The organism is Pseudoalteromonas sp. CuT4-3, assembly GCF_035666335.1.
GTDB classification, from domain to species: Bacteria; Pseudomonadota; Gammaproteobacteria; order Enterobacterales; family Alteromonadaceae; genus Pseudoalteromonas; species Pseudoalteromonas atlantica.
On the sequence record NZ_CP142031.1, the window covers coordinates 519,042 to 576,712 of the forward strand.

The 57,671-nt window shown below is 40.2% G+C and carries 41 protein-coding genes (1 of these 41 only partly in view); 22 read left to right on the plus strand and 19 right to left on the minus strand.

Translation table 11 applies throughout. The features are described from left to right. A protein-coding gene (locus VOI46_RS19265; RefSeq protein ID WP_004587182.1) for an isocitrate lyase crosses the window boundary here: on the plus strand, positions 1-1,568 show its 3' portion. It extends 34 nt beyond the left edge of the window; the window shows 1,568 of its 1,602 coding nt (coding positions 35-1,602); its start codon lies off the left edge, out of view; its stop codon occupies positions 1,566-1,568. 489 nt (positions 1,569-2,057) lie between these two features. On the opposite strand, the gene VOI46_RS19270 is transcribed toward VOI46_RS19265, so the two are convergent. From VOI46_RS19270 to VOI46_RS19280, 3 genes are all read right to left on the minus strand, one after another. Continuing rightward, the gene (locus VOI46_RS19270) at positions 2,058-4,094 is read right to left on the minus strand and encodes a S9 family peptidase (RefSeq protein WP_282337969.1); all 2,037 of its coding nucleotides are present in this window, start codon (positions 4,092-4,094) and stop codon (positions 2,058-2,060) included. 357 nt (positions 4,095-4,451) lie between these two features. Next, positions 4,452-5,186, minus strand: a complete 735-nt coding sequence (locus VOI46_RS19275; protein WP_004587184.1) for a 5-oxoprolinase subunit PxpA — start codon at positions 5,184-5,186, stop codon at positions 4,452-4,454. Positions 5,187-5,205: 19 nt separating this feature from the next. Beyond that, positions 5,206-7,002, minus strand: a complete 1,797-nt coding sequence (locus tag VOI46_RS19280; protein WP_039972206.1) for a glycoside hydrolase family 3 protein — start codon at positions 7,000-7,002, stop codon at positions 5,206-5,208. Between the two features lie 557 nt (positions 7,003-7,559). On the opposite strand from VOI46_RS19280, the gene VOI46_RS19285 reads away from it, so the two are divergent. Together VOI46_RS19285 and VOI46_RS19290 are read left to right on the plus strand one after the other, a co-directional pair. Beyond that, the gene (locus tag VOI46_RS19285; RefSeq protein WP_004587186.1) at positions 7,560-7,769 is read left to right on the plus strand and encodes a cold-shock protein; all 210 of its coding nucleotides are present in this window, start codon (positions 7,560-7,562) and stop codon (positions 7,767-7,769) included. A 196-nt stretch (positions 7,770-7,965) separates the two neighbouring features. Then, the gene (locus VOI46_RS19290) at positions 7,966-8,646 is read left to right on the plus strand and encodes a transporter substrate-binding domain-containing protein (RefSeq protein WP_083901803.1); all 681 of its coding nucleotides are present in this window, start codon (positions 7,966-7,968) and stop codon (positions 8,644-8,646) included. A 96-nt stretch (positions 8,647-8,742) separates the two neighbouring features. Here the strand turns inward: VOI46_RS19290 and VOI46_RS19295 are convergent, their stop codons facing one another. The 3 genes from VOI46_RS19295 to udk all read right to left on the minus strand — a co-directional run bounded on the left by VOI46_RS19295 (position 8,743) and on the right by udk (position 11,667). Continuing rightward, positions 8,743-9,327, minus strand: coding sequence for a transporter substrate-binding domain-containing protein (locus VOI46_RS19295; RefSeq protein WP_282337968.1), 585 nt, complete (start codon positions 9,325-9,327; stop codon positions 8,743-8,745). Between the two features lie 469 nt (positions 9,328-9,796). Beyond that, positions 9,797-11,020 (minus strand): NupC/NupG family nucleoside CNT transporter, encoded by a 1,224-nt coding sequence (locus VOI46_RS19300; RefSeq protein ID WP_004587189.1) that lies wholly within the window; start codon positions 11,018-11,020, stop codon positions 9,797-9,799. A 17-nt stretch (positions 11,021-11,037) separates the two neighbouring features. Then, positions 11,038-11,667, minus strand: coding sequence for a uridine kinase (gene udk, locus VOI46_RS19305; protein WP_004587190.1), 630 nt, complete (start codon positions 11,665-11,667; stop codon positions 11,038-11,040). 194 nt (positions 11,668-11,861) lie between these two features. Between udk and VOI46_RS19310 the strand changes: the two genes are divergently transcribed. The 6 genes from VOI46_RS19310 (at position 11,862) to VOI46_RS19335 (ending at position 19,833) form a co-directional block, all read left to right on the plus strand. Then, positions 11,862-13,079 (plus strand): phosphopentomutase, encoded by a 1,218-nt coding sequence (locus tag VOI46_RS19310; protein ID WP_282337967.1) that lies wholly within the window; start codon positions 11,862-11,864, stop codon positions 13,077-13,079. 15 nt (positions 13,080-13,094) lie between these two features. After that, positions 13,095-13,796, plus strand: coding sequence for a purine-nucleoside phosphorylase (gene deoD / locus VOI46_RS19315; RefSeq protein WP_004587192.1), 702 nt, complete (start codon positions 13,095-13,097; stop codon positions 13,794-13,796). A 1,504-nt stretch (positions 13,797-15,300) separates the two neighbouring features. Further along, entirely contained in the window at positions 15,301-16,302 is a 1,002-nt protein-coding gene (locus VOI46_RS19320; RefSeq protein WP_282337966.1) for a glycosyltransferase family 2 protein, read from the plus strand. A gap of 1,626 nt (positions 16,303-17,928) precedes the next feature. Next, entirely contained in the window at positions 17,929-18,672 is a 744-nt protein-coding gene (locus VOI46_RS19325; RefSeq protein ID WP_282337965.1) for a ferredoxin--NADP reductase, read from the plus strand. Positions 18,673-18,764: 92 nt separating this feature from the next. After that, positions 18,765-19,496 carry a nuclear transport factor 2 family protein gene (locus VOI46_RS19330; protein WP_029773547.1) on the plus strand — a complete coding sequence of 244 codons (732 nt, stop codon included), beginning with the start codon at positions 18,765-18,767 and terminating at the stop codon, positions 19,494-19,496. Between the two features lie 16 nt (positions 19,497-19,512). Further along, on the plus strand, positions 19,513-19,833 hold the full coding sequence (locus VOI46_RS19335; RefSeq protein WP_004589283.1) for a hypothetical protein: 321 nt from the start codon (positions 19,513-19,515) through the stop codon (positions 19,831-19,833). A 580-nt stretch (positions 19,834-20,413) separates the two neighbouring features. Here VOI46_RS19335 and VOI46_RS19340 read toward each other — a convergent pair. Next, positions 20,414-21,292, minus strand: coding sequence for a tetratricopeptide repeat protein (locus tag VOI46_RS19340; protein ID WP_024032988.1), 879 nt, complete (start codon positions 21,290-21,292; stop codon positions 20,414-20,416). 658 nt (positions 21,293-21,950) lie between these two features. On the opposite strand from VOI46_RS19340, the gene katG reads away from it, so the two are divergent. Then, the gene (gene katG, locus VOI46_RS19345) at positions 21,951-24,131 is read left to right on the plus strand and encodes a catalase/peroxidase HPI (protein WP_282337964.1); all 2,181 of its coding nucleotides are present in this window, start codon (positions 21,951-21,953) and stop codon (positions 24,129-24,131) included. Between the two features lie 555 nt (positions 24,132-24,686). Here katG and VOI46_RS19350 read toward each other — a convergent pair. From VOI46_RS19350 to VOI46_RS19375, 6 genes are all read right to left on the minus strand, one after another. Then, the gene (locus VOI46_RS19350) at positions 24,687-25,670 is read right to left on the minus strand and encodes an IS110 family transposase (RefSeq protein ID WP_096739135.1); all 984 of its coding nucleotides are present in this window, start codon (positions 25,668-25,670) and stop codon (positions 24,687-24,689) included. Between the two features lie 281 nt (positions 25,671-25,951). Next, a complete protein-coding gene (locus VOI46_RS19355; protein ID WP_282338353.1) occupies positions 25,952-26,152 on the minus strand; it encodes a hypothetical protein in 201 nt (66 codons plus the stop codon). A gap of 199 nt (positions 26,153-26,351) precedes the next feature. Further along, a complete protein-coding gene (locus tag VOI46_RS19360; RefSeq protein ID WP_083901829.1) occupies positions 26,352-27,953 on the minus strand; it encodes an ABC-F family ATPase in 1,602 nt (533 codons plus the stop codon). 186 nt (positions 27,954-28,139) lie between these two features. Further along, positions 28,140-28,874: a transporter substrate-binding domain-containing protein gene (locus VOI46_RS19365; RefSeq protein WP_282338352.1), complete on the minus strand. Its 735-nt coding sequence runs from the start codon at positions 28,872-28,874 to the stop codon at positions 28,140-28,142. Positions 28,875-29,051: 177 nt separating this feature from the next. Beyond that, a complete protein-coding gene (locus tag VOI46_RS19370; RefSeq protein WP_282338351.1) occupies positions 29,052-29,804 on the minus strand; it encodes a transporter substrate-binding domain-containing protein in 753 nt (250 codons plus the stop codon). Next, positions 29,801-30,538, minus strand: coding sequence for a transporter substrate-binding domain-containing protein (locus VOI46_RS19375; protein ID WP_282338350.1), 738 nt, complete (start codon positions 30,536-30,538; stop codon positions 29,801-29,803). Before VOI46_RS19375 ends, VOI46_RS19370 begins: the two co-directional genes overlap by 4 nt. A gap of 285 nt (positions 30,539-30,823) precedes the next feature. Between VOI46_RS19375 and VOI46_RS19380 the strand changes: the two genes are divergently transcribed. The 5 genes from VOI46_RS19380 (at position 30,824) to VOI46_RS19400 (ending at position 39,658) form a co-directional block, all read left to right on the plus strand. Next, positions 30,824-31,426 carry a class I SAM-dependent methyltransferase gene (locus VOI46_RS19380; protein WP_282338349.1) on the plus strand — a complete coding sequence of 201 codons (603 nt, stop codon included), beginning with the start codon at positions 30,824-30,826 and terminating at the stop codon, positions 31,424-31,426. Continuing rightward, positions 31,427-34,378: a DEAD/DEAH box helicase family protein gene (locus VOI46_RS19385; protein WP_282338348.1), complete on the plus strand. Its 2,952-nt coding sequence runs from the start codon at positions 31,427-31,429 to the stop codon at positions 34,376-34,378. It begins immediately after the preceding gene. A 487-nt stretch (positions 34,379-34,865) separates the two neighbouring features. Then, complete coding sequence (locus VOI46_RS19390) at positions 34,866-36,515, plus strand: ABC-three component system protein (RefSeq protein WP_324738287.1); 1,650 nt, start codon at positions 34,866-34,868, stop codon at positions 36,513-36,515. Beyond that, positions 36,508-37,266, plus strand: coding sequence for an ABC-three component system middle component 1 (locus tag VOI46_RS19395; protein ID WP_004589158.1), 759 nt, complete (start codon positions 36,508-36,510; stop codon positions 37,264-37,266). Before VOI46_RS19390 ends, VOI46_RS19395 begins: the two co-directional genes overlap by 8 nt. Continuing rightward, positions 37,259-39,658, plus strand: a complete 2,400-nt coding sequence (locus tag VOI46_RS19400; RefSeq protein WP_004589159.1) for an AAA family ATPase — start codon at positions 37,259-37,261, stop codon at positions 39,656-39,658. Before VOI46_RS19395 ends, VOI46_RS19400 begins: the two co-directional genes overlap by 8 nt. 2 nt (positions 39,659-39,660) lie before the next feature. Here VOI46_RS19400 and VOI46_RS19405 read toward each other — a convergent pair whose 3' ends face one another. After that, positions 39,661-42,813 (minus strand): DEAD/DEAH box helicase, encoded by a 3,153-nt coding sequence (locus VOI46_RS19405; RefSeq protein ID WP_004589160.1) that lies wholly within the window; start codon positions 42,811-42,813, stop codon positions 39,661-39,663. 788 nt (positions 42,814-43,601) lie between these two features. Between VOI46_RS19405 and VOI46_RS19410 the strand changes: the two genes are divergently transcribed. The 4 genes from VOI46_RS19410 (at position 43,602) to VOI46_RS19425 (ending at position 46,938) form a co-directional block, all read left to right on the plus strand. After that, positions 43,602-44,075 carry a hypothetical protein gene (locus VOI46_RS19410; protein ID WP_004589616.1) on the plus strand — a complete coding sequence of 158 codons (474 nt, stop codon included), beginning with the start codon at positions 43,602-43,604 and terminating at the stop codon, positions 44,073-44,075. Between the two features lie 2 nt (positions 44,076-44,077). Further along, the gene (locus VOI46_RS19415; protein WP_004589615.1) at positions 44,078-45,214 is read left to right on the plus strand and encodes a DUF1570 domain-containing protein; all 1,137 of its coding nucleotides are present in this window, start codon (positions 44,078-44,080) and stop codon (positions 45,212-45,214) included. Between the two features lie 229 nt (positions 45,215-45,443). After that, positions 45,444-45,743 (plus strand): helix-turn-helix transcriptional regulator, encoded by a 300-nt coding sequence (locus VOI46_RS19420; protein ID WP_004589614.1) that lies wholly within the window; start codon positions 45,444-45,446, stop codon positions 45,741-45,743. After that, positions 45,733-46,938, plus strand: a complete 1,206-nt coding sequence (locus VOI46_RS19425) for a HipA domain-containing protein (protein ID WP_004589613.1) — start codon at positions 45,733-45,735, stop codon at positions 46,936-46,938. Before VOI46_RS19420 ends, VOI46_RS19425 begins: the two co-directional genes overlap by 11 nt. A gap of 143 nt (positions 46,939-47,081) precedes the next feature. Here VOI46_RS19425 and VOI46_RS19430 read toward each other — a convergent pair whose 3' ends face one another. Beyond that, positions 47,082-47,237, minus strand: coding sequence for a hypothetical protein (locus VOI46_RS19430; protein WP_232424018.1), 156 nt, complete (start codon positions 47,235-47,237; stop codon positions 47,082-47,084). 1,522 nt (positions 47,238-48,759) lie between these two features. Here VOI46_RS19430 and VOI46_RS19435 point away from each other — a divergent pair. After that, positions 48,760-49,323 carry a hypothetical protein gene (locus VOI46_RS19435; protein WP_064385816.1) on the plus strand — a complete coding sequence of 188 codons (564 nt, stop codon included), beginning with the start codon at positions 48,760-48,762 and terminating at the stop codon, positions 49,321-49,323. A gap of 347 nt (positions 49,324-49,670) precedes the next feature. Here the strand turns inward: VOI46_RS19435 and VOI46_RS19440 are convergent, their stop codons facing one another. Continuing rightward, positions 49,671-51,356, minus strand: a complete 1,686-nt coding sequence (locus tag VOI46_RS19440; protein WP_282338332.1) for a cell surface protein — start codon at positions 51,354-51,356, stop codon at positions 49,671-49,673. Between the two features lie 181 nt (positions 51,357-51,537). Further along, positions 51,538-53,004: a dGTPase gene (gene dgt / locus VOI46_RS19445; protein WP_282338330.1), complete on the minus strand. Its 1,467-nt coding sequence runs from the start codon at positions 53,002-53,004 to the stop codon at positions 51,538-51,540. Positions 53,005-53,195: 191 nt separating this feature from the next. Here dgt and VOI46_RS19450 point away from each other — a divergent pair, with 191 nt between their 5' ends. Then, positions 53,196-54,419 carry an ectonucleotide pyrophosphatase/phosphodiesterase gene (locus VOI46_RS19450; protein ID WP_282338328.1) on the plus strand — a complete coding sequence of 408 codons (1,224 nt, stop codon included), beginning with the start codon at positions 53,196-53,198 and terminating at the stop codon, positions 54,417-54,419. Positions 54,420-54,555: 136 nt separating this feature from the next. Here the strand turns inward: VOI46_RS19450 and VOI46_RS19455 are convergent, their stop codons facing one another. Both VOI46_RS19455 and VOI46_RS19460 read right to left on the minus strand, forming a co-directional pair. Beyond that, complete coding sequence (locus tag VOI46_RS19455; RefSeq protein ID WP_004589607.1) at positions 54,556-55,299, minus strand: zinc-dependent metalloprotease family protein; 744 nt, start codon at positions 55,297-55,299, stop codon at positions 54,556-54,558. A gap of 60 nt (positions 55,300-55,359) precedes the next feature. Further along, the gene (locus tag VOI46_RS19460; protein WP_282338327.1) at positions 55,360-56,076 is read right to left on the minus strand and encodes a hypothetical protein; all 717 of its coding nucleotides are present in this window, start codon (positions 56,074-56,076) and stop codon (positions 55,360-55,362) included. 377 nt (positions 56,077-56,453) lie between these two features. Here VOI46_RS19460 and VOI46_RS19465 point away from each other — a divergent pair, with 377 nt between their 5' ends. Next, positions 56,454-57,611: a benzoate/H(+) symporter BenE family transporter gene (locus VOI46_RS19465; protein ID WP_282338326.1), complete on the plus strand. Its 1,158-nt coding sequence runs from the start codon at positions 56,454-56,456 to the stop codon at positions 57,609-57,611. The last annotated feature ends 60 nt before the right edge of the window (positions 57,612-57,671 follow it).

Consider the following 57,671-nt stretch of genomic DNA (forward strand, 5'->3'; position numbering starts at 1 on the left):
CAACACTTTGCCAATCTCAAGGTAGCGCATGGAAAGCCATTAACCCTGAATATGCAAGCCGCATGCGTTTACAAAACCGTTTTCGTACGGGGATTGAAATTGCACAATACACCGCAGATGTAATGCGTGAAGATATGGCCGCTTACGATAAAGACACTAGCCAATACACACAGTCTTTAGGTTGTTGGCATGGTTTTACTGCGCAACAAATGATGATGGCAATAAAGCGTCATCAAAAAACAACTAAGCGCAGTTATGTTTACTTAAGTGGTTGGATGGTTGCTGCACTTCGCTCTGCATTTGGCCCGTTACCGGATCAAAGCATGCACGAAAAAACCTCAGTGCCTGCGCTTATTGAAGAAATTTATACGTTTTTAAAACAAGCCGATGCCCGTGAACTAGACCACTTATTTAATGATCTAGACGAAGCGAAAGCCAATGGCGGCGATGTGCAAGCGGTGCTTGATAAAATTGATAATTTTGAGACGCATGTAGTGCCTATTATTGCCGATATTGATGCTGGTTTTGGTAACGAAGAAGCAACCTACCTACTTGCTAAAAAGATGATTGAAGCAGGTGCGTGTGCCATTCAAATAGAAAACCAAGTGTCTGACGCTAAACAATGTGGTCACCAAGCAGGTAAAGTAACTGTACCGCACGAAGATTTTTTAGCAAAAATTAACGCTGTACGTTACGCGTTTTTAGAACTCGGCATTGATAACGGTATTATTGTTGCGCGTACCGACTCATTAGGTGCAAGCCTTACGCAAAAAGTGCCTGTGTCACAAACGCCAGGAGACTTAGCTAGCCAGTACAACGCGTTTTTAGAAACCACACCTATTAACGGTGTAGATGATTTAAACGAAGGCGATACGGCAATGAAAATTAATGGCCAATTATGTAAGCCAACGCGTTTAGAAAACGGTTTATACCAGTTCCGCGAAGGCACTGAAAAAGACCGCGTAGTACTAGATTGTGTAACAAGCTTACAATCGGGCGCTGACTTATTGTGGATTGAAACCGAAAAACCACATGTTAAACAAATTGCAGAGCTAGTTAACCGCGTTAAAGAGCAAGTACCTGATGCTAAGCTTGTTTATAACAATTCACCGTCATTCAACTGGACGCTTAAGTTCCGTGAGCAAGTGTACCAAGAGTGGCAAGAAGCGGGTCGCGACTTGAGCGCTTACCCAAGTCTAGGTGATAATAAAGGCCTAATGGCGCCAGAAATGGACGATACAGAGCTTGCTGCTGAAGCGGATGTATTAGTGCAAAACTTCCAGCGCGATGGTGCACGTGAAGCGGGTATTTTCCATCACTTAATTACACTGCCTACATACCATACGGCTGCACTAAGCACCGATATTTTATCAGAAGGTTACTTTGGTGATATGGGCATGCTTGCATATGTACGTGATGTACAACGCCAAGAAATTCGCCGCGAACAAGCCTCAGTTAAGCACCAAGATTTAGCAGGGTCTAATATTGGCGATACGCACAAAGAGTACTTCTCTGGTGAAAACGCACTTAAAGCCGGTGGTGAAGATAACACCATGAACCAGTTTTAACTTTTCTAGATAGTGTTACTCAAGGGCCGTAAGGCCCTTTTTTTGTTGTATTAATATAAATCAGGCTCGGCTAAATTTAGTTTGGATCACTATTTAACTAGGTAGATATTAAGTACAGCTATATGGCTGCTTTTTTACTGTAAAGCCGCTTTAAAGTGCAAAATCCCCCTTTTAAAAGGCTGGTTTTTACTGTTTTACCCAGTATAAATAAAATAATAAACCGAAATTTTACTAACCTGGTGCCTCTATAAAACAATTTTTTACTAACTGAGTGCTTATAAACAGTGGCTCAAACCGATTTTTTACCAACTCAAGCGATTAAAATTACAATAAACCGAAATTTTACTAACTGAAAAACGCCTAAGTCCGATATGGATAAGCTCAAAACTGTAAAGGGGGTTTACAGTTTGGCATTAATTGACCTAAGCGTTGGTTAACTACAAAAAATAGCCACGTAGGCGTGGCTATTTTTAAACCTAAACACGGAGCTTATTTTTTGTTTGAGTGTTTATCAAACCACCATTGAATGTAGGCAACCTTGGTCATTAAGTTAGAAGGGCGCGCCGTAATACCGTGTGATGCATTAGGAATACGCACCATGGCGGTATCAACACCTTGTAACTTAAGGGCTTGATAAAACTGCTCGGTTTCAGAAATAGGGGTACGGTAATCTGCCTCCCCTGTTAAAAGCATCGTGGGCGTTGTTACGTTACCTACATAGCTAATAGGTGAGCGTTTCATATAGTGTTCAATATGATCCCAAGGTTTACCTGGAAACCAGTAATCGGCAAAAAATGGATAAAAGTCGGCAGTTAGTACAAAGCTGATCCAATTAATAACGGGTTTAGCCACCACTGCTGCAGCAAACCTGTCGGTGTGCCCTACAATCCATGCGGTTAATACACCACCGCCAGAGCCACCGGTTACAAATAGTTTAGACTCATCAATAAAGCCTTTCGCTATTAGCGCATCAACGCCGGTCATTAAATCGTCAAAATCGTTACTTGGGTAATTATGATGAATTGTTTGGGCAAACGTTTTACCGTATGAGTCACTGCCTCGAGGGTTCATGTATAAAACCACGTTTCCTTTGGCTGCAAACAATTGCACCTCGGTACTAAAGTGAGGGCCATAATTAGCCACAGGGCCGCCATGAATTTCTAAAACAAGTGGGTATTTTTTTGATTTATCAAACCCAGGAGGGTATGCAATCCAACCTTGAATTGGCAGCTGGTCGTGGCTCGATTTAAGCCAAATCTCTTCTACGTTGGCAAGTTCTTTATCGCCTAACGCATCGGCATTGAGTGTAGTGAGGCGACGAGCTTTGCCTCGTTTTATAGTGGCTATATCTGCAGGGCGCTGAGTATCGGCAAGTGTAAAAGCAATTTCGCCATCTTCGCTTACATCAAAATCGCCGCCCGAATAAGGACGACCAAACGCAACGCTACCTATTTGCTCGGTGAGCACTTTACGCTTACCACTGCGTGGTTGGTAGGCAAGGGCTGTTTGGCCTTCGTCTGCGTAGCTAAAGTAAACCCCTTTTGAATGGGCACTCCATTTAATTTGCCCCACACTTCTATCAAAATTAGGGGTTAGGCTTTTTGTATCGCCCGTTTTTAAATCACGAATATAAAGCTGCGTGTTTTCGTAATTGGTGCGTTTATCATCATACCCTGTAAAGGCTAGGTAACGCCCATCGGGAGATACTTTAGGTTGTTGGTCAGGGCCGTTTCTATTGGTAATGGCAGCAATCTTTAAGGTGCTTAAATTAAGCTGGTATATTTCACTATTAGTGGGTTTTAGTTGATTTTTCTCGTGCCGATTGGCCGAAAAATAAAGGCTGTTGCCGTTTTTACTAAAGCTTACTTCGCCAGCGTTATTAAACTCATCGTGTGTGAGCTGCTTTGCATTGCCGCCATTTGCATCTATTGCAAATAATTGGCTAAAACCTTTTTGGCTATAACCGCCTCCGTCGGCACGGTAGTATACATCGTCTATAAATTTAGCAGGTTCGGCCCATGAAGCGCCTTTAGGCTTGCCAGGTAAGTTAACAGGTGGTGCACTGCTACTTGGTACAAACATACTAAAAATAAGCTGCTGAGAGTCGGGATGCCAGGTAATTGCGCGTGGGCTGCTGGTTAGGTTACTAATTTTTGCTACAGCACCTGTTTTAAGCCACTTCATATAAATTTGGCTGCTGCCATCGCGGTTAGATATAAACGCAAGGCGTTGCCCATCTGGCGATAGTACCGGGGAGTGATCCATATGCACGCCCGAGGTAAGCGGTTGCAGTTGTTTAGTTTTATAATCAACCGACCAAATGTTACTGACTTTACGGTCCGTTTTTATATCCATACGGTTACGAACAAAGTAAACCGTTTTACCATCGTCTGTTATATCAATTTGATTGGCGTATTCAAGATTAAACACATCTTGTAGCTGTAATGTGTTGTCCTTTGCAAAAGCTAACTGGTTACTACCAAGTAATAAACTGCTACTTAAACTAAGTGCTAAAAGCGTCTTCATTTGTATTCCCTGTTTGGTTTTTGTATATGTAGTTATATGTCAGCAAAGGAGGGATGAAAAGCGCGATGCGGTGAAACTATAATTTAATACCGGTTTAAGTAAAACATGGTTATTTTAGAGTAATAAATAGCGGGCTTACTGCGTTAAATTTTTTATATGCAGCGCCATGTATTTCAGCGCTGTGTTACTTATGCTTTGTTACTGTGCTGTGTTGTTGCGCTCTTTTAAAGCGATATTAGGTTGTACATGATTGGACTAAATGGAGGTTAAAGCTGTAAAGCCCCTTTACAGCTAAGTAGTTTTTAAAGTAAACATGCGTTTTATAGCTTGAGGCTTAATAACGAGTCAAAAGCAAGGTTAGGTTGCTGATGCACACAATGATTTAATTTCTTTAATAAGAGCTATACCGGCTGCGTTATCGCCATGCACGCACAAACTGTTGGCATTTAAGTTTAAGGTGTTTCCTGAGCGAGTGGTTACACAACCCTCGGTTAATAGCTGTTTTACTTGTGCTAAAAGTGCTGGCTTGTCGTGAACGCTGCCATCAAGGTGGCGAGATACTAAATGCCCTTCGTCTGTATATTGCCTATCAGCAAAGGCTTCTAAAATAAGATCTACACCTAAACTATTGGCGGCAAAGGTGTGTTTTGCAGAATCTTTTGTGGCTAACAGCATAAGCTTTAATGGTGCAGGGTAGTGCGCTATGGCAGTAATAACTGTTTGTAAAATATGATCGTTTTTCATCATGTCGTTATATAAAGCACCATGTGGCTTAACATAGCTAAGTGTTAAGCCCTGTACTTTAGCCATGCCATCAAGGGCGGCAATTTGGTAATGTAAGCAATTGGTCAGTTCTTGCGCGCTAAGCGCCATAGAGCGCCTGCCAAAGCCTTGTTGGTCGGGGTAACTTGGGTGCGCACCTATTTGTACATTGTGCTGCTTTGCTAAATACAACGTATCGGCTATTACATCTGGGTCTCCACCATGAAAACCACACGCAATATTTGCCATATCAATATGAGGCATTACCTCATCATCTAACCCCATTTTCCATGCGCCAAAGCTTTCGCCTAAATCGCAATTAAGTTTCATTTTTTATCCCTTGTTATTATTATTTTATGGTAACTGGCAGTACGCCATGAGCGTGTGCATTGCCTAACAATACCTTAGCAAGCGCTGTAAACGCAGGCCCTGCAACAGCATTGTTTTTATCTGTATCTATATTATACGCATAAGAAGCAAGAACTGCATTAGCTCTGCTGCCAAACTGAGCTATGTCGTAGGGGGCACGTAAACTTATAAATATTGTTTTTTTATTCACTGATGCAGCTATATCCAATAAAGATGACAGCGCTTTAGGTTGCTCAGCGGTATTGAGTGCAAAGCGAGGGTCGTCTTTTAAGTCATCCATCCCGCCAATCTCTACAGCGCTTTGATTAGGCGTAGCGTTGCCTGCAATAACAACATCTGCATTTTTAATTAAGCTTTGCGCCTTTACAGGGTCAAACCCTTGTAAACTACTGCAACTATATTTAAGCCCCGCAGTACTTATAGCGCTAAGCGCTTGCTGCATGGCCATGCATTTTCGGGTATCGGGCATAATAATATGGATGTGTTGCCCTTTGCTTAAATTAAGAGGCAATGCATTATTGTTATTTTTAACCTCAGTAATAGCATTTACGGCAAGCTCAGCTTCTATTTTGCGATGTGCTTGAGAGCCAATAATATCTTTTGCTTTAGCCAAAGTGCTTAATGGGTCTAGCTGTGTGGTTAATTTAAATTTATTTTTTAAAGCGGTTATACGCGCAGCTGATTGAGCAACTTCGTCTTTACTGAGTTGTTTATTATTAACAGATGCGACTAATTCATCCATAAGTTTGTCGAGTGCGTTTAAATCAGCTGGTGTTCTGATCTCTATTGGCATAAGCGCTAGGTCAACGCCTGCTGCAAAGGTATTGATTACCGCTTGGGTTGGTGTGAAAAAATGACTAATGCCGGCCATATCTAAAGCGTCGGTTATCACCACACCTTGATAATTTAACTCCCCTCTTAAAATATCAGTAATTATAGTACGCGACATAGTGGCGGGTTTTATCATGCTTTTGCCATCAACACTTACAAACGTACTGTTATCGAGTTGTGGGTATTGAATATGCGCCGTCATAATCATACCTGGGTTTTGCGTGGCAATTATGTGTTTAAAGGGAGCTAAGTCTTGTTGGTATATGTCTTCTTTGGAGTGATTTACTTGTGGTAACCCTGTGTGGCTGTCTACGTTGGTATCGCCGTGCCCTGGGAAGTGCTTTAACGATGTAATAACGCCGTTGCTCTCAAATCCTGCCACTTGTGCTGCGCCTAGCTTACTGACAAGCGCTGGGTTTTCACCAAACGAGCGCACATTAATTACCGGATTATCGGGGTTCATGTTTACATCTACCGTAGGGGCATAGTTAACATTAATACCTAACGAATTAAGCTCTTTAGCTATAACAGTGGCAGTTTGGGTTGCGTATTGAGTGCCATACTTTTTATAAGTTGCACCAATAGACATATTACCAGTAAATGAAGTGGCAACATCGCGTGGTAAACGCGCTACTCGGCCGCCTTCTTGGTCTATCGAAATAAATAACGGCAGCTTTGAACTTGATTTACTCGCCGCAGCCTGTAATTGGCTATTAAGGGTAATGGTTTGCTCAATAGATTGGGTGTTTTCAGAAAATAAAATTACACCACCAATATTATGCTTAGCAATGGCCGCTGCTAGTTCATCAGGTAGGGTAGTAACCGGTGTTCTGCATTGTTTGCTTGACCCTTGCTGACAAAAATAGCGTAAATCGAGTATTAGTTTTTGCCCCAATTGTTGTTCAACAGACAGTGAAGGCTTAGCAAAAGAAGATTGTAATGGCATTAAACACCCAGATAAAAAAACAACAGACGAAATAAAGCATTTATTTAGCAAAACACACTCCAACGCTAAATAGATAAGTGGCAGTAGCTTATCTATTTTTGTGTACAACTGCAAAGTGCAGCTGTTTGTACACACAGGGTAAATTGTAAGGCGTGTATCATGGCTGAATACGTTTTATCTAAATGGTGAGTAGGTGTTAAATTAGCTGTACTCATTGCCGCCGTTTTAAAAACTAAAGATTAAATAGTTCATTGTTTTAATTGGCCAGTTAACTATTAAAGCCGCGCAGGGGTTAAGCTATAGGCTAGCCACGGGAGTTATTAAAGGCTAAGCACAAACACTATTTATTGCCTGCATTACTATAAAGGCTTGACATATATAGTTAACTCTATATAGTAGGCCGCAGCTAGAAAGAAAGCATGTAATTTATAAATCTCCATTTCGTTGTTGTATAAGTAATACTTGTAGTACCGTCCTGAAGTTTTTAAGTACCATCTCATTTTTTGCTACACCCGCTCTTATGAGCATATTTTTTATTTTTATATCAGGATATTACAATGTCTAACATCGTATCAGGTACAGTTAAGTGGTTCAACGAGTCTAAAGGTTTTGGTTTCATCGAGCAAGAAAACGGCCCAGACGTTTTCGCACATTTCTCAGCAATCAAAAGCGAAGGTTTCAAAACTTTAGCTGAAGGCCAACGTGTAGAGTTCACTCTTTCACAAGGTCAAAAAGGTCCTCAAGCGGATAACATCACTCCGTTATAATTTTTACTTTTAAAGTAAAAATAAAAAAAAGCGCTTAAGGCGCTTTTTTTGTGTCTAAAATTTGACTGTAAAATAGCGCCATCTATCATTTAATAATATAAATTAATGTAGTGGTGCGGTTATTCTAAAACTCTTTCCTTTTATTGCTTGTTTCTTCTTAAGCACGTTTACTTATGCAAACCATTTTAAGTTAGTTATTTATACAGATCAGTTTGCACCTTATAATTTTATTAACGAGCACGGCCAACTTGTTGGCGCTAACTACGATATAGTCAACGCACTGTGTATTAAAGCAGAAGTAGAGTGCGACTTTAAAGTCATGCCTTGGAAGCGTGCCGCAATGCTTGTGCATAAAAAGCCTTATTCAGCCATTTTTTCAATGGCGCAACATACTAACCGAATTCCTTTATTTAATTGGCTTGGCCCGTTAACTACTGCACGTACTTATTTTTATAAGTTAAAAAGCCGTCCTGATGTCACTGTAAATACCCTTAACGACACCACTCTTTATTCGTTAGGCATGGTAAGGGGAGATATATATCAATCATTGGTCAAAAAAATAGGGTTTGTAAACGGGCAAAACTTAATGACGTTTGGTGAAGAGCAACAATATATTCAGCTTTTTATAAACAATAAAATAGATCTTATTTTAGGCTCGGAGCACGTTATTTATAACCAATTAAAGCCTTATAACGTGAGCTTACTTGATGTAGAGCAACTTACTGAACTACCTGTAAGTAACGATCTTAAAGATAATTATTTAGCGTTTAATAAAGCGGTGCCGCAGCATATAGTAGAGCGCTTTCAACGGGCCTTTAAAGTGCTAAAACAAGAGCGCAGTCTCGATTCGTTCATAGCGCCATATAGCAATAATTAATCACTAAGCCCCTATTTTAGACTTTATTACTTAGGCACTAATTAACGTAACTAAGCGTTAAAACTGCGCTTAAATAAGCAAGGTTTAGCTTCGGTGCTAGGGTAGCCCTTGGGTATTTTTAAGTGTGTAAAAGGCTTTTTGTAGCGCGTTTATATAGCGCATATCGGTGTTTTTATTTGCTGCCAAATAGGCATCTACCTTGAGTTCTTCTACATTATATATGGCTTTAACTTCAGCGTCAGGGGTGGGCAAATACTGACTTATTTGATGTATTAGTTCGGGGTCATCAACAATTAAGTCTACTTTTTTGGCAACCAGTAACGCATACGATTTTTGTATATCGGTGGTTAGCACAACTTCAAAACCCAAGTTGGTTAATATATCAGTAGAAAAGTCGTTACGTTGCATCGCTATTTTGTATTTTTTTGCTTCCTCAGTATTGTTAATAATTATGTCGTCACGCTCTTTAAGCGCAACAAAAGCAAGCTCAAAATGTGAAACTGGGCCTATCCAATGAAAGTTGTTTTCTCGCCCTCTGGTGCGCGCTATGGTGTAAATAAAGGTGTTTTGAATAGTACTGGCAAGTCTAAATGCTCGCGCCCATGGATACATTTGTATGTCGGGCGTTAGGTTAGCCTTTGCAAAAATAGCCCTTATAAACTCAGTGCCTTTGCCTGTCACTTTTCCATCAACAAGTATTTGATCGGGCGGCGAGAGTTCCGTGACAACTAAAAGAGGGTCTGAGCTTGCGTAGCTATTAAAAAAACAAACAACAATACTAATAAAAGTTTACGCATTTATATAAATCGACTTATCAACAGCGGCTATTTTATGAGTGTGCTTAAAGGTAGAGCATCAATAAAACAGTAGGTTACATTAGGATAAACCTAATTGTGGCCTAAAATTTATAATTTACCACTTTTCAATAATGCAAATTTATCGCAAAAATATAAAAAGCCATGCGCGTATATGTACTTAAAGGCAAGAAAGAGAAAGTTGTTTTTAACAGGAAGAATATATTTATAGGGCCCTAAAACGATAAAAGGGCCTTGCGGCCCTTGGTGAAGTATCGTTCAAGTCAGATAGTGCTTTAACCCCTTAAAGTACTATCTTCTTGTTTTGCAACACCGGTGTTCATCTCATTAAGTTTCTAAGCTAGCGAGAGGAAAAACCCAGCAATTGCTGCGCTCATAAGGTTAGCCATAGATCCTGCTAACACTGCTCTGAGCCCTAAGCGTGCGATATCCTTTCGCCGACTAGGCGCCATACCGCCTAATCCACCTAGTAAAATAGCTATCGACGATAGATTAGCAAACCCACATAACGCAAATGTTACAATTGCTTGAGTGTGCGCACTTAACGTATCGCGATAATTTATAAAGTCTAAGTAAGCAACAAACTCATTTACTACTAACTTTTGACCAATAAAACTACCTGCTATGATTGCCTCATCCCACGGTACGCCAAGTAACCATGCAACAGGAGCAAATACATAACCTAAAATTTCTTGTAGCGTTAAAGTAGGGTAATCAAACCACCCACCAATACCGCCTAGTAAACCGTTTAATAACGCTATTAATGCTACGAAAGCTAATAGCATTGCGCCCACATTTAGCGCTAAATGCATGCCGTTAGCTGCGCCTGATGCTGCTGCATCAATAACATTAACTGGCTTGTCTTCATCGGTGTCTAAATCAGCAAGCGTATCTTTAGGTGTTTCGGTCTCTGGCACAATCATTTTGGCCATTAAAAACCCACCTGGTGCAGCCATAAAGCTGGCGGCAATTAAATACTTAAGCTCTACACCAATAATTACGTAACCTGCCATTACAGAGCCTGCTACCGTGGCTAAGCCACCTACCATTACTGCAAACAACTCAGACTTAGTCATGGTTGCTATAAACGGCTTAACAATTAAGGGTGCTTCAGTTTGGCCTACAAATATATTAGCCGTTGCTGAGAGCGATTCTGTGCGCGAGGTTTTCAATAGTTTTTGTAAACCGCCGCCCAGAATTTTAATTATCCAATCCATAATGCCAATGTGGTAAAGCACAGCAACAAGTGCTGAGAAAAACACAATGACCGGTAAAACTTGAATAGCAAAAATAAAACCGAGTGTATCTTGCGATGCAAGTGGGCCAAATAAAAACCCAATCCCGTCGTTTGCAAAGCTAATTACCGAAGAGACGGCACTAGACATACTTGCTAACACATTTTTACCTGCTTCAAAAAACAGTACAAACCCACCAATAACTACTTGCATAGCAAAGGCTATCGCTACGGTGCGTAAGTTTATTGCTTTACGATTAGTCGAAGCCGCAAAAGCAATACTTAGTAGTACAAACATGCCTACTAAGCTCATAAATGTTGTCATACAGATGTTTCCCGTTATTATTCTTGTAGTAAATACTTAATTTTACTTTTAATAATATCAATCGCAACGCGGTTCATTCCGCCTCGAGTCACAACCAAATCAGCGTTATGCTTTGAAGGCTCAATAAATTGATAAAACATCGGTCTAACAGTTGCTTGATATTGCTCAACAACAGATTGTAATGTTCTGCCTCTTTTTTCCATGTCTCGTTGCATACGACGCATTAAGCAAATATCAAGGGGTGTATCTATAAATACCTTAATATCAAATTCTTTATTAAGTGCTTTATCACTTAATAATAAAATACCTTCTACTATTAAAATTTTAGCTGCAGCAACGCGACGAGTTTCATCGCTTCGTGTGTGTTGTGCATAATCATAAGTAGGTACTTCGACAGAGTTACCACTACGAAGTTGAGTTAAATGTTCAAGCATTAACTCATGTTCAAATGCATCAGGATGGTCGTAGTTAGTTTGCGTACGGTGTTCCATAGGCAAATGCGACTGATCCTTGTAATAAGCATCTTCTTCAATAATGGCGATAGCGCCTGGTTCAAGCTCATTAACCAACTCATTGTAAATAGTTTGGCTAAAAAGAGATTTGCCCGACGCTGATGCGCCAGCAATAGCTATAATAGTTCGTGTCACTAAAGTTCTCACCCACACAGAAAGGAAAAGTTGTTTGGTTGATCACAATAGCAAAAAAGACACGAATAATCTCTTTTGCTTTGCTTAAGAACGCAAATTTATAATGTTTAGCTTTTATGAAACAGGACTTATGTCCTGTACGGAAAATTCGATCAGCGGATAAAGTAACCACCTAGAAGCAAAGTGAGGTCAACATGGCAAGAGCAATCATCTTAATGGCAGACAGCCTAGGTATAGGCGCAGCACCCGATGCAGATAAATTTGGTGATGTTGGAGCAAATACACTCGCCCACTTATTAAAAGCATACCACGACGAAACGGGTAAAGCGTTATCGTTACCTAATTTATCTAAATTAGGTTTAATCGATGCCTGTGAAGCCGCGGGCGGTGAAACGTGTTTAGTTTCTGATCGTCAAGCATCGCAAGGTGCATGGGGTTATGCAAAAGAGCTTTCAAGCGGTAAAGATACGCCATCAGGGCACTGGGAAATGGCCGGCGTACCTGTGTTATTTGATTGGGGCTACTTCCCTAAAACACAGCCGAGTTTTCCACAAGAATTTGTAGACGAATTTATAGCCGCTACCGGTATACCTGGCATTTTAGGCAACTGCCATGCATCAGGTACCACCATATTAGAGCAGCTCGGCGAAGAGCATGTAAAATCAGGCAAACCAATTTGTTACACCTCTGCAGATAGCGTGTTTCAAATTGCCGCACACGAAGAGTCTTTTGGCCTCGAGCGCCTTTACGAAGTGTGCGAAATTGCCCGCGAATTACTTGATAAACTAAATATAGGCCGTGTTATTGCTAGGCCATTTTTAGGCACAAGCAACGCAGATTTTGCCCGTACTGGTAATCGTCGCGATTATTCAGTATTGCCGCCAGCATCGACCCTATTAGATGTGCTATCTAAACACGGTGGTGAAGTAATAAGCATTGGTAAAATTGCAGATATATATGCACACCAAGGCATTACTCAAAAACACAAAGCCCCAGGGCTGATGAATTTGCTTGAAAAAAGCAGCGAAGTATTTGCAAGTGCGCCAGATAACAGCTTAATTTTTACCAATTTAGTTGATTTTGACGAAAAGTTTGGCCACCGTCGCAACCCAGTTGGTTATGCAAAAGCGTTAAAAGAATTTGACGATTACTTACCAACTATACTAAACCAATTAAATGCAGATGACGTGTTAATGATCACTGCAGATCACGGCTGTGACCCAACCTTTCCAGGTTCAGAGCACACCCGCGAATATGTACCAGTTATAGCTTATCAACCGGGCATGCAAAATACCCCGCTTGGCGAGCGCAATAGCTTTGCAGATATAGGCCAAACCCTTGCACAGTGGTTTAACTTACCTGCACTTGAATACGGTGACGGCTTTTTAAATAAGCTAAACGCGCCTAAATAAAAAGGAAAACAATTAATGAGTACTCCGCATATTAGTGCAAACGTTGGTGACTTCGCTGAAACAGTATTAATGCCGGGCGATCCGCTTCGTGCACAATACATTGCTGAAAACTTTTTAGATGATGCAGTACAAGTAACAGGCGTACGTAACATGTACGGCTTTACAGGCACATACAAAGGTAAACCTGTAAGTATTATGGGTTCGGGCATGGGCATACCATCTATGTCTATTTATGCGCGTGAGTTAATTGTAAGCTTTGGCGTTAAAAATATTATTCGTATTGGTACCTGTGGTGGTATTGGTACAGATATTAAAATTCGCGACGTAATTTTTGCACAAGGCGCAAGCACCGACTCAAACGTAAACCGTGCACGCGTTCGTGGTTACGATTTTTCAGCAATTGCTAACTTTGACCTACTTTTAAACGGTGTTAACGCCGCTAAAGACCTAGGCATTAAAGCAAAAGTAGGTAACGTATTTACTACCGATACCTTCTACCAAGCTGACGACACATTCTACAAAGACCTAGATAAACTAGGTGTACTAGCTGTAGATATGGAAACAGCAGGTTTATATGGTGTAGCTGCAGAGTATGGTGCTAACGCAATGGCACTATTTACCGTAAGTGACCACGTGATCACTGGTGAAGCAACACCTGCAGATGAGCGCCAAAGCACATTTAACGAAATGGTTAAAATTGCTTTAGAGTCTATTTAATAAAGGCAATTTTATTAAATTAGCAAACAGTTCCTTGGTAACGTATTCACTAAGTTTTGGAGACACGCCCAAAGTGAAGTGAGACTAAACCCCCAAAGCCGCATATTATGCGGCTTTTTTTATGCCTATAAAAGCGCTACTTTTAAAGCGCCAGCAAGCTGCACGTCTGTACAGCACGAGCTAACTACGTAGCAGCGAGTTTACCTCGCGTTTTATATTGAATTTTTTCGCGGCATAAAGCCGCTGCTACTCATTAACTCCACCATAAAGTACACAGAGGCGCTTTGCGCTACATATTAGAAAACACGGGGTTTGGTTCATCACTTCTCATTATCTTCTCGGTGTTCTCAGTGGTGATATAATCACTTTTAAACAAAAGCAATGCACGTCTACAGGGGGTAGCTCCGACGTTAACTTGACTTGTAGACGTCGAGGCAAGCTCACTGAACTCGATGTGATAAATGATAGCTAATCATTTATCAATGAGAGATACAAGTCGTTGAGCTTGCTCACGCTAGAAGGGTAGTCCCTCATGGCTTTAGCAAAGGGGCTTACACTAGGGTAAAAGCGTTGCTTTTAAAACGCCAGCAAGTTTTGCGTATACTGGGGAAGGCTCAGCTTAGGTGTTAATGTTGATATTGTAAACGTAGAGCTTGCTCAGAGTTGATTTGCACTACTACCATTTGCCTGAGCATCTTCACTTTTTCAATGATTGCATTGTAAGCATCACAACAAATTTATATCGCACAAGCTCACTAATAGTCAAAAGTATCGACTCAAGGTCTGTCACATTCATGCCTAACACTCGCTGAAGCGTAACAATAAAACTTTGCAGCTTCTAATATACGTTTGTAGGAGGAAAGAAGAGGTGTTACAAGCAACTAAGCTAATAGATACTTATTGACAGTAAGGAATTTGAGCAACCTATAAAAAATTATCCAAGAAGTTCTTTGATAGACCATTTGATTCTAGGTATTATTAATAATCTTTATAAATTTACAAGCAGCAGGGGGCTGTGGGTTAAAATTATACCCCAAATAACCACTAAGCTCATGATGGTGTCTCTTTGTAAGAATGTGAAAATAATTTATAGGTATTTAGTCCCCAAGGTTTTACTATTATGCCGTTAACTGCAATGGATAAATTAGCTAGTAGTTAGTATAGGGAGCAATAGCTTTTATTCGTAAGTTTTCAGTTTAGATGCTTACTTTATTGGGTGGCTGTACCGAAATTAAAGTTAATAAGAATAAATATAAAATAATTTTTATTCTTATTAAGCTAATCATTTTTTACTGATTGCTAGCAATAAATTAAAAACTATCGCTATTTTAGCAATGTTTTATTGCTTCAACGGTTAAAAATTAGTATTATTTTTAATCGTTAAAGGTTTAAATAACAAACTTAATATAAAATATTAATTAGTTCATACAAAAATAATTAATTTGGCTTTGTGCAAATAATTAAGTGAGTTAATTAATGACATGGATGATTTATAGGAATTATTATGCATAGTATAGGGGTCGTAATACCATTTTATCAACGAGATAAAGGAATATTGTTAAAATCTCTCAAGTCTATAATTGAGCAAGAAAGCTTAAGTAAAATAACTTACTATGTTGTTATTGTTGATGATTGTTCTCCTCTTTCGCTTTCTGAAGAATTGGCACTCCTGCCTACTTTACCAAAAAATATACATTTAATTAGCCTTTACCATAAAACTAATTCTGGACCAGCTATAGCTAGAAATACAGCATTAAAATATATTCAAACTAAGCTTTGCAATATAGTTGATTATGTTGCATTTTTAGACTCGGATGATCAATGGGGTGTAAGCCATAGCACTTTAGCATTAGAGGCCTTCGACTTAGGTGCTAGCTTTTATTTTGGCAATACAGATCGAGATGGCTTCTATGATTCTAATTGGAATACTGACATTCCTGAAATGGAGCGCGATTTAAGCCACTTTTTAGTAGGCGAGTCTAAATTTTTAATAGATTCACCTGTTATTATCCAGTCAATGTACAATAAATATTTATCGCAAACATCGACAGTTATGTACAGGCTGAGTAAATTTCCAGAGGTATTATTTTGCGACCAACTAAGGTTTGCAGGTGAAGATGAACTAATGTGGCTATTGTTGTGTTCTAATGCTGATAAAGTTGCGTACTACCCTTGTGACATCACAAAATGCGGCAAGGGTGTAAATATGTTTTTTTCGAACATAAGCTGGGACCTTGTAGGTTCATGTAACATTATGGGAAGTAAAGCTCTGGCAACAGCGATGATTTTAGAGAATATTCCATTAGATTCAGAGCAAAGAAAAATTTTAAAGAAAACTTTCAACTCTCATTGCTATGTTTATTTTAAATTAATGGTAAAACATATGCTAAAATTTCGTGACATAGACTTCAAAAATACTCTTCTATTAGTTAAATATTTAGTAAGTAAAGATCTTTCTAGCCTAGGCGAGCATATAAACGTAGAAGTTGAGTTGTCTACAAAATAGTATTTATAAACTTTGTTTATCACTTCTGTGTTTGCTTTTTATATTAATAAAAGTAATTTTAATTTTATTGTTTAAGTGAGCATAAATTAATTTATATAATGTTTATTTGGTTTATATAGTGCTTGGAGTGATTATTTAAGTTTTACAATTTCAGGAGTTACAGTTATAATTTAACAGCGTATGGCCCCTCTCATTCTATAATAACTCCATTCTTATTGTCTTCTCCAAAATCGTATTACGAACAGAACCAAATTTTTAAGTCTTTAAGCGTTTAAGTTTTATATTTACCTAATGTTTAATGCATTAGAGAAATGTTAATCCTAATCTATTGTTTATAGTTAAAGCTAAATAAGTTTACAGAAATTTACTTCGTTTAATTAAAGTTTAATAAGAATTATGTAACCCCTAGGTAAAAGCGTTGCTTTTAAAATGCCAGCAAGCTGTATAGGGTTGGGTTAGCTCTAAGATTAATGTAAACATTGCAGATGCCTAGGTTGCTAAGGGTTGATGCGTATTTTCTCATTAATTTAACACCGAAAGCATTCTGCGCTACACAGAGAAACATGGGGACTGGTTATATTACTTCTTATGGTTTCTCGGTGGTGACATAACCACTTTTAAGACGTGTCTAGAGAATAGGGTTTGTCGAGTAGCAGCGAGTTTACCTCGCGTATGGTATTAATTTTTTCGCGGCATAAGGCCGCTGCTACTCATTGATTGCACCACAGAGGACAGAGGACAGAGGACACAGAGGAAACAATGGGGGGGCATTTTTCCTGTTCTTTTCCTTCACTCCTCGGTGGTGACATAATCACTTTTAAACAAAAGCAATGCGCGCATTCAAAGCATGAGTTAAACTCGCGTTTGCTATTAATTTTTTTCGCGGCATAAAGCCGCTGCTACTCATGAATTCCACTACAAAGCACACAGAGGCGCTTAGCGTTACACAGAGAGCTCGGGGATTGGTTTATCACTTTTTAAATCACTTATTCTCTACCTCTAAAAGCGCAGCGTCTCTTAACCTCTGTGAATAATTGGCTTAACTTGTTTTTCACCACAGAGGACACAGAGGCGCTTAGCGCTACACAGAAGAAACAATGGGAGGTGGTAACATTTCTCCTGCTCTTCTCCTTCACTTCTCTGTGGTAACAAAATCACTCATGAACGAAAACAACGCGCGTCTACAAAGCACGAGCTAACCGCGTAGCTGGAGTTCACCTCGCGTTTGGTATTAATTTTTTCGCGGCATAAAGCCTCTGCTACTCATTAATTGCACCGCAGAGGGCACAGAGACACAAAGGAAAGAATGGGGGTTGGTAAGTCATTTCTCCTGCTCTTCTCCTTCACTCCTCTGTGGTGAAAAAATCACTCATGAACGAAAACAACGCGCGTCTGCACAGCACGAGCTAACCGCGTAACTGGAGTTCTCCTCGCGTTTGGTATTAATTTTTTTCGCGGTATAAAGCTGCTACTCATCTTTTTAATCAAACCAATTTTACCCAAAGTAAAAGCACTACGTTTAAAAAGTAGCTACACACAGTGTCACTCTTACTAAGTTAATGCTAGTGTATAAATTACAACCATTTATCGTTTTTGTTGTTTAACCGTTAAGCTATGGAGTTGACTATGTCTAACTGGGTAGATGCAACCGTAAAAAAAGTAATATGGTGGAGCGATACACTTTTTAGCCTGGTAGTAAACGCAAGCGTAGAGCCATTTAAAGCGGGGCAGTTTACTAAGCTCTCGATTATGGAGGGCGATAAACGAATTGCTCGGGCATACTCTTATGTAAACGGGCCTAATAACCCCGATTTAGAATTTTACCTTATCAATGTAGAGGGCGGCTTATTATCGCCTAGATTGGCGCAATTAAAACCAGGCGACACTGTATTAGTAGAGCAACGTGCCACTGGCTTTTTTACCTTAGACGAAATACCGCCAAGCGAGCAGTTATGGATGCTAAGTACAGGCACTGCAATAGGGCCGTTTTTATCTATTTTGCAGCAACAAGAGGTATGGCAAAAATACACACAGATTAATTTAGTGCACGGCGTACGTTTTAATGCCGATTTAAGCTATCAAAATCTTATACATACCCTAATAAACGAACACCCTACACAACTTAACTACATTCCGGTTGTAAGCCGTGAGGAGCCACAGCAAGGCCTAAAAGGGCGTATAACTACAGCAATTCAAAACGGCGAGCTATTTAGTAAAGCCTCTAGAACCCCAAGCCCGAGTAATTCGCAATTTATGATTTGCGGTAACCCACAAATGGTAAAAGACACCACACAGTTACTTTTAGACAAAAGCTTTAAACGAAACCGTCGCAGAGACCCAGGGCACATAACGGTTGAGCAGTATTGGTAAAGTGTATAACAATCATTTAATTGCTACCCGAAAACGCTCAAATTTGTTATGTTGCAGCATTAACAGCGTTATATGTTCATATTAGGAAAGTTATGAAATCGTTATCTATTATTTTTGCCTCGCTTATTGCCACTGTTGCCCTGATCAGTTATGCAGCAGAGCAAACCGAAGAGACTCAAGAAGAGCAAAAAAGTACTGAGCAAGCGTCAAGCTCTACTCAAGCCAGCAATTCACCAACAAAAGCAAAAGATGAAAAGTTAAACACGCTTGAGTACCAAGCCCCAGAGCTTAAAACGCCAACAGTAGATACTACTAAACCTGACGACTCAAAAGTACTGGGTAGCGAAACCCCAAAACCGGTAGAAAAACCAAAAAACAAAGTAGAAAAAGCAGCAGCTGTGGCCGAGGCAGAAAAAGCGGTAACCCAAGCCAAAGAGGCATTAACCGCTAAGCAGCAAGCTAAAGCTAAGCAATCTCGAGAGTCGCTTGCTGTTGTAGAGCAACTAGTAGAAGCCTATAACGCACGTAATATTGAACAATTTATTCGTATGTACGATGAAGATGTAGAGTTTTATATTTTTCCTAATGAGCTATTATTTAAAGGAAAAGAAAAACTAATAGCCCGTTATGGCTTAATGTTTAAAAAATTAAAGTGCATTAATAGCTCGCCAATAAAGCGTATTGTGCACGGCGACATAGTAATAGACCACGAGCTATCAGAAACCTGTTCAACAGACGAAAACGTGGTAGATAAACGCTCTGAGTTAGTATCGAGCTACCAAATAAAAGACGGAAAAATAATCCGCGTATTATTTTTTAGATAATTATAAAAGGCATACTATGCAGTTAGCAGACGACAAAAAAATTCGCTTAATGTATCGCGTTGAGCCAGGGTGTTTAGGGCCGCAGGGCGCAGATCACATAGAAGACTTTTGTCGTTATGCTAATAAGCATATTAAATCACCTTATTACGGGCAATTTTTGTTTTTACCACGTTTTGATAAACAAAAAGATGAGCGTCAATACAGCGTAAAAAACCGCAACCTATCGCGAGTGCAAGCCAAGGCCTATTTAAACCATTTTGAAATTGATATAGATACCTTCGAAGAGCAACTCGACGAACTCCTCACCAAAGCCATCGATTTATACTTTAAACGATAATCATAAACGCCTGAATACAAGTTTTACCCTGTAGCTAATTTTGCCTGTAGACGCCTAGTTTGCTCAGGGAGGTGCGTATTTTCTCATTAATTGCCCCACAGAGGGCATTTCGCGCTAAACAGAGAAAACAGGCATTGGTGAGTTACTTCTTTGTGGTGAGATAATCACTTTTAAACAAAAGCTGTGCGCGTCTACCACTAAATTCAAATACTGTTTTGTAGACCGAATTCTTACTTATGTGATCATTTATTAAATCACTTATTCTCTAGCTCTAAAAGCGCAGCGTCTCTTAACCTCTTTGTGAATCATTGGCTTAACTTGTTTTCACCACAGAGGGCACAGAGGCGCTTCGCGCTACACAGAGAAAACACAGGTATTGGTGATTTATTTCTCCAGATTTTCTCCTGCTCTCCTCCTTCACTTCTCGGTGGAGACATAATCACTTTTAAACGAAAGCATGAGCTAACCACGTAGCAGCGAGTTTACCTCGCGTTTTATATTAAACTTTTTCGCGGCATAAAGCCGCTGCTACTGCTATTGTGGGCTTCGCACTTTACGCCAATAACGCGCCCACAAAACTCTAGCTACCCGCTACTATGGTATTAAAGCTGTCGTTGTCGTGTAGGCTAGCAAATGCACTTTCGTGTAGTAGCTCATTACGTAAGTTTGGCGAGTATTCAAGGGCCATTTTTATATCGGCTAATGCATCGGCATGTTTGTGTGTAAGTGCATACGCACACGCACGCTGCCAGTAGGCATAGCCGTAGTCGCTATCTATATCAATGGCTTGGTTACATAACTCAATGGCTTTGGCGGTTTCGTTTAGCTCTAATAATGCATCGGCTTTATAGGCAATGGCTTCTACATCTTCTGGCTTACGTTTTAAAATTTCGTCAAATATTTCTATTTTGTTTGCAAAGTCGCTTTCTAGGTTTGCGCGCATCCATAACGAGTGCACCTCGTTAGTGACCGATATACGCTCTTGGTTACTGAGTATTTCTTCTGAGCGTACACGCAGTTTTTCTTCAAGAATTTTTAAGCGATCTTCGTACTCGTCAGTGATCACACTGACACGCGTATTTACAATGTCTTCTACTTTATTTTTAACATCGCGCAGCGAGTTCCAGCCTACTAAAACCAAAATAGAGGCCGTAGCAGTAATAATAAAAAACACGTTATTAATAGTGTCGGTGGTGTAAATAAGCGCTCTGTCGGCGGTGTCTAACTGGGCGTGTGTAACTTGTTTTGTCACATCTTCGCGTAATTGTTGTTGGTCTTGGCGAACGGCTTTTAACTCATCAAGAATATAGCGTTCTAAAAGCGGTTTATACATGGGCTCATTTAATTGCGCTAACGCTTGTTGCTGTTGCTCTTCTGTTGGTGCAGCAGATTCTTGGGCATTAACAGTATTTAAAAGCGAAACAAAACAAACAAATAGAATAGTTATATAAAAACGCATGGGTACGCCTAGTTAATTATTAGTGACTAATCGCACTTTAACATGCAAGGCTTATTGGCACTAGGGCGTGTTGGCTTTGAACATTAAACAACTTAACAAAATCATACAACTGTTCACACAGCCTTAAAGGATTTTAAATTTTAGGCAAAAAAAAACCAGCCCAATGTGGGCTGGCAAAACTGCTTAAAACAACAATAAATTGTCGCAGGGAAATAACAGGAGTGAGTGGTCATAATAATCAAGTTAATCTGAACATTTACTTAATTATTCAAAATAGATTTCAATAAGTTATAAAGTAAAGGTGCATTGGGCTTAGTAATGCACCTTTATAAACAACTTTAATTTCATGGTGAAGGGGGGTATTCCAATGTGCGCTTAATTAAAAGCCACTTTCAAACCCTTCACATACCATTACGCGTTATCTATTTAATCCGATCACACTAATTGCGCTGTTTAAACTGTATTCATTAAACCAATGGTTTCAATCGATTTAATTCAAGTTAATACGCTGGCGAATGTAATATTAGGTGTCTATATTGTTTGAGCAGTAAATAAAAATTATGCACAAAATTAATAAACCTTAGCGTGCTACTTTAAATGTAAGCGCTGGGGCTTGAGTAAAATAGTTAAACTCTTCATTTAAAGTAAGGAGCTGAAAATGAGCAGCACTAAATCGGGTCAATGTCCCGTAATGCACGGTAGTAACTCAGTTATTTCTAAAGTAAACACAGATTGGTGGCCAAATACTCTAAATTTAGACATTCTTCATCAGCACGACACAAAATCAAGCCCCTACGGCACAGACTTTGACTACGCCGAAGCATTCAAATCTCTCGATTTAGACGCAGTAAAAGCAGACCTAAAAACCTTTATGACCGATAGCCAAGATTGGTGGCCTGCCGATTGGGGTCATTACGGCGGCTTAATGATCCGCATGGCATGGCACTCTGCGGGTACATACCGATTATCAGACGGCCGTGGTGGCGCAAGCACCGGCAACCAGCGTTTTTCGCCGCTAAATTCATGGCCAGACAACGCAAGCCTAGATAAAGCACGCCGCCTATTGTGGCCAATCAAGAAAAAATACGGTAACAAACTATCGTGGGCCGACCTATTTATTTTAGCCGGTAACATGGCATACGAATCAATGGGCCTAAAAATTTATGGCTTTGCGGGCGGCCGTGAAGACATTTGGCATCCAGAAAAAGACATTTACTGGGGCGCAGAAAAAGAATGGCTAGCACCGAGTGATGAGCGTTACGACAACGTAGAAAAGCCCGACACCATGGAAAACCCATTGGCTGCGGTACAAATGGGCTTAATTTACGTAAACCCAGAAGGCGTTAATGGTATACCCGATCCGCAAAAAACCGCGCAGCACGTCCGTGAAACATTTGCTCGCATGGCAATGAACGACGAAGAAACCGCAGCGCTTACTGTAGGCGGCCACACGGTAGGTAAAACCCACGGTAACGGTAAAGCTGAGCACTTAGGCCCAGAGCCAGAAGCGGCTGACGTACACGAGCAAGGCCTAGGCTGGAACAGCACTAAAGAAGGCGGCTTTGGTCGCAATACCGTAACGTCGGGGCTAGAAGGCGCGTGGACTACCCACCCTACAAAATGGGATAACGGCTACTGTCACTTACTATTAAACTACGAGTGGGAACTAACTAAAAGCCCAGCAGGCGCGCACCAATGGGAGCCTGTAAATATTAAAGAAGAAGATAAGCCGGTAGATGTAGAAGACCCATCAATTCGTTTAAACCCAATGATGACCGACGCCGATATGGCCATGAAGGTAGACCCAATCTACCGTAAAATTATTGAACGTTTTAACAACGACTTTGAGTATTTTTCTGATGTGTTTGCCCGCGCGTGGTTTAAACTTACGCACCGCGACTTAGGCCCTAAAGCGTGTTACTTAGGTAAAGATGTACCAAGCGAAGACCTAATTTGGCAAGACCCAATTCCAGCGGTTGACTACACCCTGTCTGATGACGAAATTAGCGAGCTAAAATCACAAATTCTTGATTGTGGCGTAAGCGCAACCGATTTAATTACTACAGCATGGGATAGCGCACGTACGTACCGAGGTTCAGACCGCCGTGGTGGTGCAAATGGCGCGCGTATTCGCTTAGCTCCGCAAAAAGATTGGCAAGGTAATGAGCCAGAGCGCCTAGCAAGCGTACTTAGTGCCCTTGAAAAATTTAGAGCAGGTTTAGCTAAGCCTATCAGTATTGCAGATTTAATCGTACTAGGTGGCACAGCTGCTGTAGAGCAAGCTGCAAAACAAGCTGGTGTTGATGTAACTGTACCGTTTGCGCCAGGTCGCGGCGATGCAACCGACGAAATGACCGATGCCGAGTCGTTCGAACCGTTAGAGCCAGTACACGACGGCTTTAGAAACTACCTTAAAGGCGACTTTAGCGTATCGCCAGAAGAGCTACTTTTAGAGCGTAGCCAGTTAATGGGCCTAACCGCACCAGAAATGACCGTACTGTTTGGCGGAATGCGCGTGTTAGGCACAAACTACGCAGGCAGCAAACACGGCGTATTTACCGACAACGTAGGTGCGCTTTCTACCGACTTTTTTGTAAACTTAACCGACATGGCCAATAACTGGAAACCGTCTGAGCCAGGTGTTTACAACATTGTTGAACGTAAAACAGGCACCATAAAATGGACCGCAACACGTATAGATTTAGTGTTTGGTTCAAACTCTATATTACGTGCACTAAGCGAATTTCACGCACAAGACGACAACAACGAACGTTTTGTACATGACTTCGTAAATGCATGGGTAAAAGTAATGAACGCTGACAGATTTGATCTTAAATAAATCAAAATTATAGGCACAAAGGGGAGCAACATAGCTCCCTTTTTTTATTATCTAAATTTTAGTTCGTGGCCTGTAGGCACCGAGCTTGTTCAGGGGTGATGTACAGCTTTTCATTAATTGTAAATTAAATACCACCTCCGAGGACACAGAGGCGCTTCGCGCTACACAGAGAAAACACGGTGATTGATGAGCAATTTCTCCTGCTCTTCTCCTTCACTTCTCGTTGGTGACATAATCACTGTTAAACAAAAGCAATGTGCGCCTAAAAACTATGAACTAACCACGTAGCAGGAGCTTACCTCGCGTTTGGTATTAAATTTTTTCGCGGCATAAAGCCGCTGCTACTCATTAATTCAACCACAGACGGGGATTGGTTAATCACTTCTTCTGTTCTTCTCGGTGGTTAATTTGGCTTGTAAGCGCGAGGCTTGTTCATACGAAAGGCAAAGCATCTCATTATTCAAACGATGTATTGCACAAAGAGAAAAAAATGAGGAGAAAATGAGGAGTGAAAGTTGTAGATACCATCTCTCATTTTAAGCTTCAAGGTCGTACTTAACTTTCTTGGAGCTTAAACTCTTCTTGGTTTTTTATTACACCAAAACATATATGAATGAGCTTTCTCATATTCGCACATACAGCTTGCATCGGTGTTTTACCGTTATTTATTAATGTTAACTTGTGTCGTTTTATTCTTTTATTCCATTGCCCAGCGACAATGGCTGCCATGTAGAGTTTACAGCGAATTCTGGCTGGCCCAAGTTTACTGATTGTTGTTCGCCCTTTTAATTTACCCGATTCATTGTGCCGTGGGATTAATCCACAATAAGCTGCTGCTTCTTTGGCTTTATTAAACTTTTTAGCCGCAAACAAATATGTCAGCTCTCTCGATAATACATGCCCAATGCCAGGTATAGACTCTAGTAGTTTCCTGTTTCTTTTTAAACCAGGCTCATTATCTATGTGATCATCAATGTCAGATTTAAGCTGTTTAATTTCGTCATCTAAAAATGCGATAGTCACTTTTATCGATTGGCGAACACGTGCTGAAACGTTGCTGAATTCACTTGCTTCTAATCGGTTAGCTTCTCGTTGCCGGTTACTCTCAAGCGCATCTAAACGACGGATAAGGGCTTTAAGCTCTCTAACTTCTAACGCTTCAGGTTGCCAATAATCAACGACTGCGTGCTTTGCACAGCCGTAGTGGGCAAGCATCGTTGCATCAGATTTGTCTGTTTTATGAATTATGTTTAACGCGTCAGCATACTTTTTCGCTTTGCCTGTATTCGCTAAAATAATATTAAAGCCTTGCTCATGTAAAAAATACATCAGTGCTTCATGATAAACACCCGTTGGTTCGAGGGTGATAACGAGCTCACTAGCAACGCTTTTAGTTGTATTTAAAAGCCACTTTTCTATTTTCTCAAAGTCTTGATGCTTGTTTTTAAAGACTTTTGTTTTAATCTTGTTTGTAAGCTGGTCTCTCAACCACGATAAATCAATTTTCTCTTTACTAATATCAATGCCGATAAACATCATCTCTACTTACTCCCCTTGTACATACAGCATCTACTTAAATAAAAGTGTGCTTGGATACCATTCAGTTTGTGAGAATAGAAAGTCAGGGCTTTATCTACGGAGCAGTATTAAATACTAGGCGCAAAGGCAAGCTCACTGACTTCGATGTGATAAATGATAGCTAATCATTTATCAACGAGAGATACAAGGCGCGAAGCTTGCTCGCGCAAGTTGCTAGTTGCTAGTTGCTTCTCTAAAGCGAAGCGCCTCTACACCTCTTTGTGATTGTATTGGTATAATATTTACGCGCTATCGCTCGTTACGCCAGCAAGCTGTGGGTCTACAAGGTAAGGTATGGCTCTGGTGTTAATGTTAACATTGTGGGCTCCGGGTTTGCTCAGTGTTGATGTGCTGCTTTTCATTAATTGTAAATTAAATACCACCACAGAAGCCACAGAGGCGCTTTGCGCTACATAGAGAAAACACGGTGATTGGTGAGCCATTTCTCCTGCTCTTCTCCTTCACTTCTCTGTGGCGACATAATCACTTTTAAACAAAAACAATGCGCGCTCGCATATTCAAACACCCACAAAAAAAGGCGCTAAACAGCACCTTTTTAAAATGGTTTAGGCTCTATTTTTAGTTTTTGAAACCTAAAAACTTATACCTAAAACAGACGCGATATAAAATCGCTGCTACAACTTAAGCGATTTTTTTCTCTTCTATGCTAGCTAGGTATTCGTCAAACGTACCTTGAAAATCAATGACCTGCTTGTCTTTAATATCAATAATGCGAGTAGCTAAAGACGATACAAACTCGCGGTCGTGGCTTACAAAAATAAGCGTACCCGCAAAGTCTTTAAGTGCATTATTTAGCGCTTCAATGGCTTCCATATCCATGTGGTTGGTTGGCTCGTCCATTACAAGTACGTTTACGTCTTGCATCATTAGCTTACCAAACAACAAACGGTTTTTTTCACCACCAGAACAGTTACGCGCTTTTTTGTTTGAATCGTCGGCAGTAAACAACAAACGCCCTAACATGCCGCGAACCATTAAATCGTTATGCTTGGCTGTACGCCATTGCGACATCCAATCAAATAACGTTAAATCGTTATCAAAATCTTTTGTGCTGTCTTGCGGGCAGTAGCCAAAGGTCGCATTTTCTGACCATTTAATTTCGCCTTCATTACTTTTAAGCTCGTTTACTAAACAGCGTAAAAAGGTGGTTTTACCCACACCGTTTTCGCCAATAACCGCAAGCTTAGCGCCAGCTTCTAGTAAAAAGTCGCCGCCGCTAAATAATGTTTCACCATCAAAACCGTGGCCAAGTTTATTAACTTCAAGCGCTTGGCGGTACATTTTTTTGCCTTCGTCAAAACTTAACGATGGGCTCATACGGCTTGACGCTTTTACTTCATCAAGCTTAATTTTATCCATTTTTTTAGCACGCGAACTGGCTTGTTTAGCCTTAGACGCGTTAGCACCAAAACGGTTAACAAAGTCTTGAAGCTCGTCAATCTCAGCGCTTTTTTTAGCGTTTTCGGCTAATAATTGCTCGCGCTGTAAGCCTGCTGCTTCTAAAAACTTTTCGTAGTTACCAGGGTAAATACGCAGCTCACCGTAATCAATGTCGGCCATGTGAGTACATACCGAGTTTAAAAAGTGGCGGTCATGCGAAATAATAATCATGGTGCATTTACGTTTATTAAGCTCATTAGCTAGCCACGTAATGGTATGAATATCCAAGTTATTGGTTGGCTCATCGAGTAGCAGTATGTCTGGGTTTGCAAACAGCGCCTGCGCTAAAAGCACACGTAATTTCCAACCTGGGGCAACGTTTGCCATTAACCCATAATGAAACTCTTTATCGATACCCGCTTCTAATAGTATTTCTTCAGCGCGGCTTTCGGCTGTGTAACCGTCCATTTCGGCAAAAACGCTTTCAAGGTCGGCCACTTTCATGCCGTCTTCTTCGCTCATTTCGGGTAATGAGTAAATACGGTCGCGCTCTTGCTTTACTTTCCAAAGCTCTACGTCACCCATAATTACGGCATCTACAACGCTGTATTGTTCAAACGCAAACTGGTCTTGGCTTAGGTTACCTACTTTAAGCCCTGGCGTAATCGACACATTACCCGCACTTGGCACAAGCGCTCCACTTAAAATTTTCATGAAGGTCGACTTACCACAGCCGTTAGCGCCAATTAAACCGTAACGGTTACCGTTACCAAATTTAGCTGAAATGTTTTCAAACAACGGCTCTGCGCCAAACTGCATCGTAATATTTGCGGTGGAGATCAAAAAGTTAGTCCTAGAATGAGTACTGACAGGGGCCAACTGCAGCAAAACGCCACAAACAAGACCAAGCAATAGGGTAAATTAGCTGGCGAATTATACAGATCCCCCCATGGTAATGAAAGGTAAAAGATACATACCTAAAATGGCAGCACGTTGGGCTATGAATCTATATAAGTGTAAAGCCGCGGGTTAATAGGATTTGTAAATGCGCTCTATGGCCGCTTTATTATTTTTAATAAGGCCATTAATTACAGCTACTTCGTCAAGCGTGACCGACTGTTTACTCATCATAAAATGTACGCCATTAACATTAATAGCTGGCGCCGTTTTTACCGGCAAAATGGTGCTGTAGCGCTTAGCAAAATATTTTGCGACAACAGAGTCGTCAATCACGTAATCAACTCGTCTTTTGTTTAGCATACCAAAGCGCGTATTTGCATCTGCGGTCAGTACTATTTGGTTGGGGTAGTGTTTTCTTATTTTTTCAAACTCAGCGCCAAAAAAGCTGCCTCTGTTAACGCCAACAATAAAGCCACGTTCAAAAAGCGCCGCCAAATTAATTACATCTTTGGCGTTTTCATGCTTATAAAGCAGCATAACTTCATCGCGATAAACATCAGTAAAATAAGAGTACTCGGCGCGCTCTTTTGTATAACTTGCCGCAAAGGTAATATCAATATGGCCTGTTTTTAGCTCTTGCTGAACCCGTGATAAGCTCGGAAAATAAACCCACTCAATACAAAAAGGCGAATTTTTAAAAACAGCGTTAACCGTATCTACCTCTGCGCCTACAAAGGCATTGCCTTGTTTAATTAAATAGGGCGCCCAGTTGGTTTCGTTGGTGCCCATTTTTAACGTTTTAGTGCATGCCAGCACATTAAATTGCGCAACCAAAACTATAAACGCTAACAGTAACATCTTCATAAAACGTCCTTTTATACCAATCCGCATAATTAAGTGATCTATTTTGAGGATGGATAAACGTGTTGATAGCAAGGCAAAAAATTCGCTATTTAGTTGTTCTAAATGAGAATTTTTTAACGCAGATAGCGACACATTTAGCCCCTGAAAATGATTAAGTATTAATGTGGGTTGGTATTATTACTTAAATAACGCCTTAATCGCCGCTTTATTTTTTACAATATGCGCATTAATAGTGTTAACTTCTTCTAAAGAAATCGTTTTTTTGCTCATCATAAAATGCACATTATTTACGTTAATAGGCGCTACTTGCTCAACGGGTAAAATAGCCGTGTATTTGTTAGCAAAATGGTGCGCCACTAACGAATCGTCTACTACAAAATCTACCCGCTTTTTATTTAATAAAGCAAAGCGTTTATCGGCATCGCTGGTAAGTACTATTTGCTTGCTATATTTATCACTTAACGTTTTAAACGAGTGCCCTAAAAAGCTGCCGCGATTAACGCCGGCTGTTAAGCCCTTTTTAAATAACTGCTCTAACGAACTAATATTTTCCGAGCCAGCATGTTTGTACAACAACATTACCTCTTCTCGATAAGGCAAACTAAAGTGGGCGTAAGCTTGGCGCTCACGGGTTTTACTTGCTGCAAACATTAAATCTACACGGCCGTGTTTTAGCTCTTCTAAGGCGCGTAAGGAGTTAGGTAATAACGTAAAATTTATACAAAAAGGGGAGTCTTTAAAAATGGTTTTAATTATATCTATTTCAACACCCGTTATCGTATTGTTTTTTAGTACCACATACGGCGGCCAGTAGCGCTCGTTAGTGCCTACATTAATTGTTTTATCGCATGCTTGGGCTTTAGCGCTAAATAACCCCAAACACGTTACCCACATCAATAAAAACACACGCGTACAGCTCAAAACATTCATTCAAACAGCGCCTTAAGTGCCGCTTTATTTTTAGTTATATGCGCGTTAATAATTTTAACCTCATCGGGCGTTACTGTTCTTTTGCTCAGCATTAAGTGTATTTGGTCTTTATTAATAGCGGGTATAGTTGGCGCTTTCATTAAGCTGTTACCACGCTTACTTAAATAATTGCCTACTAGCTCGTCTTCTATTGCGTAATCTATACGCTGTTTATTAAGCATTTCAAAGCGCTTACTGGTTGCGCTGGTGTACTCTATTTGTTTTTTATGGCTTTTTTTATACTGCTCAAACTCTTCGCCGTAATAACTACCAAAGTTAGCGCCTATGGTTAAACCTTGGTTAAAAATATCAGCTAAGTTTTTAACCTTGTGTTGATTGTTTTTGTTTTCGTATAAACGCATTACCTCGGTGCGGTAGGCCTTTGTAAAATGAGCATATTTAGCCCGCTCATTGGTGTAACTTGCCGCCCAGCCTATGTCTATTCGGCCATGGCGCAGCTCGGTAAAAGCCCGTTTAGAATTAGGCAGCATTTTTATTTCAAAACAAAAAGGCGAGTCTTTAAAAATAACAGTTAACGCATCCACCTCTTTACCCTGTAACTGGCCGCTAATGCCCATTACATACGGCGGCCAAAAAGCATCATGCGAGGCAACGCTAAGCGTTCTTTCGCAGGCAAACACACCCCAAGAGGTACTAAACAACACACACAATAGTAAGGTTATTAATTTATTCATTAAGACTCTGAGGTAAGCTTTTTTTGTACGTTATTAAAACAGTATAACCTAGCAAAATAATATAATGGTGAAGGAATCATTAAAGTTGTAAAAAAATGTATCTAAAAAGGAGAGGGTTAAGGTTTTAAGGAGATAATTATTGCTAAATTCAATACAAACAGCGTATTAAGCTAAAAAAACCTACTTATAAGTTCTTTAATTTATCGGCTTGTTCCTGTAGATTAAACAAACATGAATGCAGTATTAACGTTGCGAACTCGCAAAAGCCAAGGAGCGGTATAAGCAGTGCCCAATACCACACTAAATTATTATAACCAAAATGCACAAACCTTTAGCGATTCAACACTTAATGTTGATATGTCGGCGCTTTACCGTGAGTTTTTACCTTATGTTGTCCAAAATGGCCATGTGCTAGATGCAGGTTGTGGCTCAGCTCGCGATGCTGCCTATTTTAAAAGCCAAGGCTTTAGTGTGTCGGCTTTTGATGCGAGCCCTGCACTTGCAGAGCTTGCAAGCAGTTACTTACAACAACCAGTAGAGGTTAAAACCTTTCAAGAGCTTGAGTGTGTTAATAAATACGACGGCATTTGGTGCTGCGCTAGTTTGTTACATGTGCCAAAGGCCGAGCTTCCTCAAGTATTTTTAAACCTGCAAAATGCACTCAAACCCAATGGCGTTTTATATGTATCGTTTAAATACGGCACGCAAGAGCGCGAACATAATGGCCGTGAATTTAGCGATTTAACCGAGCAGTTATTAAGTAGTTTATTAAATCAACACACGCAATTAAGCATAATTAAGCACTGGCAAAGTGTTGATCAGCGCCCAGGGCGTGAAAGCGAAGTGTGGCTAAATGCATTGATAACGCATAGCAAAGCGAAATTATAAGTGAATAGTTTTAGCGAACATCAACACCTGCAAAATAATAACCAACAACTTATTACGGGTGATAATGACCCGTTATTACCTAATCTTGTGCATGCCATAAACAACGCCACTGAGATTGAAATTACAGTTTCATTTATTCAGCCAAGTGGCTTAGCACTCTTGTTCGACCCACTAAGCGAAGCGTTACAAAGCGGCGCAACGCTTAAGCTACTTACCTCAGACTACCTCGATATTACTCATCCTAATGCATTGAGAGAACTCATGGCATTAGTAGATCGGGGCGCCGATGTGCGTATTTACCAAACGCACAGTAATCAAAGCTTCCATATGAAGTCGTATATTTTTGTCAAAACAAACGACCAAAACGAGATTACTGATGGCTGCGCCTTTATTGGCTCGAGTAATATTAGTGCCAGCGCATTGACCGAAGGGCACGAGTGGAATTTTAGACATGATTATACACAGCCAAAAACAAGCCAAGCAGCGAAGCAGTTTTTAAGTATACGCACAGCTTTTGAAAATATTTTTAATCACGAATTTGTTACTCATCTAAGCCATGAGTGGATTAATAGCTACATCACTAGGCGTAAAATACAGCAGCTTGTATCGGTAAACCATACCGATACAGCTGAGCAAGTTATTGAAAAAAATGAAGCTAAAACACCAAGGCTAGCTCAAATTGAAGCGCTTAATGCGCTAGCGCAAACCCGTACTGAGGGTTTCAAACGTGGCTTAGTGGTTTTAGCAACGGGTATGGGTAAAACATGGTTAAGTGCATTTGATGTAAAACAATTCAAAGCTAAACGTGTTTTATTTGTAGCACATCGCGAAGAAATACTTTTGCAAGCACAGCGAACATATTCTGAATTGCTCACTCTATCTACTGGGTTTTATAACGGTAAACAGCGAGACAAAAACGCTGAGTGTTTATTTGCCTCTATTCAAACTATTGGTCGTAGCAATCACTTAAAGCAGTTTGCACCAAAAGCATTTGATTACCTTATTGTTGACGAATTTCATCATGCAAGTGCACGCGTATATCGTCAGCTTTTAAACTACTTTGAACCCCAATTTTTACTTGGTTTAACCGCTACACCAGAGCGTACCGACCAAGCCGATATTTTAGGTTTATGCGACAATAACCTAGTATTTGAGCGTAACTTAACGCAAGGAATAGACCAAAAAACGTTAGTGCCATTTCATTACTACGGTATTTGGGATGAAAACGTAAACTACCAAGCTATTCCGTGGCGTAATGGTCGCTTTGACCCATCTGCACTTGAAAACAAATTTGCAACCCAAAAACGAGCAGACCACGCACTTTTACAGTGGCAGCAATACAAACAACAGCGTACGCTAGGCTTTTGTATTTCCACCAAACATGCCGATTACATGGCTGATGCGTTTAATAAAGCGGGTGTAAAAGCGCTATCAGTGCATAGCCAGTCAAAAGTACGCCGTAATGATGCACTAAAACAATTAGAACAGCGTCAAGTTGAAGTATTATTTACCGTTGATTTGTTTAACGAAGGGACTGATTTACCAAGTATTGATACCATATTAATGCTGCGCCCAAGCGACTCTAAAATACTATTTTTACAGCAATTAGGGCGGGGTTTACGCACACTCGAAGGTAAAACACATTTAGTGGTGCTTGATTTTATTGGTAATCACCACAGCTTTTTAAATAAACCCTATGCACTACTACATGAAACCACGCTAAGTGGTGTAGTTAAAAAGCTTAAAAAGCCCGACCTTGCTGATGGCTGCTTTATAAATATTGACTTAAAAGTTACCAACTTTTGGCAGCAGCTAGCCAAGATACAACGCACCACAGCGTTAGAAGATATAACACAGCTTGCCGAGCAACTAGGTCATTTACCTACATTAAGTGAGTTTTACTACCACTACGGCGATATAAAAAAGGTAAACAACAACTACATTAGTTGGTTTGATCTAATTGCCAAAACACAAAATATTGATGACGAAGCACAGCAAAGTTCCAAACAATTAGCACCGTTTTACGACTTTTTACACAAGGGCATACAAACAACCAGTATGACCAAATGCTTCAAAGCTATTTTGCTTGAGGCGTATGTCGCTTTAAACGGTTTTGCTAAACCCCCAACAGTTGCAGAACTTGCGGCTATGAGTGCTAAGATTTTAGCGCGCCATCCAAACTTAAAGCAACACGATTTACCGATTAAAGAACAGCACGCAGCTGCAAATTCCCAAACATGGCTAAGCTACTGGCGTAAAAATCCAATTAAAGCCTATACCAATAAAAATAAAGACGGCACACAATGGTTTACCTTACAAAACAACACCGTAAAGGCCACGTTTGACGTACCCGCAGAAAAACGCGAATTACTAAACAGCGCCGTGTTAGAGCTGGTTGAATACACCTTAGCCAAATACAACCAGCGCCTAAAAGTAAAAACGCCAACCACGAAACAAAATACAGAGCAAAAAGCTGACAATGTAACTCAGTTAGCGTTCAAAGATCTTGCTGATACAGCAAACGAGCAAAATAGCGCATTAAAACTGCCGTACTTCCCTAATATTAAAATAGCCTGCGGACATTTTAAAACAGGCGATAGCAGCGATGTTGAATATTTAGATGCGCCATTTGGTGCAGGCAAGCTTGATCCAAACGTGCATTTTTTAGCACGTGCATCGGGTAACTCTATGAACGGCGGTAAAGCCCCAATACTTGATGGCGACTTATTGTTACTTGAGCTTATAACTTCCGATAGAGCTGGATCACTTCGCGGCCAAATAGTCGCGATAGAGCGAGACGATATAAGCGGAGACGGGCAGTATTTACTGCGCAAAGTTAATAAATTACCAAACGGGCAATATGAGCTAATCGCTCAAAACCCTGATTACGAGGTAATGATTGCAGATGAAAGCATGCGAACGTTCGCACGGTTTAAACAAGTGGTTTTGTAGTCGCGATTTTATATCGCGTTTTAACGTGTAGACGTGCAGCTTGCTGGCGTTAAAAGCGAAGCTTTTAAGTTTTTAGGTCGTGCCGTAGGCGGGAGTTTACCTCGCGCTTAAATTGTAGATCGTGCTTTAGCGCGTCAATGTAATCGATAATATTAGGGATTGTGAAGGGATTTAAAAACCTCTATTCGAGGCTTTATCGCGTTGGCGATGGCAACCAAAGAGAGGCTGCCGCCGACCTCTCTCTGGACTCTCTCGGCGCACCCGAGGATCACACTATGTCCTCAAGCTACAAATTGATGTGAACGTAAACGCCGTGTATTCGCCGTCCATGGCGAAGTCACGGCTTAACTTGCATCCATGCAAGTGATTACTCATCAATTTATACCTTTCGGGTGTGATCACGGGGAGTTGGAGTGTGTTGGTAGATTGGCTTTCTGAGGTAAAGATTTGTGACTATATCTAGTTTGTATAAGCGAGTAACTTTAATATGAGTAATGCATCATCTAAAAGCATTTTGCACGATGCGACACCCTCTTGGAATGGTTATAACTACCAAGGAAAAGTAGGCCTCTATGTTTGTTTAGTAAATATTCTTAATGAAGGCCGTGCAGGAGTTGATTTATCTGCTTTCGATACCTTCCTAGATGAGCACCATATTGAGTATGAATGGATTGAAGATTTTGCCATTAAAAGAGGTGAGGATTATTTATCTCTTCACCAAGTAAAACATAAAGGCGAAAATAAATTTAAAGACCATGTTGAAGCTATCGCAACAATTTTACATCGAAAGAATGGTGTACTGCCAGACACTGATATCTTTAAATACTTTACATTTAGAAGCAAAAAAAAAGGTGATAGTGCAGCTGAAAAAGAGAAGCTAAAAGCAGAAATAACTAAATTTATGCTGGTTAATGATAAAGGTTTATTAGATAGTAATTGGAAAGCTAATATTCAATCTGCCAATATTGAGTACCGCAGTAATCTTACAAAATGTATTACCGATTTTGAATCACTTTCGCAAAAGATATTTAGCATCTCAACCACCTACTTTCATACTGCAGATGAAGTTGAACCACCTCTGGAAAGTATTACCAATATTGCAGGTATACCAAGCCATCTAATTCCAAATTTAGTTCAGCCGATGAGCCTTTCTTGCCAACAGGTTTTTCTTAGTTTTGATAACTCTAAAGTTTACAAGCTTGCACTATCTGATGATGCACTGAATCTGGAGCTAGATACTCTAATAAAGGAACTTTTAGCATTATTTCATCCTGGAGAAGCTTTTTCAGGAGAAGATATTAAATTATATAAAACAGCTTTATGTGCTTTGATTGATCAAAACTTAGTTATAAGACATAAACACATTAGAGATAAGCAGGATAATCACCTTCCTTACTTGCAAAGGACTAAGCCAAGTATTTCTTTTAATGAAATTGTACAAGAGTTAAAAAAAACTTATCGAGTTCAAGATGCTGCTTATTGGAATCAAGTTTGTCGGGAAAACTTTGAAAAAGCTTATAAAGAACAGCTTGATGAGCTCTATGATGACATTAAATATTCGACATCTGATGAAGATATCGAAGAATATCATCACTATATTGCGAGGTTAGAATCTGTGCGAATCAATATTATCGATAATTACTTTCCTAGCGAATGCGTCAGTTTCTTACGGAAAATATATCCTCATACCATAAAAAATACCAATATTCGTGAGTTTTATGAGGCAATATCAGAGCCACAAAAAATTAAGAGTGTTTTTCTAGATTTTATTCAAGAAGTTAAAAAACCATCAGGGAAATTAACACTTGCATGCAAAAATGACATTTTTGAATTTCAACCGAGCTGTATTGACTTCAATTTTACAAGGGGAAGGCGGAAAGATAGGGCGATAGATACAGTCAGGAAAGGGTTGGCTGACAATTATGGCAACCAATCGTTTATTCTTTCCAATGTTGATTACATTGTAGTTAACTCGACTGATGCTGAAGATGTTATTCCTGCAGGTATCGAGAAGATAACTCAGGTCGAAAGTTATGAACATACAAACTCAAATCTAAAAAGTTCAGACAAAATCACTCAACAGAAGGAAGTCAGCTTTATGGATAGTCGTAAAGCATTAGGAGAAATTAATGGATAAGTTATTTGATAACTTGATGGAACGACTTTTCATTGAATCTAACTTTTCTTTAACAAGATCAGAGTATGTTGAAGAAGATTATAAATGTTCAACTTTGCTTTATATTGGCCAAAATCAACAAGGCGATTATTTCATCTACCTCCAATTGCCTGAAAGATTACTGCCTTATGTTAACAATGACATTCAAATAAGATTAGCAACGTTGATTAAAAATCAAGCTAATGTTTTTGAGAAAATGACGGATGGTGAAGTGAAGATATCATCTTCATTTGATAAAAATGCAACTTTAATTATTTTCACTACGCATGAAGCTAGTGTTAATGAAAATGTAGTGAAGCAAGCTATTTCAATTGAAGAAGATCCTTACTTCTTCAAGAAACAAGTTTTATTGATATCTGATAAAGAGACTCCAACCCTTGCAATTAATTTTTCTGAAAATAAAGATAGTTTTATTGCTTATGTGCAACGTTTAATTTCAGATACAGAGCGGTTTAATGAGTTTACCAGTTCTAATTTGTTTGGGCTAACAGATAAGGGAGTTGAATATTCCTTTATTGCTAGGCTTTATGAAAAAGTTCCTTTTTTGTCTTTAATGGTTACTCCTTCTAATCAGGAAGTCTTACAACAAAAAATAGATGATAAGTTAACTGCTGAGCAGTTAAGAGAGTGCGAAAAATTGCTAGATCTTGATTTAAATGATCTTGAAAGCTGGGTTACTGAACTTGTGAAGGAAGATAAAAGTAATGATTAAACTAGGAAGGATGCTAATTGATAACTTTAAATCTTTTAAAGAACCGGTTGAGTTTGATTTCACTGGTAATGATCTAGTTCTTTTTGATGGTCCAAATGGTTTTGGAAAGACAACAATTTTTGATGCTATTGAACTTTGTTTTACTGGAAAGATATCTCGAGTTAAGCATACTGACTCAAAGAACAAAGAAGATCATATTCTTAAGGGAGATAATAGTAAGTCAACGACTATTCAGTTAGAGCTTTTGGATGATACAAGTACCTTACTAGTTATTGGTATTCATATACCTGCAAATATCTCAGGCGAAGCAGGAAGGGTAGCAAAATATCAAAATGCCATTGAGCGTTTTGAAGCTGAGATGTGGCAGAATGAAGCTGTTTTTCGTGAGTTAAGTAAAAAGAAGCTGGATGAAGGCAAATTAAATAATTTATTAGAGAATGAAAAATTAGAGAAAACTTTTACTTTGTTTAATTACATCCAACAAGAAGAGACGTGCCACTTCTTAAAACTTGATGAAAGTAAACGCCACCAAGAAATAAGTTACCTGTTTGGTACGATAGAAGAAAAAAATAAAGCAGATAAATTAGATGTACTTTCAGCCAAGCTGAAGAAAACAATAGATGACTATACTCCCTTAATCAAAAAAGAAGAAGGAGAGTTAGTACAGCTATCAAAGCCGACTACTGAGGCTGAAGATTCTGAAAGCATACTTAGCAGTGGGAAAATTGCTCTATTTAGTGATTTATCATCTAGCACTTTAGAGCAGCTTGAAGCTTATAAAAATAGTTTAGAGGGTGTTGAGTGGCTTATAAAAAATAATTCAGCTTATGAAAAGCTAAAATTTAATTATTTTTTGAATAAAATGACAACAGAGCGGATTGAACAACTCGAGAATTATTTAAAAGTTGGCTTAGTTGAAAATTATGAAGAGCTAACAAAAAAGCTAAATAAACATAGCTTGATTTGGCGCAAGGCGAAGAAAAAAGCTGATGTCTATAGTAAGTTAATTAGATTGTTTGATGATAAACCAAATAGCCTTAGCGAAGATATTTTAGATATTTACAAAGAAAATTTTTCTTCAAGCTATGATGTATTCACAACTGATATAGCTACATTTTTAAGCTTATCTAAGTCAAATAGTTCGCTGGGCTCTTTGCTTATTAAAATTGATGACAGTCGTAAAAATTTATTATCTCACTACAAAGAACATATTGGCTACGATGAAGCAAAAGAATATCAAGATATACCTTGTCCACTATGTGGTGATATGAAACCAACAGGACAAGCTTTACTTGATGAATATGAAGAACAATCGAAGTTTTTCTCTGATCAATTAGGAGATAATGACAAGTTACTTAAGATAATAACTGAAAAATTAATAACAGGCCTTATTGTCCCTTCTATTACTAAAATGCGAAACTACCTGTCTAAGTATCAAAATTACTTAAACTTTGATTTAAATCGTGTGAATAAACATAAAAATATAGAAAAGTCCGATTTCGAAACTATGACTAAAATAAGAACATGGCTTGAATCCAATATTGGCGATTGCACACGTTTTATTGATAACAAACTACTTGTAGTTAATCAAAATTATGATGAAACCCAAGAGCAGCTCATTACTTTTATTAATAGTCATAAAAAGCAACTTTCAAATGAGCCGTTAAAAGAGTATCTACAATTAAAACAGGATCTAAAAACGTTAGGTTTAGAGTTTGATGAATATGAAAAGTTGTCTATTGATTTGAATGATATTGACAGGGACTTTTCACTATTAACTCGATTGATTTTGCAGCAAAGCTCCTCATCTTACAAAGCAAAAAGTTTAAAGGTATCTCAATTAAAAGCTAAATTAGAAAAGTTAAAGCTAAAAAGGAAAGAAATAACGGCAATTAGTAAGGTCTATAGAGATGAAATTAAAGCTTATGAAAAAGGTGTAGCAAAACATATTGCAATACCGCTTTTTGTTTATAGCTCTAAAATATTACAGTCTCGTCCTGAGGGGAGCGGTATATTTTTAATTACTCCCACTAAAGGAAACGAAAAAGGCTTTATGAAGTTTAGCGCTACACCTAATGATAGTCATGATGCATGGAATACAATGAGTTCTGGGCAGCTGGCAGGTGTTGTTATCTCGTTTATGCTCGCTATGAATAAAGTTTACCCTTCTAAGTTATCTACTTTGATGATTGATGACCCAGTTCAAACTATGGATGAAGTTAACATGGCTTCTTTTGTGCAAATGATGAAATACGAGTTTCCTGAATTGCAAATTCTGTTGTCAACTCATGAGAGTAAAGTCGCGAATTACTTTCATTATAAGTACAGTCAGGCCGGTTTAAAGTCTTTTCCTATAAATATGAAGAATAAGAGGCTGGAATCTATCAATTAAAATCATCCAACAGCTAATTTCCCTGCCTCATGCCACATTTCACTTGGCATGGGGCTGGTTAATTCCCACGTTATATTCATCGGCTGGCTGCCGTTGTGGCTTTGGTATTTAACCTCGCCATAGTTTACAAATCCCATGGTTCGGCCGTTTTCATCTTTGCCTTGTTCGCGCACAAATAACAATATGGTTTTGCCTGTTTCTTGATGCTCAATATAACTTAGGCCGCGGCCGTGTTCTGGGCGGGCGCTGTTTTGCGTTTGCCAATGAAACAGAGTGGGGCTGATTGCGTAGTCGTGATATAGCGTAGTGGGCGAGTAGGTTTTTTCACATTTGTTGAGTGTGACGAATAACAGCTCTAAGTTTTGGTTTTTAAATTCTAAAACACCTTCGCGGGCGGTCGATTTTTTATCAAACGAGTGTGCGCCAAAAGCGGCGAGTATTTGCTGGCGCGTGTAGCGGCTGTGTAATTTGATTGCGTGATTAGGTAGGCACGTTAAATCGCTTTCCTGCTGGTGAATGCGGTTTATTAACAGCGTAATCACTTGTGCAAGTTCCTGCTGTAACTCGTTGTGTTTAAGTGCCTGTAAGCTTTGTTCAAGCGTTTTAAAACCTAAACTTGCGCCAGTGGTATCCCAAAAGTTGTAATGCGCCATAAGCGCGTACTGTTGGTTTTGCGCTGTTGGGGTAAAGCCAAAATCGTTATTACATAAATCACGTAAAAAGCATAAATAACTGAGTGAGTCGCAGCCGAGTAATTGAGTGTTTATAGCGCGGTAATATGCGGCATAAACATCGGCTTGTTCTACTGGTACTTCATCGCCTTTTAACCAGTGCCAGCCGCCGAGCTTTTTATCTTTTGGTTTGTAAATATCTTCAAGCGTGACTTGTGGGTTTATGCGTAAAAAATTACTTAGCGTGAGTGCCTCATTAGTGTGTTGCGAGTAGCTATTTATCAGCTGTTGTAAACGGCGCTTTGTGTTTATGGCTTGCTGAATATTTTTTAATATTGTTTGTTGTGTGCGCTTTTGTAGCTCTATACGGCAGCCCAGCGGCAAATGTGGGAAGTTGTTTTCAATCTCGGTTTTTACTGGTTGGTTGCTTTTACCAATAAGCGCGCGAAATTTACTGGCAAAGTCGTATTCTGGGCGGGCGTTGCCTACAAAATCGAGTACGGTACAGCATTGCTTTGGGCTATTATCTGGTAAACGCAAGCCACGGCCGAGTTGCTGTAAAAACAGCGTTAGGCTTTCTGTGGGGCGTAAAAATAACAGGGTATCGACCTCTGGAATATCGACCCCTTCGTTAAAAATATCAACCACACACAATATTTGTATTTCGCCTTGGCGTAGTGCTTGCTGTTTAGCCGCGCGCTCATTAGTGTTTTTGCTGGTCAGTACATCGGCGTTTATGCCTGCTAAGTTAAATTTAGAGGCCATAAACTCTGCGTGTTTTTGGCTTACGCAAAATGCCAACGCTTTAATGTTGTGAACATTAGTCACTATATCAGCAAGACTGGATATAATTTTGTTTGCGCGGCTGTTCTCCCCTGTATAAAGGTTACTTAGCTCGGTTATATCGTAACGGCCGCCGCGCCATGTTATTTGGCTTAGGTCGGTATCGTCATCTAATCCAAAGTACTGAAACGGGCATAAATGGCGTTGGTTTATTGCCTCTGGCAAGCGAATTTCGGCGGCTATTACACCGCAAAAGTCATCGAGTATATTTGCGCCATCTTGTCGCTCTGGTGTAGCGGTTAAGCCAAGTAATATAGTGGGCGCAAAGTGATTTAATATAGCGCGATAACTCGCTGCGCTTACGTGGTGTACTTCGTCTATTACTATGTAGTCGTAGTAATCATGCGTTAAATTAAGCAATCCAATTTGGCTGTTTAATATTTGTATTGACGCAAAAAGATGGTTGTAGCGCTGCGGTTTATAGTTACCTACCCACAGCTCACCAAAGTCGTTATTTTTAAGCACGCCGCGATAAGCGCTTTGCGCTTGTTTTAGTATTTCTTCTCGGTGGGCTACAAACAAAAAGTGTGCGTTTGGGTTTTTATCGTAAACGGTTTTAAAGTCGAACGCCGATATAATGGTTTTACCTGTGCCCGTTGCAGCAACCACTAGGTTTTTAAAACGATTATGCACGTTACGCTCTACGCTTAGCTTTTCTAAAATAGCTAGCTGGTGTGTTTTTGGTGTTATATCAAAATAAAACTGGCTGCTTGATTGCCCAACACCGCGTTGCTCATTAAGAGAATTTATTAGCTTTTCTTTACATTCAGCTTTGCCTGTAAATAGCTCGAAATCTTGCGATTGCCAGTAGGTTTCAAACGTACTTTTAGTTTTGGCTATTATGTGTGGTATTTCTTGCGCTGTAATTTTTAAGTTCCACTCTAGGCCGCTAGTAAGCGCCGAATGCGATAAATTAGACGAACCAATATACCCAGTATGAAAACCTGTATTACGCATAAACAAATATGACTTCGCGTGTAAACGCTCTTGTTGATTGTTGTAACTTAGCTTTACCTCGGTATTTGGTAAGTTTGCTAAAAATTCAACCGCCCTAGCATCCGTTGCACCCATGTACGAAGTAGTAATTACTTTGAGTTTATTACCGCTTTTGGTAAAGGCTTCAAGCTCATTTTTAAAAATGCGCAGCCCCGTCCATTTGATAAATGAGACAAGCCAGTAAATAGTGTCGGACGATTTAATCTCGCGCTTTAGCTCGGTTTCGAGCGATATACCCGTATTCGCACCGCTAAATAATTCGCTTTGTGTGAGGCCTGTAAGTGGGAATATATCGCTTGAGTAATCTTTAAGGTTAGCTGCAATTGGGTTTTGAGTATTAAACAGTGCAGTAAGAATACGGCCTTGGCTGTCGATAAGGTTTTCGTTGATTAGCTCGTCATCGCGAATATGATCTTTAAGCCACAGAACAAGGCTGTTTGCGAGGTTTATTTGCTCTTGTAAACGCTCGCTTGAATTAGGGATTGCATCAATTGCATGTTCAACCAGCTTGCCTAAAAAGCGCGAAAGCCACGTAGCCGCCTCTGCCGATTCTAGTTGGCGTTCGCCCACATAAAATTGATCACGATTTAAATTTTGCTCAATTACTTGCGTAATTAACTGCTCGTAAATACCAATTTGCTGCATTAAAACCACTCCCTGTTTGCGTGCAGTTAGTTTACTTAAAAGTGCATTGTAAACAAGCATTAACTCATTATTGAATTGAAGGCTGATGCTTAGGCCACTCCCCCGTGATCACACCCGAAATTGAATTAGTGATGAGTAATAGCAGCGCATGGATGCGCGTTAAGTGATGCTTACACACGGACGTGTTTCATCGCGTTTACGTTCATATCATTAATTTAAATTGAGGAGATAGTGTGATCCTCGGGGCGCCGAGAGATTCCAAAGAGAAGTCGGCGGTTACTTCTCTTTGGTTGCCATCGCCAACGCGATATTTATGAACTGTTTGTATTATTTCAAAAGCTCTGCTTTTAGCGCGAGCAAGCTTCGCGCCTACGTCGAGTTCTAACAGAACATTTTGATATAACCTTGTAGACGCGCAACTTGTTGGCGTTTTAAAAGCAAGGCTTTTACGCTGTTAATTTATTAAGTCTACAAGCGCGATATAAAATCGCGCCTACGCACCACATCCACGTCAGTGTAAAATTCACCTTGTAGACGCGCATTGCTTTCGTTTAAAAGCTAGGCTTTTACGGTGTTAATTTATTAAGTAATGAGAAGCTGCGCCTCTAACGTGAGCAAGCTCTCGGTCTACAAGACAAATTAAACATCGACCATTTAGCTTGAGCCAACTCTGCGGCTAATTTCTCCTGAATATTAAGTACTAATGAAGCAAAACAAGGGCAATATTTAATGCGCTACCAACCTTAAATAGGTACACTTATTTAAGATGTTATTTAAAGGAGTGAATAATGATTAAATGGATTTTAGTTTTGCTTAGTTTTATTTCAACGTACTCTTATGCAGGCGAGGCTTACATGCAAAGTAAGTGCGAAAGCATAGAAAAGGAGCGTGAATCTATTCGCTCTCAATTTAGGCAGGGTTATAGCATTAAAAAAGGTGAGCGATTAACTGCTCGCGACAAAGTGTTATTTACCCAATTGGCAAAGCACTGTAATAAACTTAAAAAGAGTAATAACTCATACCGCCCACATGCTACACATTCGGCGAACACCAACTGGTTACTCAATCAAAAGGTATCAAACATGACCTTGCATAGTACCAGCTATAAAAACAAAGCTAAGCTTGAGGCGTGGTCTAAATTTTATAGATTGCCTAAGCGGTGTCGTAAAAAAGGGATGGAGACAAGCGATTTTGTTTGGTGTAGCGAGTATAGAGTAGCGCAAAAGCAAGTATTTGAGACCCAATGGCAGGGGCGCCCGTAACTATGTTTAATACTAAGCTTCGCATAGTATTTATGTTTGTTGTAATGCTTATTGCCTCAGCGCTTATTGCTAATCATTTTACAGGGCGGGTGTTTAATTATCACGACCCGATAGGTGAAGTTAAGCGTATTTATAACGATTTAACCGTAACTCAGCCAAGTAAGCCTTTAGTTAAAGTACAACCCGTAAACTCTGTAAAAACGCCGGCGGGCAGCAGCTCTTTTGTGCCTGCGCGTAATCACTCGCCTCAAGCAGATAAAACACAATGTACAGATGTATCTTTAGGCGACGTAAAATATAAGCGTAACGGTGCTATATACACTTGGACCGACAAGGCGGGTATTGCACATTTTAGCGATACCAAGCCTGGCTTTGCTGTAGCAACGTACGAGAGTAATTTTTATGAGCCACTGGATTATTTTGACCTTAATTTAAACACGCCAAATTTACCGCCTTCATTTAACCAAAAGCTACAAGTAAAACTCAATACAGTATTTAAGGTGTATGGACAAATTATTGGTGCGCATGCTCTAAAAAAGGTAAAACTAAACTTAACGGTATTACCTAACCGTAGGGCTTATAGCGCCGCTATTATTAACAATGGCGGCAACCCAGAAAATACAGCAGGCATGTATTTTCATGCAACTAACTCTGCGTTTATTAATTTTAGTGGCGAACAAAACACCATGAGGACGGCAGTGCACGAAGCCGTACATGCTATTAATAAAGCAGTTTTAGGGCACACGCCTAGGTGGTTAAATGAAGGGGTTGCTGGGTATTTTGAGTTTACCCATAACAATATGCAAACTGCTATTGTAGAGCCAAATCAAACCTGGGTACGTAATAATAAGCTTACTAAAAACGTGTTTAGACTTAACCGGTTAACGGGGTTAAATAATACGTGGCAAAAAGACGACAGCAGTATGCTCTACGCTAGTAGCTGGGCTGCAATTTATTTTTTAATGGATACCCAATCAGGCAGAATATTACTTAAAAATATTATGCTGGCAGAGCAGAAAAATCCCTGTAACAAGCTTTCGAAAGATCAATTAAACGCGATGTTATTTAAACAGTTTCCTGCGTTTAATCATGACTATTCAAAATGGTTAAAAGCGCCATTTAAGCCACATAAATTTTAGTTTGCTTTGTTAGACGCGCAACTTGTTGGCGTTCAAAAGCTGGGCTTTACGGTGATAATTTATAAGTTATGAGAAGCTGCGCCTCTAACGTGAGCAAGCTTCGCCCCTACGGTAAGCTTGAACGCCGCTCCTCGAAGCTCATTACGTCTCTATTTAAATAATATTGCAATCATATTAAATACCGCTAAACTAATCATTAGTTTATTAATGACCGATTAGGAAGTCATTTATGAGATCAGAACAAGCATTAAAGCTGGCGCGTCGCTTGGGTGATTTAATTCGTCAGCATCGTACTTTACTTTATACCCAGAGCACGTTCGCTAAGATGATTGGTGTATCTCGCTCCACGGTACAAAAGCTTGAACAAGGAGAGGTAGTAAAAAGCGATATATTGTTTGAAGCCCTTGTTGTTCTTCAATTGCAAGGCTCATTGCTGGATGAAATTAACGAGCTAGCCGCAGATGTGGGCGGTTATAATGCAAGACAGCGTAAAAGCAATAAAACTCAGGTGATTAACGATGACTTCTGAAGCTTATGTATTTATTGACGGTTTAGAAGACAGCCCCATAATTTGTGGTTTTTTTAAGTTAAATCCACAAACTGGCCGAGGTGAGTTTAATTATGGTAAAAGTTACCTTGCGCGCTCTGATGCGTTTGCGCTCGATCCGCTGCATTTACCATTACAGCCTGGCATAGTTAGCTATTCTGCTAATAAAGGTGTGTTTGGGGTGTTAAGTGATGCGGGAGCTGATTCGTGGGGGCGTAAGCTTATACTGTCGTTACATAATACCAAGCCAAAGAATGAGCTAGAATTTTTACTCGTAGGGTCTGGGTATGGTGTTGGCGCCTTGGTATTTAGTTTGTCGCGCAGCGCATCAAAACATAAAGCGAATAAAAATACATTAGCCGATTTAGCCTTGTTAGATCAAGCAAAGGACGATTTGCTCGCCAATAAAGCGATTTCACAAGAAGCAAAAAAAGCCTTTGAATTTGGCCAAAGCATGGGGGGAGCAAGACCTAAAACCTCTGTGAAAATTGATGAAAAGCTTTATTTAGCAAAATTTAATCGTCAAGACGATTTGTTTAATTTAGCTAGGGCTGAGCATGGCGCTATGTGTATGGCTAATGAATTGGGGATTCGCACTGCAAATACCCGTATTTATGAAACAGAAAATGGCGATGTTCTGTTAGTTGAACGTTTTGATGTAAGCGATGACTTACCAACTCATCACTTTTTAAGCGCCAACAGCTTATTACAAAAACCAAAAGTCGCGATAAGCGACTTAGCAACATACTATAGCTACGGTGAACTGGCAGAATTTATTCGCCACCACACAGGTGAGTTCGCTGCTGATGCTACAGAGCTCTACAAGCGAATGGTATTTAACGTGTTTATTGGTAATACCGATGATCACAGCCGAAATCATGCATTTTTGTATCACTTTGCTGGGCAAACGTGGCGTATGAGCCCCGCTTATGATATCACTCCTATTAATAACTCAAAGCAGCACGGCATAGGGCTTGGTGATGATGGCCGATATGCTAGTATCGATAATTTATTGTCGCAAGCCAAACGCTTTGGCCTCAACAAGGCTCAAGCAACAAAAATAATTGCAGAGGTTGAAAGCTATACTCGTCAGTGGCCAACGCACTTTAAACGTTTTGCTAATATCAGTGATATTGACATAAAGCGCTTAGAAAGCGTGATCCCTCATATAAGTTAAAGATTATTTAAGCATTCATTAGATAGTTAATGACTGATTAAGTGGTCATTTATTGGTTGGCGCTTTTATGAACCATAAAGAAGAAATGAGAAGGCAGCGGGCTTTTGGTAAAACCTAGCTCGTAGCTCTAAACCAGCGCCAGGTTAGTCGGCCTGAGCTTTATTTGTGGGCTGATAAACGCCATTATCTAACGCATAAAAGTAAGCTTGATAGCGGCCGGTTTGCTTAAACTTAAGTAATTGCTGATTAAAAATTTCAAGCCGCTGTTTACTGTGTTCGTTATTTTTGGGGAGCATCATAAAGCTTTGAGATGCTGGTTAATCGAGCTAGATAAGTTAGGTAACTTACTGGCCAAGGTAAAAAGTAAAAGTTAACTTTAATATACATAACGGTAATACCTACAACAAACTTAAAGGCTAATGCCAAGACAATTCCCCCGTCATTTTGCCCGAAAGGACTTAATTGATGAGTAATTGATTGCATGGCGGAATTTTGTTCCCGACAAATTCCAAGTACCTAAATCTCTTTAGGCAATGCAATTAAAGCTGTGGCCTCGCCATGGACGGCGAATACACGGTGGTTACGTTCATATCTATTTCGGCTTTGAGGAAAATGCAAAATGCTCGGGGCGCTTCAAGGGGCGTACGGCGGTATTCGCCCCTTGGTTGCCATCGCCAACGCGACATAGGGAACTACAAATACAGAGCGCGAGCAAGCTTCGCGCCTACGCCGAGTTCTAACAGAACATTTTGATATAACCTTGTAGACGCGCAACTTGTTGGCGTTCAAAAGCAGGGCTTTTACGGTGTTAATTTATTAAGTAATGAGAAGCTGCGTTTCTAACGTGAGCAAGCTCAACGTCTTGTATCTACAAGCGCGATATAAAATCGCGCCTACGCACCACATCCACGTCAGCGTAAAATTTAACTTTGTAGGCGCGCATTGGTTCTGTTCAAAAGTGATTATGTCACCAGTGATAAGTGACCAATTAACCCCCGTATTTTCTCTGTGTAGCGCTAAGCGCCTCTGTGCCCTCGGTGGTGAAAAACAAGTTAAGCCAATTATTCACAAAGAGGTTAAGAGACGCTGCGCTTTTAGAGCTAGAGCATAAGTGATTTAATAAATGATCACATAAGTAAGAATTCGCTCTACAAAACAGTATTTTAATTTAGTGGTAGACGCGCATTGGTTCTGTTCAAAAGTGATTATGTCACCACCGAGAAGAGCAGGAGAAGTGACTTACTTATTCCTGTGTTTTCTCCGTGTAGGCGAAGCGCCTCTGTGCCCTTTGTGGTGCAATTAATTAGTAGCAGCGGCTTTATATGCCGCGAAAAATTTCATACCAAACGCGAGGTACGCTCCTGTCATTTTGTGCGAGCAAGTTTCGCGCCTACATGTTAGTGCCTTTCTTTATGTAATCTTTGCATCTTTTAGCAAATTAAAGCTGCTGTGTGCGGTTTTAATTATGCGGTTATTTACTTTGGGTAATTTTATTTAAGTTTTAGTAACAATAAACGCAAACTTTTTGGTTGGGGTGTGGTCATAAAAAGAGCTGATTTTTACAGCTTGTTACAAATAAATAACGCACTGCCTGGTTGAAAAATGAGCGTGTAGCTATTGCTAGCATTATAATGTGGCGCGCTGAGCTTACCAGTGGTTCATTAAATATTAACATTGATAAAATTGTTCTTTTAATTTGCACTGTCTAGTATTAAAGATTGACAGTACACACCCAAACAAAACATAATATTAACATTGGCTACACTTAAAAAGCATTTCACTTAATTGTATTGCGTAAATTGGTTGAAGGAGGGAAGTATTATGAACAAATTACTCATTGCATGCGCTATCACTGCTGCAACTTTGTACGTGTTTAAAAACGATTTGACCGCCTTGGCTCAAAATAATCTACCCAACTCAATAACTAACACCACGGCTGTGCAGCCTGCTCAACCTCTGGTGGTAGATATACAAGCAATGCAAAGTAGCCACGATGTAACTAATAAAGAAGGCACTGCACTTACCGAGCAAATAGTGATTACTCCCCAAGAGGTGGGTGAATACTCTGAGCTAGAAAGCGCTGCTCAAATTCAAAGTACGCTTGATTTAGCGCAGTCAGAGCAAGTGTTTTTAGATAAAGTGCAAAGCAGCTTTGCTGAAAAGTCGCTATTTTTATACAGCTTTGAGTGTAAGCAAAACGATTGTAATGCAGGCATTGTGGCAACCGACGGGCAACCTAAACACGAGGATATAGCCGGCGTGTTAGCGCATTTATCGGCGTCTGAAGAGTTTGCTAATCACTCTGTGCAATTAGCCGGTGTAGCGGTTAATAACGATGGTATTTTACAATACGATTTAAATATTAAAAACATGCCCCCCGAATAATACTAAGCGTAATAATAGTTAATTATTTTAAGCCGCCAAACTTGGCGCTAGCTGTGTTACAAATACAAAGATGCTAAAAGTACAGGAATTTTCAACTAGTTAGTTTTAACAACTAAACAACGCATTTTTTGTAGCAATAAAACGTTTTCTCAGTTTTAAATCCATACTTAAAATAGCTCGCTTAATTAAGCGCATTAATACAATTCTATACTTTTAAACGACAAAGCGGCCTTGTGGCCGCTTTTTTGTGCTGGAAATTGAGTAATGGCAGCTTTATCTTTAAATAGCGTATTTGCTGCGTTAAAAATTGTTTGTTTAGAGCAATAATATCAAGCTTATTTGCTCGGCTATTCTTTTGTTTGCATGTTTTTAGCGCGCTCTTCTGCCTCTATTAAGGCTTGTGATTTAGGCGCTTTCTTTTTTTTCTCAATCACGGGCTTTTTATCTGAATTTGGGTCCCAGCTTTCATCTAGCGAAAGGTTTGCAAATGGGTTGCTAGAATCCCTTTGCTTGGGCGTACTTTCAGGCTCTGGTTGCGCTGGCTTTTCTTGGGCTGGCTGTGGTTGGTGAGCTGTTGATATTGGCGCATCTAACGTGGGTTCGTTATTTGGTTTTGCTGAAACTGTAGCTTGTGCAGGCTCTTTACTTGGTTTTAAAGGCGCATCTGGATTGTAGGTGCGAATTTCGGGCTCTTTAAAGTCGTGTTCGCTATTTAGCGTGGTTTGATCAAGCTCGCTGTTTTTATCGGCTGTATGCAGCTGCGCGCTGGTATTGGGCTCATTGATAGGGTTACTAGGCGCAGCCGGTTCGTTTATAAGAGTAGACTCTTGTGGTTTTACTTCTTCAACGGGCTCTGCTTTTGGCTGTTCTACTGCGGCGGCTTTGTGTTTACGCGTGCGCTTAACCGAAGGTGCGTCTGGGTTAAACTCTCTTACTTCGGGCTCTGCAAAGCCTTTTGCATTTTGAATACGCGCTAATGTATTTTTTGCGGCAGCTTCAAACTCTGCGGTGTTTGGCTCTGGCGCTACTTTTTTAGGTTCAGGTGCTGGTGCATCTTCTTCTGGTTTAGCTTGTTCTGGCTCAGCCTCTGTGGCTTGCGTATTGGCAGGCAATGGCTCGTTAATTGTCTCGTTTATTGGTGCATTAGAGCTTGCAGGCTCTGGCTCGCTCGAGGCCGAAACCGTTGGCACAGCTGGTTTTGAAAGCTCATCACTTGGGGCTGGAGCCGTTTTGGGTGGTGCTGCTTGCTCTGCGCTTTTGTTGTTTTTAGTCATCGCTTTAGTTGGGGCTTTAGCCGGTTGAGCAACAGGCGGCTCGGGCTTATTTTGTTTAGCGCGGCGTAAACGTATAACCACCATGGCGCCAATTAATACCACAATAAGCAGTAGCAAACTTGGTAACAATAATGAACTTGGTGGCTCTGCAACTGGCGCAGGTATAAGTACAGGTGCGGGTTTGGGCGTTGTATTAACTGTTGGCTGCTCTTTTTTAGGCTCTATTATAGGCGCTGCTTTTGGGGCTGTTTCAGTGGCCACCGGCTGCGCTTGGCTAGTGGTAGGTGTTAACTCGCTGCTATTAGGCGCAAGTTCACCCTTAGGCGTGCTTGGCGCATCCTTTACTGTATTAATTGGCGCAGCCTCAGGCTCGTTAGTTTCTGAGCTTTGCTGGCTTATTTGATTTGTAGGCTGAGAGCTTGTGGTTGCTTTACTTGCGCTTTGTTTTATAGCTTTTTCGGCCGCAGTTATTTGCTCAAGCAGTTGTTGTTCTTGCTCGGGGGTAAGGGCAAGTGGTTGTGGCTCTTGTTCAACAACTGGCGGCTCTACTGGTTTTGGTTTTGTTTGTACTTGCTTGGGTTTATTACAGTTTCTTTTAAAATCGCGTGCGGCGCTGCGGTATTTGGCACTGGCTTTATTATTACTGTACTGCTGCATTTCTTGCTTAATTAAAATACACATGGCTTCGTTATAGGCAGCACTTTGGCTGCTGTAAAATAAAGCAAAGCAAAAAATAAGTTGAGAGAGTCTAATAATCATAAAACACGGCGCTTAAGTATCAATAGTCTGATTTTAAGCGCAAAATTAAAATATATCTAGGCACTAAGGGCGTGTTGACCTTTGTGGATTGAAAATTTGTTCAATCTAAGGGCGATTAAATCGCGGCGTGAGGTTTGTAACCTAGTGAGATAAGTAAAAACCACCCAACAACACGCCCTCGTTAATCAATCACCATTAGGCTGCGGTACTCGTCGTAGGCAAATTGGTCGGTCATGCCACTTATGTAATCTTGAATTAGCCTACAGCGATAGTAAAACTCGTAAGCGGCAAAGTGATCGGGCTCTTCTTGCATGGCATCTATGGCGTGCTGATAACTATTTAAGTGCTTTTTAGAGAGCTTTTTAACCAAACGCGATTCGATTAATAAACGTGAGTCGCCATTTAATGCGCGTTTAAAATCGTCGCTGTTAAGTTGTAGCAGTGGTTTATAACAATCGAGCAGGCCGTTAATTATGCGATAGCCTTGTAGTTCGAGTTTTTCTACCTCTTTGTGAGAAAACACATGCTTAAGCGCCACTTGTTTAAGGGTTTTAGTAACGGCGTGTAGGTGGCTGTTATCTTCTAATAGTGCTTGGTTAAAGTCGCCGTGGTAAATAGGCTCAATGTGCTCTATAAAACGCTTTGCGGCGTGGTTTACAAGCGGGTGAAGCAAGGCCACGCGCAGATAAATAAAAAATTCGCTATTAAAGTTGTAAGGCTGCGCGTTGGCGCGCTCTAATGCGTAATCTACCGCTTTATTTACAAAATTTAGGTGTTCGGTGTCGTCAATGGTTAGGTTTATAAGGGCTTTTTTATATTCACTTTTTAGCTGCTGACAAAGTAGCTCGGTGGTTATTATGTCTTTTTCTACGGCGTCTTCTATGTCGGCTAAGCAATACGAAATATCGTCGGCGGCTTCCATAATATAACTTGCCGGATGGCGGCAGTATGGCTCTATAACCAGCTCGTTTTGCAGTGCCTCTACAAAGGTTTTTTCGCTGTAGTAGTAACCTACTTTTTTCATTAAGTAGTTTTTATTTTGCGGTATGTCTTTTGAGTTTAATCCCGCGGGGCGGGTGTACTTTAAAATGCCCGCGCTTTGGCAATAAGTTAAGTTTAACCCCAGTAGCGAATGAATTATGCGTATGCCTTGGGCGTTGCCTTCAAAATTACAAATATCGTGCGCTAAGTGCTTAAAAATAACCCCTATGCCGGTATTTTGCTCTTGGCAGCGCGTTGGTGTAACACTTGCTAAATTATTATTAAACCAGTGGTTTATGGCAGCTTCGCCAAAATGTCCAAAGGGTGGGTTGCCTATATCGTGCATTAGGCAGGCCATTTCTACTAGGCTTTCTAGTGGGCGCTCTAGCCCTTTTAAGCCAAACTCGGTTTGTTGCTCAAAGCTTAAATTTGCAAAAATGCGCTGTACTATAAAACGACCAACCTGCTGTACTTCTAGTGAGTGAGTTAAGCGCGAGCGCACCGCAGCGTTTCGCTCTAGCGGAAAAACCTGGGTTTTTTGCTGCAACCTACGAATAGCTGCACTGTTAATTATACGACCGCGATCGCTTTCCATCGCCATTTGTAAATTTGCAGTCGTGCGATACATGCGCGCTGGGGTTATTTTTTTACTAAAGTCGATAGTCATCGGAGTCCTTGCTTAGTGGTGACGACTGGCAAAGTAAATGCACGTTGTCATTCGTTTTAAATACTTACTAGTTAATATATACATCTAGACGAGTTAGGTACAGGTGCTTGTATCATTTAAGGCCTGGCAATTGTATTATAAAGCTATATTTTTCAGTATTTAACGCATTTTAATGTAGGCGAGTATTTGTAATGAAGTATGTATTTTTAAAGGCGATGATGTTGGCTCTTTTAGTGTTAACCAGCCAAGCGACATATGCGGCAAAAGAGCAAACCGTTGTACTTATATCAATAGATGGCATGCGTTGGGATTATATAGAAAAACACGGCGCGCCTAATTTAAAAGCAATGGCTGCTAAAGGTGTACGCGCGCAAAAGCTAATGCCTGTTTACCCAACAAAAACGTTTCCAAATCATATTTCTATTATTACAGGGTTGCTGCCGGTAAATCATGGCATTGTAGATAATAACTTTTGTGATAAAGCCCGTAAAAACGAGTGCTACAGCATGGGTAAAGGCATGCGCGATAGCACGTGGGTAAACGGCATTCCACTTTGGAATTTAGCAAAAATGCAGGGGCTAAAGTCGGCTACTTATTTTTGGCCAGAGTCGGATGCGCGCTTTAACGGTATGACGCCCGACTATTACTTTCATTATTCTAAATACAGTGAGTACCAAGGCCGTGTTGATCAAATAATACAGTGGCTAAGCTTACCTAAAGCGCAGCGCCCACGTTTTGTGGCAAGTTATTTTTCACTTGTTGATAGCATGGGCCACGAGTTTGGCCCAGATGCACCGCAAACTCGCGATGCAGTAAAACAATTAGATGAACTAATGGGCCAATTACAAACCCGTTTAAGCAAGCTAGAGCAAGAGATTAACCTTGTTATTGTATCCGATCACGGTATGGCGCATGTAAACCCAGAGCAAAGTATTGATGTTTCTACATTGCCTCAAAACGATAATTTTATAGTTAAAAATACCGGCCCGCGGTTACTTATTTATGCAAAGCCTGCTGTAACAAGCGAGCAAATTACAACTTACAAACAACGTTTGCAACAAGCAGCAAACGGGCGTTATACGGTATTAAACGACGAGCAATTAGCGGCATATCACTACAATAAAGGCACTCGTGTGGGCGATATTGTTGTGCAAACTAATGCGCCTGCGGTATTTACTAACGAAGGCAAAGCAATGTATTTAGGTACTCATGGCTATGCCTATACCGATGATATGGCGGCTACATTAATTGCAGTAGGGCCTGCTTTTAAACAAGGGCTAAGCCTTGAAAAGGTAAATAATCTTGATATTTACCCGGTACTTGCAAAAGTAATGGGGCTTAAGCTTTTAAGTAAAGTAGATGGTGACGGTAAAACGTTAATGCCTGCTATAAAACAAAAAATAGTAGTGCATTAATTAACTGCGCACTTTTAGGCTTTTAGTGACTTAACCTTGAAAGATCAAAAAACCTTAAGCCAAATAAAAAAGAGCGCAAATGCGCTCTAAAGGGAAATAATTATAAGTGGGCTATATACAGCCTGCTTTAAATCACTTACTTAAAGTTAGCAATGCTTGTTTTAGTGTCGGTAACCGTACGAATAGCATACGCTTGGTTAGTTACACCAAAGGCCAAGCCATTTACGCTCCAATTAGGGTTAGAGAAGTAATCGTATTGCGTTGCGCTACCGTAAACGTGCGGGTAGGCCATAATGCTGGCAAATTCGTTTTGTACGCCGTGGCCCATACCATCAACATATACGCCGCCCGATGTATCGCCTTGTTTACGTGAGTGCGCTAGGCCTTGGTTATGACCAAGTTCGTGTACAAACGTAGTGGCACCACAGTCAATAGCAGTAATAGAGTACATACGGTCGCTCATTGAGCTGTATAAATTACCGTTAGTGCCTTGGCCAACCCAGGCTAAACCACACGAGATTAAACCATTACCCGCACTTTGGCCGGTACCAAGTACGGCAACCATGTCGGCTTTCCAGCTAGTGCGTAAACCATCTACGTAGCTGCTGTTAGTTACTGCATCTAACCAATCTTCAGACGGTGTAATTGCGTAATCGCCTAGGTTTTCTGTGCCGGCTAAACGCAGTGTAATGTCTACTCCATTTTGGCTATAAACCTGGTTACTAAAGGCGATCAGCTGGTTTATTTTAGTGTTTATATTGCTCGTAGCTGCGGCCGATTGGTCGGTATATAAAATACCAATATCAATCGTTACTGCCTGTGCTGCACTGGTTGCAAATAGCGCGCTGGCAATGGCTGCCGTAGTGATTAGTTTTTTCATTTTTATATTTCCTTACTTATGTAGTGGTTGGAAGTTTTACTGCTGATTGATTTAGTTGGGTTACTGCGTGTTGGGTTGTTCAGTTTTTTTTGGGGCAAACATATCTATGGTTTTATCTGTTTTTGGTGTGGGCGCATCTACGTGATGCTCTATGTGGTTTTGGTATAAATCGCGTTTTGCTGCAATCCAGCCATATTTACCTTTACTTTCAAAAACGTAATTGCCGCTAGGTGCTGTAAATTGCCCATAAATTGCATCGTTTCCTACGGTCATAACCGTGGTGTGCAGTTGCCCATTGGCACCAATAACTTGGCCAAATATACTTTTATCGCCATTACTCGCCTCCGATAACGATGTGATTTCGGCGCTGTAGGTTTCAACGGTTTGCGGGATTGAAATATCAAATGAGTCGCCAGTTTCAAGGGTTTGTAACGTATTTAGGTCGAACTCTATGTAGGCTTCGTTGTTTAAATCGCTTGGTAGTACGTTGGCGTTGGTAAGTACCTCTTTAGCTTTTTCAGATACCTTGTTTATAGCCTCAAACTGGTTGCTTTTCGCTGGTGCCTCAATGGTTTTAGGTTTTACGTTAACGGGATCTTTACTCATATCTATGGGCTGTGGTGCTTTTTTATTTGCTGCAAATTGAGAGTCAACGGGCACTATATCCACTGCAACAGGCGCCGTTACCTGCTGAGGTTTTTCGGTATTAAATAGCAGCTTATAAATAGCAAATGCAGATAGACCAAGGGCAACAATTATTAAAATAGCGCGTTTCATTTGTTTCTCTTACGGGGTTTTTAGTTAACTAATTGTTACGTTTTATATCATCTAGAGGATTAGATCAAGTTAGTAGTGGTGGTATAAAAGTGCTAATTATCTGCATTGTAAATGATTGTAAATAAACAATTTACCTATAATGGGTTTGGTTTGTTGAGCTAAAAAGGATGGGTTTTTATAGAGTTTTAGCGGGGTGTAAGCGTAAGCGAATAATTGTTTTTGTTTTTAATTTGGCAATGAAAGGTGTGATCTTTATAGGTAAAAAAAATTTTAAAATAATGAATATTTTTCACGCTTAATAGCGTAAACGCTAATTGCAAAGAGTAAATAGGCAACGTATGTTGTGGGCTTAAAAATCTAAAATTAAGAGGGATTTTATGACGTTTTCCGATCAGCTGCTTAATCGAGCAACCGCAGGGTTGGTGGCTGTTATTATTGGTTTTTCAAGTTCTATTGCGCTTATTTATCAAGTTGTTATAACCCTTGGCGGCACGCCCGATTTAGTCGCAAGCTGGCTTTTAATGCTAGGGCTGGTAATGGGCATAACCACTATTGGGTTGTCGTATTATTATAAAGTGCCCGTTTTAATTGCATGGTCTACCACTGGGGCGGCTTTACTTATTTCCAGCGCACAGGGCTACCATTTAGGCGAAGCCATTGGTGCATTTATGTTTGCCGCTACATTGGTTTTTGTGTCGGGGGTTACCGGTTGGTTTGAAAAAATAATGAACCGTATACCGAGCGAACTTGCCTGTGCCATGCTGGCAGGCGTATTGGTCAACTTTGGTATAGATGTATTTAATTTTATGAATGAGCTACCACTGGTTATAGGTCTAATGGTGCTTATGTATTTTTTAGGAAAACGATTTTTTGCGCGTTTTGCCATGCTTAGCGTTTTAGTTGCAGGCGTGCTACTGGCGTGGCAAATGGGGCATATTGATACTGGCGCTATTCATTGGAAAATAAGTGAGTTTGCATACATAGCGCCGGTGTTTAACTTGCAAGCGTGTATAAGTATTGGCTTACCGCTTTATATAGTAACCATGACCTCACAAAACTTACCGGGTATTGCTGTATTAAAGGCTCATAATTATAAAGCGCCTATCTCGGCTACGCTTAACGTAACTGGTTTTATTAATATTTTAACTGCGCCGTTTGGTACGTACTCTATTAATTTAGCCGCTATTACCGCTGCTATTTGTATGAGCGACGAGGCCGATAAAAGCCCCGATAAACGCTATTGGGCAAGTATTGCAGCAGGCGTATTTTATATTGTTATGGCACTTTGCGCGGCAACGCTTGTTGGTTTAGTGGCAAGTTTGCCGCAGGCATTAATTTTAGCCTTAGCGGGTATTGCGCTGTTTGGCACCATTGCTAATAGCTTGCAGCAAGCTTTAAGCTCAGCCCAATACACAGAGGCTGCAATAGTTACGTTTTTGGTAACCGCATCTGATTTAACCATGCTCTCGGTAGGCTCTGCGTTTTGGGGAATAATTGCCGGCGTTTGTACGTTGATGATTACCCGTAAAAGTTAAAGAAAAGCGTTAACGAATAGGTTTAACAGGTAAAAGCGTTGCTTTTAAAACGCCAGCAAG

What these genes read in the sequence shown, in the direction of transcription:
- VOI46_RS19420 (WP_004589614.1), top strand. Translation starts at nt 45,444, where the DNA reads ATGAGATCAGAACAAGCATTAAAGCTGGCGCGTCGCTTGGGTGATTTA.
- VOI46_RS19300 (WP_004587189.1), bottom strand. Translation starts at nt 11,020, where the DNA reads ATGACAACATTTATGAGCTTAGTAGGCATGTTTGTACTACTAAGTATT.
- VOI46_RS19330 (WP_029773547.1), top strand. Translation starts at nt 18,765, where the DNA reads ATGAAATCGTTATCTATTATTTTTGCCTCGCTTATTGCCACTGTTGCC.
- VOI46_RS19320 (WP_282337966.1), top strand. Translation starts at nt 15,301, where the DNA reads ATGCATAGTATAGGGGTCGTAATACCATTTTATCAACGAGATAAAGGA.
- VOI46_RS19365 (WP_282338352.1), bottom strand. Translation starts at nt 28,874, where the DNA reads ATGAAGATGTTACTGTTAGCGTTTATAGTTTTGGTTGCGCAATTTAAT.
- VOI46_RS19425 (WP_004589613.1), top strand. Translation starts at nt 45,733, where the DNA reads ATGACTTCTGAAGCTTATGTATTTATTGACGGTTTAGAAGACAGCCCC.
- VOI46_RS19280 (WP_039972206.1), bottom strand. Translation starts at nt 7,002, where the DNA reads ATGCCATTACAATCTTCTTTTGCTAAGCCTTCACTGTCTGTTGAACAA.
- dgt (WP_282338330.1), bottom strand. Translation starts at nt 53,004, where the DNA reads ATGACTATCGACTTTAGTAAAAAAATAACCCCAGCGCGCATGTATCGC.
- VOI46_RS19455 (WP_004589607.1), bottom strand. Translation starts at nt 55,299, where the DNA reads ATGAAAAAACTAATCACTACGGCAGCCATTGCCAGCGCGCTATTTGCA.
- VOI46_RS19410 (WP_004589616.1), top strand. Translation starts at nt 43,602, where the DNA reads ATGATTAAATGGATTTTAGTTTTGCTTAGTTTTATTTCAACGTACTCT.
- VOI46_RS19275 (WP_004587184.1), bottom strand. Translation starts at nt 5,186, where the DNA reads ATGAAACTTAATTGCGATTTAGGCGAAAGCTTTGGCGCATGGAAAATG.
- VOI46_RS19285 (WP_004587186.1), top strand. Translation starts at nt 7,560, where the DNA reads ATGTCTAACATCGTATCAGGTACAGTTAAGTGGTTCAACGAGTCTAAA.
- VOI46_RS19350 (WP_096739135.1), bottom strand. Translation starts at nt 25,670, where the DNA reads ATGATGTTTATCGGCATTGATATTAGTAAAGAGAAAATTGATTTATCG.
- VOI46_RS19400 (WP_004589159.1), top strand. Translation starts at nt 37,259, where the DNA reads ATGATTAAACTAGGAAGGATGCTAATTGATAACTTTAAATCTTTTAAA.
- VOI46_RS19465 (WP_282338326.1), top strand. Translation starts at nt 56,454, where the DNA reads ATGACGTTTTCCGATCAGCTGCTTAATCGAGCAACCGCAGGGTTGGTG.
- VOI46_RS19405 (WP_004589160.1), bottom strand. Translation starts at nt 42,813, where the DNA reads ATGCAGCAAATTGGTATTTACGAGCAGTTAATTACGCAAGTAATTGAG.
- VOI46_RS19325 (WP_282337965.1), top strand. Translation starts at nt 17,929, where the DNA reads ATGTCTAACTGGGTAGATGCAACCGTAAAAAAAGTAATATGGTGGAGC.
- VOI46_RS19340 (WP_024032988.1), bottom strand. Translation starts at nt 21,292, where the DNA reads ATGCGTTTTTATATAACTATTCTATTTGTTTGTTTTGTTTCGCTTTTA.
- VOI46_RS19450 (WP_282338328.1), top strand. Translation starts at nt 53,196, where the DNA reads ATGAAGTATGTATTTTTAAAGGCGATGATGTTGGCTCTTTTAGTGTTA.
- VOI46_RS19270 (WP_282337969.1), bottom strand. Translation starts at nt 4,094, where the DNA reads ATGAAGACGCTTTTAGCACTTAGTTTAAGTAGCAGTTTATTACTTGGT.
- katG (WP_282337964.1), top strand. Translation starts at nt 21,951, where the DNA reads ATGAGCAGCACTAAATCGGGTCAATGTCCCGTAATGCACGGTAGTAAC.
- VOI46_RS19355 (WP_282338353.1), bottom strand. Translation starts at nt 26,152, where the DNA reads ATGGCTCACCAATCACCGTGTTTTCTCTATGTAGCGCAAAGCGCCTCT.
- VOI46_RS19395 (WP_004589158.1), top strand. Translation starts at nt 36,508, where the DNA reads ATGGATAAGTTATTTGATAACTTGATGGAACGACTTTTCATTGAATCT.
- VOI46_RS19390 (WP_324738287.1), top strand. Translation starts at nt 34,866, where the DNA reads ATGAGTAATGCATCATCTAAAAGCATTTTGCACGATGCGACACCCTCT.
- VOI46_RS19440 (WP_282338332.1), bottom strand. Translation starts at nt 51,356, where the DNA reads ATGATTATTAGACTCTCTCAACTTATTTTTTGCTTTGCTTTATTTTAC.
- VOI46_RS19375 (WP_282338350.1), bottom strand. Translation starts at nt 30,538, where the DNA reads ATGAATAAATTAATAACCTTACTATTGTGTGTGTTGTTTAGTACCTCT.
- VOI46_RS19435 (WP_064385816.1), top strand. Translation starts at nt 48,760, where the DNA reads ATGAACAAATTACTCATTGCATGCGCTATCACTGCTGCAACTTTGTAC.
- VOI46_RS19460 (WP_282338327.1), bottom strand. Translation starts at nt 56,076, where the DNA reads ATGAAACGCGCTATTTTAATAATTGTTGCCCTTGGTCTATCTGCATTT.
- VOI46_RS19430 (WP_232424018.1), bottom strand. Translation starts at nt 47,237, where the DNA reads ATGATGCTCCCCAAAAATAACGAACACAGTAAACAGCGGCTTGAAATT.
- VOI46_RS19310 (WP_282337967.1), top strand. Translation starts at nt 11,862, where the DNA reads ATGGCAAGAGCAATCATCTTAATGGCAGACAGCCTAGGTATAGGCGCA.
- VOI46_RS19335 (WP_004589283.1), top strand. Translation starts at nt 19,513, where the DNA reads ATGCAGTTAGCAGACGACAAAAAAATTCGCTTAATGTATCGCGTTGAG.
- deoD (WP_004587192.1), top strand. Translation starts at nt 13,095, where the DNA reads ATGAGTACTCCGCATATTAGTGCAAACGTTGGTGACTTCGCTGAAACA.
- VOI46_RS19370 (WP_282338351.1), bottom strand. Translation starts at nt 29,804, where the DNA reads ATGAATGTTTTGAGCTGTACGCGTGTGTTTTTATTGATGTGGGTAACG.
- VOI46_RS19415 (WP_004589615.1), top strand. Translation starts at nt 44,078, where the DNA reads ATGTTTAATACTAAGCTTCGCATAGTATTTATGTTTGTTGTAATGCTT.